The 45,289-nt window shown below is 60.0% G+C and carries 45 protein-coding genes; 23 read left to right on the top strand and 22 right to left on the bottom strand.

Annotation, left to right across the window (positions count from 1 at the left end):
* From K0F88_RS32305 to K0F88_RS09415, 3 genes are all read right to left on the bottom strand, one after another.
* The coding region (locus tag K0F88_RS32305; RefSeq protein WP_257605213.1) for an acyl-CoA dehydrogenase family protein at positions 1-493 on the bottom strand (493 nt) is incomplete at its 3' end.
* Positions 494-503: 10 nt separating this feature from the next.
* Positions 504-1,751 (bottom strand): thiolase family protein, encoded by a 1,248-nt coding sequence (locus tag K0F88_RS09420; RefSeq protein WP_219094899.1) that lies wholly within the window; start codon positions 1,749-1,751, stop codon positions 504-506.
* A gap of 34 nt (positions 1,752-1,785) precedes the next feature.
* The gene (locus tag K0F88_RS09415) at positions 1,786-2,571 is read right to left on the bottom strand and encodes an enoyl-CoA hydratase/isomerase family protein (protein WP_219094898.1); all 786 of its coding nucleotides are present in this window, start codon (positions 2,569-2,571) and stop codon (positions 1,786-1,788) included.
* Between the two features lie 351 nt (positions 2,572-2,922).
* On the opposite strand from K0F88_RS09415, the gene K0F88_RS09410 reads away from it, so the two are divergent.
* The 4 genes from K0F88_RS09410 to K0F88_RS09395 are packed head-to-tail and all read left to right on the top strand — an operon-like array spanning position 2,923 to position 8,824.
* Positions 2,923-4,974 (top strand): alkyl/aryl-sulfatase, encoded by a 2,052-nt coding sequence (locus K0F88_RS09410; protein ID WP_219094897.1) that lies wholly within the window; start codon positions 2,923-2,925, stop codon positions 4,972-4,974.
* 10 nt (positions 4,975-4,984) lie between these two features.
* Positions 4,985-6,454 (top strand): coniferyl aldehyde dehydrogenase, encoded by a 1,470-nt coding sequence (locus K0F88_RS09405; protein WP_219094896.1) that lies wholly within the window; start codon positions 4,985-4,987, stop codon positions 6,452-6,454.
* Positions 6,455-6,496: 42 nt separating this feature from the next.
* On the top strand, positions 6,497-8,269 hold the full coding sequence (locus tag K0F88_RS09400; protein WP_219094895.1) for an arylsulfatase: 1,773 nt from the start codon (positions 6,497-6,499) through the stop codon (positions 8,267-8,269).
* Positions 8,270-8,824 carry a DUF2889 domain-containing protein gene (locus K0F88_RS09395; protein ID WP_219094894.1) on the top strand — a complete coding sequence of 185 codons (555 nt, stop codon included), beginning with the start codon at positions 8,270-8,272 and terminating at the stop codon, positions 8,822-8,824.
* Between the two features lie 152 nt (positions 8,825-8,976).
* Here the strand turns inward: K0F88_RS09395 and K0F88_RS09390 are convergent, their stop codons facing one another.
* From K0F88_RS09390 to K0F88_RS09380, 3 genes are read right to left on the bottom strand one after another with little or no spacing between them, the layout of a single operon-like run.
* Positions 8,977-10,098 (bottom strand): CaiB/BaiF CoA-transferase family protein, encoded by a 1,122-nt coding sequence (locus tag K0F88_RS09390; RefSeq protein ID WP_219094893.1) that lies wholly within the window; start codon positions 10,096-10,098, stop codon positions 8,977-8,979.
* Positions 10,099-10,138: 40 nt separating this feature from the next.
* Positions 10,139-10,498, bottom strand: coding sequence for a hypothetical protein (locus K0F88_RS09385; protein WP_219094892.1), 360 nt, complete (start codon positions 10,496-10,498; stop codon positions 10,139-10,141).
* Entirely contained in the window at positions 10,467-12,128 is a 1,662-nt protein-coding gene (locus K0F88_RS09380) for a GMC family oxidoreductase (protein ID WP_219094891.1), read from the bottom strand. The genes K0F88_RS09385 and K0F88_RS09380 overlap by 32 nt, the downstream gene beginning before the upstream one ends.
* 207 nt (positions 12,129-12,335) lie before the next feature.
* Between K0F88_RS09380 and K0F88_RS09375 the strand changes: the two genes are divergently transcribed.
* From K0F88_RS09375 to K0F88_RS09355, 5 genes are all read left to right on the top strand, one after another.
* Complete coding sequence (locus K0F88_RS09375; protein ID WP_219094890.1) at positions 12,336-13,385, top strand: AraC family transcriptional regulator; 1,050 nt, start codon at positions 12,336-12,338, stop codon at positions 13,383-13,385.
* Positions 13,386-13,712: 327 nt separating this feature from the next.
* The gene (locus tag K0F88_RS09370) at positions 13,713-15,542 is read left to right on the top strand and encodes a DUF1302 domain-containing protein (RefSeq protein WP_219094889.1); all 1,830 of its coding nucleotides are present in this window, start codon (positions 13,713-13,715) and stop codon (positions 15,540-15,542) included.
* A 31-nt stretch (positions 15,543-15,573) separates the two neighbouring features.
* The gene (locus K0F88_RS09365) at positions 15,574-16,938 is read left to right on the top strand and encodes a DUF1329 domain-containing protein (RefSeq protein ID WP_219094888.1); all 1,365 of its coding nucleotides are present in this window, start codon (positions 15,574-15,576) and stop codon (positions 16,936-16,938) included.
* A gap of 140 nt (positions 16,939-17,078) precedes the next feature.
* Entirely contained in the window at positions 17,079-18,155 is a 1,077-nt protein-coding gene (locus tag K0F88_RS09360) for a YCF48-related protein (RefSeq protein WP_219094887.1), read from the top strand.
* A 27-nt stretch (positions 18,156-18,182) separates the two neighbouring features.
* The gene (locus K0F88_RS09355) at positions 18,183-20,612 is read left to right on the top strand and encodes an RND family transporter (RefSeq protein WP_219094925.1); all 2,430 of its coding nucleotides are present in this window, start codon (positions 18,183-18,185) and stop codon (positions 20,610-20,612) included.
* 12 nt (positions 20,613-20,624) lie between these two features.
* Here K0F88_RS09355 and K0F88_RS09350 read toward each other — a convergent pair whose 3' ends face one another.
* Genes K0F88_RS09350 through K0F88_RS09340 form a run of 3 tightly spaced genes read right to left on the bottom strand, consistent with a single transcriptional unit; the run spans position 20,625 to position 22,180 of the window.
* Positions 20,625-21,164 carry an HD domain-containing protein gene (locus K0F88_RS09350; protein WP_094471823.1) on the bottom strand — a complete coding sequence of 180 codons (540 nt, stop codon included), beginning with the start codon at positions 21,162-21,164 and terminating at the stop codon, positions 20,625-20,627.
* 11 nt (positions 21,165-21,175) lie between these two features.
* Complete coding sequence (locus K0F88_RS09345) at positions 21,176-21,577, bottom strand: hypothetical protein (protein WP_094471824.1); 402 nt, start codon at positions 21,575-21,577, stop codon at positions 21,176-21,178.
* Between the two features lie 33 nt (positions 21,578-21,610).
* Positions 21,611-22,180, bottom strand: a complete 570-nt coding sequence (locus K0F88_RS09340; protein ID WP_094471825.1) for an Rrf2 family transcriptional regulator — start codon at positions 22,178-22,180, stop codon at positions 21,611-21,613.
* Between the two features lie 257 nt (positions 22,181-22,437).
* On the opposite strand from K0F88_RS09340, the gene K0F88_RS09335 reads away from it, so the two are divergent.
* Complete coding sequence (locus tag K0F88_RS09335) at positions 22,438-23,643, top strand: NAD(P)/FAD-dependent oxidoreductase (RefSeq protein ID WP_094471826.1); 1,206 nt, start codon at positions 22,438-22,440, stop codon at positions 23,641-23,643.
* Between the two features lie 78 nt (positions 23,644-23,721).
* Here the strand turns inward: K0F88_RS09335 and K0F88_RS09330 are convergent, their stop codons facing one another.
* The 3 genes from K0F88_RS09330 to K0F88_RS09320 all read right to left on the bottom strand — a co-directional run bounded on the left by K0F88_RS09330 (position 23,722) and on the right by K0F88_RS09320 (position 25,104).
* Positions 23,722-24,156, bottom strand: a complete 435-nt coding sequence (locus tag K0F88_RS09330; protein ID WP_094471827.1) for a nuclear transport factor 2 family protein — start codon at positions 24,154-24,156, stop codon at positions 23,722-23,724.
* 147 nt (positions 24,157-24,303) lie between these two features.
* Positions 24,304-24,555 (bottom strand): glutaredoxin 3, encoded by a 252-nt coding sequence (gene grxC, locus K0F88_RS09325; protein ID WP_094471828.1) that lies wholly within the window; start codon positions 24,553-24,555, stop codon positions 24,304-24,306.
* A gap of 30 nt (positions 24,556-24,585) precedes the next feature.
* A complete protein-coding gene (locus tag K0F88_RS09320) occupies positions 24,586-25,104 on the bottom strand; it encodes a carboxymuconolactone decarboxylase family protein (RefSeq protein WP_094471829.1) in 519 nt (172 codons plus the stop codon).
* Between the two features lie 134 nt (positions 25,105-25,238).
* Between K0F88_RS09320 and K0F88_RS09315 the strand changes: the two genes are divergently transcribed.
* The 3 genes from K0F88_RS09315 to K0F88_RS09305 all read left to right on the top strand — a co-directional run bounded on the left by K0F88_RS09315 (position 25,239) and on the right by K0F88_RS09305 (position 28,152).
* Positions 25,239-26,069: an AraC family transcriptional regulator gene (locus K0F88_RS09315; protein WP_094471830.1), complete on the top strand. Its 831-nt coding sequence runs from the start codon at positions 25,239-25,241 to the stop codon at positions 26,067-26,069.
* Between the two features lie 188 nt (positions 26,070-26,257).
* Complete coding sequence (locus K0F88_RS09310) at positions 26,258-27,478, top strand: helix-turn-helix domain-containing protein (RefSeq protein ID WP_094471831.1); 1,221 nt, start codon at positions 26,258-26,260, stop codon at positions 27,476-27,478.
* A 35-nt stretch (positions 27,479-27,513) separates the two neighbouring features.
* A complete protein-coding gene (locus K0F88_RS09305) occupies positions 27,514-28,152 on the top strand; it encodes a glutaminyl-peptide cyclotransferase (protein ID WP_219094886.1) in 639 nt (212 codons plus the stop codon).
* Here the strand turns inward: K0F88_RS09305 and K0F88_RS09300 are convergent.
* On the bottom strand, positions 28,149-28,418 hold the full coding sequence (locus K0F88_RS09300; protein ID WP_094471833.1) for a hypothetical protein: 270 nt from the start codon (positions 28,416-28,418) through the stop codon (positions 28,149-28,151). The two genes, K0F88_RS09305 and K0F88_RS09300, sit on opposite strands and share 4 nt — an antisense overlap.
* Before the next feature lie 77 nt (positions 28,419-28,495).
* On the opposite strand from K0F88_RS09300, the gene K0F88_RS09295 reads away from it, so the two are divergent.
* From K0F88_RS09295 to K0F88_RS09285, 3 genes are all read left to right on the top strand, one after another.
* Positions 28,496-28,708: a hypothetical protein gene (locus K0F88_RS09295; RefSeq protein WP_219094885.1), complete on the top strand. Its 213-nt coding sequence runs from the start codon at positions 28,496-28,498 to the stop codon at positions 28,706-28,708.
* 144 nt (positions 28,709-28,852) lie between these two features.
* On the top strand, positions 28,853-29,920 hold the full coding sequence (locus K0F88_RS09290; protein ID WP_094471835.1) for a hypothetical protein: 1,068 nt from the start codon (positions 28,853-28,855) through the stop codon (positions 29,918-29,920).
* A 16-nt stretch (positions 29,921-29,936) separates the two neighbouring features.
* On the top strand, positions 29,937-30,290 hold the full coding sequence (locus K0F88_RS09285) for a DUF1428 domain-containing protein (RefSeq protein WP_094471836.1): 354 nt from the start codon (positions 29,937-29,939) through the stop codon (positions 30,288-30,290).
* 14 nt (positions 30,291-30,304) lie between these two features.
* Here the strand turns inward: K0F88_RS09285 and K0F88_RS09280 are convergent, their stop codons facing one another.
* On the bottom strand, positions 30,305-30,499 hold the full coding sequence (locus K0F88_RS09280) for a hypothetical protein (protein ID WP_010455448.1): 195 nt from the start codon (positions 30,497-30,499) through the stop codon (positions 30,305-30,307).
* Positions 30,500-30,559: 60 nt separating this feature from the next.
* Here K0F88_RS09280 and thpR point away from each other — a divergent pair, with 60 nt between their 5' ends.
* Positions 30,560-31,099, top strand: a complete 540-nt coding sequence (gene thpR / locus K0F88_RS09275; protein WP_094471837.1) for an RNA 2',3'-cyclic phosphodiesterase — start codon at positions 30,560-30,562, stop codon at positions 31,097-31,099.
* Positions 31,100-31,339: 240 nt separating this feature from the next.
* Here the strand turns inward: thpR and K0F88_RS09270 are convergent, their stop codons facing one another.
* From K0F88_RS09270 to K0F88_RS09250, 5 genes are all read right to left on the bottom strand, one after another.
* Positions 31,340-32,437: a polyamine ABC transporter substrate-binding protein gene (locus K0F88_RS09270; protein WP_094471838.1), complete on the bottom strand. Its 1,098-nt coding sequence runs from the start codon at positions 32,435-32,437 to the stop codon at positions 31,340-31,342.
* A gap of 124 nt (positions 32,438-32,561) precedes the next feature.
* Positions 32,562-33,446, bottom strand: coding sequence for an ABC transporter permease subunit (locus tag K0F88_RS09265; protein WP_010455442.1), 885 nt, complete (start codon positions 33,444-33,446; stop codon positions 32,562-32,564).
* Complete coding sequence (locus K0F88_RS09260) at positions 33,443-34,324, bottom strand: ABC transporter permease subunit (protein ID WP_176457795.1); 882 nt, start codon at positions 34,322-34,324, stop codon at positions 33,443-33,445. The genes K0F88_RS09265 and K0F88_RS09260 overlap by 4 nt, the downstream gene beginning before the upstream one ends.
* 29 nt (positions 34,325-34,353) lie before the next feature.
* Positions 34,354-35,496 (bottom strand): polyamine ABC transporter ATP-binding protein, encoded by a 1,143-nt coding sequence (gene potA, locus K0F88_RS09255; RefSeq protein WP_077749122.1) that lies wholly within the window; start codon positions 35,494-35,496, stop codon positions 34,354-34,356.
* A gap of 202 nt (positions 35,497-35,698) precedes the next feature.
* Positions 35,699-36,460, bottom strand: coding sequence for a gamma-glutamyl-gamma-aminobutyrate hydrolase family protein (locus tag K0F88_RS09250; RefSeq protein ID WP_219094884.1), 762 nt, complete (start codon positions 36,458-36,460; stop codon positions 35,699-35,701).
* A gap of 281 nt (positions 36,461-36,741) precedes the next feature.
* Here K0F88_RS09250 and K0F88_RS09245 point away from each other — a divergent pair, with 281 nt between their 5' ends.
* The 5 genes from K0F88_RS09245 to K0F88_RS09225 all read left to right on the top strand — a co-directional run bounded on the left by K0F88_RS09245 (position 36,742) and on the right by K0F88_RS09225 (position 42,733).
* On the top strand, positions 36,742-38,118 hold the full coding sequence (locus K0F88_RS09245; RefSeq protein WP_094471841.1) for a glutamine synthetase family protein: 1,377 nt from the start codon (positions 36,742-36,744) through the stop codon (positions 38,116-38,118).
* A gap of 233 nt (positions 38,119-38,351) precedes the next feature.
* Positions 38,352-39,842, top strand: a complete 1,491-nt coding sequence (locus K0F88_RS09240; RefSeq protein ID WP_094471842.1) for an aldehyde dehydrogenase — start codon at positions 38,352-38,354, stop codon at positions 39,840-39,842.
* A 70-nt stretch (positions 39,843-39,912) separates the two neighbouring features.
* Positions 39,913-41,196: an FAD-binding oxidoreductase gene (locus K0F88_RS09235; protein WP_094471854.1), complete on the top strand. Its 1,284-nt coding sequence runs from the start codon at positions 39,913-39,915 to the stop codon at positions 41,194-41,196.
* Positions 41,197-41,637: 441 nt separating this feature from the next.
* Complete coding sequence (locus tag K0F88_RS09230) at positions 41,638-42,186, top strand: cupin domain-containing protein (RefSeq protein WP_007946335.1); 549 nt, start codon at positions 41,638-41,640, stop codon at positions 42,184-42,186.
* A 100-nt stretch (positions 42,187-42,286) separates the two neighbouring features.
* A complete protein-coding gene (locus tag K0F88_RS09225) occupies positions 42,287-42,733 on the top strand; it encodes an NUDIX hydrolase (protein ID WP_094471844.1) in 447 nt (148 codons plus the stop codon).
* 179 nt (positions 42,734-42,912) lie between these two features.
* On the opposite strand, the gene K0F88_RS09220 is transcribed toward K0F88_RS09225, so the two are convergent.
* The 3 genes from K0F88_RS09220 to K0F88_RS09210 form a co-directional block, all read right to left on the bottom strand.
* Positions 42,913-43,431, bottom strand: a complete 519-nt coding sequence (locus K0F88_RS09220; RefSeq protein ID WP_219094883.1) for a hypothetical protein — start codon at positions 43,429-43,431, stop codon at positions 42,913-42,915.
* A gap of 106 nt (positions 43,432-43,537) precedes the next feature.
* Positions 43,538-44,050: a DUF6644 family protein gene (locus tag K0F88_RS09215; RefSeq protein ID WP_094471847.1), complete on the bottom strand. Its 513-nt coding sequence runs from the start codon at positions 44,048-44,050 to the stop codon at positions 43,538-43,540.
* Entirely contained in the window at positions 44,050-44,400 is a 351-nt protein-coding gene (locus tag K0F88_RS09210) for a DUF6152 family protein (RefSeq protein ID WP_094471848.1), read from the bottom strand. The genes K0F88_RS09215 and K0F88_RS09210 overlap by 1 nt, the downstream gene beginning before the upstream one ends.
* 282 nt (positions 44,401-44,682) lie before the next feature.
* Between K0F88_RS09210 and K0F88_RS32965 the strand changes: the two genes are divergently transcribed.
* The gene (locus K0F88_RS32965; RefSeq protein WP_219094882.1) at positions 44,683-45,039 is read left to right on the top strand and encodes a hypothetical protein; all 357 of its coding nucleotides are present in this window, start codon (positions 44,683-44,685) and stop codon (positions 45,037-45,039) included.
* The last annotated feature ends 250 nt before the right edge of the window (positions 45,040-45,289 follow it).

Raw genomic sequence — 45,289 nt, 5'->3', positions numbered from 1 at the left:
CGCCGTTGCTGATCCAGGTTTTCTCGCCGGTGATGATGTAGTCGTCACCGTCGCGACGGGCGCGGGTCTTGATTTCCAGCACGTTGGAGCCGACATCCGGTTCCGAAATGCCGACGCTGACGAACGAATCGCCGCTGATCAGGCCCGGCAGGTAACGCTCGCGCAGATGCTCCGGGGCGAGCTTTTCCAGCATCTGTGCGCCGAAGGAGTTGATGACCACCGGCGTCGACAGGTCTACCGAGCAGGCGGCGACTTCTTCGAACAACATGGTCATGGTCGGCCAGTCCAGGCCGAGGCCGCCATTGGCCTCGCTGACGGCGCCAGAGACCATGCCGAACTCGGAGAGCTGGCGCATCATCTCGGCCATTTTCTCCTTGGGCATGAACTTGTCGCGGTATTCCTTGTTGAACACCGGGTCGATCTTGTCCGCCAGGAAACGGCGGAAACTCTCGACAGCTTCGAGTTGTTCCGGGGTGCGCATGACGTGTCCCATGGGGTTCTCCTTAAATGTTTTTGTTGGCGAGAATGTTGACGGCAACCACGGCTTCTTCGATGCCGAACAAGCCACCACCGTTTTCCTGAATGGCAATGCGCGCACCCTCGACCTGACGCTTGCCGGCCTCACCGCGCAGTTGCGTGACCAGTTCGTGGAGTTGGCCCAGACCGGTGGCGCCAATCGGATGGCCCTTGGATTCGAGGCCGCCGGACGGATTGATCGGCATACGGCCGCCGACGGTGAAATCACCGCGCTCGGCGGCCGGGCCACCTTCACCGAAGGGCACCAGCATCAGCGATTCGGCATTGAGGATTTCACCGATGGCCGAGGCGTCATGGACTTCCGCGACGTCGACGTCGGATGGGTTGACGCAGGCCATGGCGTAGGCTTTTTTCGCAGCCAGGTGGGCGACGATTTTTTCCGGTTCGTCCAGGCCCCGGTTGGTGCCGGTCTGTACCACGCTGGCGAGGACGCGAACGGCGCGGTCGCCGGCGTTTTTCAAACGTTTGAGACCGTCGGCGTTGCACAACAGTACGGCAGCGGCGCCGTCGCTGATCGGCGAACACATGAGGGTGGTCAGCGGGTAGCAGATCGGCGGCGAAGCGAGGACTTCGTCGATGCTGAAGGCCTGCTGGAACTGCGCCAGCGGGTTGTGCACCGAGTGTTGATGGTTTTTCGCCGCGACGGCAGCGATCTGCCGCTGAGTGGTGCCATAACGCAACATGTGGTTGCGGCAAATCGCGGCATACACGTCCATGAACACACTGTAAGGACGTTCGGAAACGGTGCCCGGCGGCGGCTCGATGCCTTCGCCCATGGCCAGCAGGATGTATTTGTTCTGCTCGACGGTGGATACATCCCAGCCGCCATCAAACACGGCGAACATCTTGGCCTTGTCGGGGATGTTCATTTTCTCGGCGCCCACTGCGAGTGCGATGTCGCACTGGCCGGCACGCAGCGCCAGCGTGGCGAGGTTGAACGCCGAAGAGCCGGATGCGCAGGCGTTCTCGACCGAAAACACCGGCACGCCTTCGATGCCGATGCGGCGCATGGCGATCGGGCCCGGAATACCGGTCTGACCCTGCAACATGCCATTGGTCATGGTGCTGTAATACACCGCGCCGACGTCAGCGGTGGTGGCGCCGGCATCCTTTAACGCCAGGCCGACCGCTTCGTCGACCATGTCGTAGACGCTGCGCTCCAGCAACCGCCCAAACGGCGTCATGCCAACGCCCACTACGTAGATATCGTTCATTGTCTATTCCTGAAGAGTGCTGGGACGAGGCGGCTTAGCGGCCCTTGAAATCCGGTGCGCGTTTTTCGCTGAAGGCTTGCAAGCCTTCCTGGAAATCGGCGGTGCGCAGGTGTTGGCGCAACATCACTTGCTCGTGCTGCAAGGCGTCGTCGCGGGACTTGTCGGAAGAGGCGCGGGCCACTTCTTTCATGCGGCGCAGGGCGATCGGGCTCTTTTTCGCGATCTGGCGGGCCAAGGCCAGGGTGGCGTCGGCAAGTTCGGTGTCGGCGTGGACTTCACACACCAGGCCGTAGCCTTTCATTTCTGTGGCCGAGAGCGATTTGCCGGTCATGAGCAGGTACATGGCGATGTTCAGCGGGATCAGGCGCGGCAGGACCGCCGCGCCGCCGGCACCGGGGTAGACGCCGAAGTTGGCATGGGCGTCGGCGAGGGTGGCGGTTTGCGCCGCGACCACGATGTCGGCACACATGGCCAGTTCCAGGCCACCGGCCATGGTCACGCCGTTGAGCGCGGCGATCACCGGTTTGGGGAAATTGCGCAATTGTCCGAAGACCTGATTGGCACGGTCGAGAAAGTCGGCTTCGCCCGCCGGCAGCGTGGCGCCGGCCAGGACTTCCTTCAGATCGGCACCGGCGCAGAAGGCCGGGCCATTGCCGGTGAGGATCACCACCCGCAGTTCGTCATTGTTCGCAATGTCGTTGAGGCAGTGTTCAAGCTCGGCGAGTGTTGCCAGGTTCAGCGCATTCATGGCCCGTGGCCGGTTGAGTGTCAGGCGCGCCACCGGGCCGACGATTTCATACAGCAAGACATCTTCACTCATGACAACTCCCCTTATTGTTAGCGCTCTGTTGGCGTCGTTGATGGGGCCGATAGTAGGAACGCACGCGGCGCTGTCGCAGGTCATTGCAACGAAAGCGGTTGTCCGCAGGGGAGGGATGCCGCAGAGGCACAGGAAGGCACCGCAACCCATTGTGGGAACGAGCTTGCTCGCGATTACGGTTTTACATTCAACAGATGTATGACCTGACAGTCCGCTATCGCGAGCAAGCTCGCTCCCACAGGTCGCCGGTCTGTGAAGACCGGCGAATTGATTGAGAAGACCGGCAGCCGGGGCGCACTTGCTTGCACCATCGAAACGATATTCGAACAACAATCAGAGAGAGATCGTGCGATGAAGAAAATCCGTGTAGTGCTGACGGTGTCAGTGTTGACCGCCAGCATTGTCGGGGGGCTGCAATGGTCGCGAGGTCAAAGCGGCATTCATCTGCAAGCGGTCGACAACAGCGCAGGGCAGGGCGGCCAGAAAGCCGCGACGGCGGCCACCATGGCTGTCAACGCAAACACGGCACGCACCATGCCGGCCGTTGACCCGCAGGTGGAAGACGACATCCAGCGCGGTTTTATCGCCAGCCTGCCCGACGCTGAAACCACCGCCGCTGACGGTCACGTGGTGTACAGCCTCAAGGGCTACGAGTTTCTCGGCAGCGCCGATGCGCCAGCCACGGTCAACCCGAGCTTGTGGCAGCAGGCGCGCAAAAGCATGGCCAACGGGTTGTTCAAGGTCACCGATGGTTTTTACCAGGTGCGCGGTCTTGATCTGACTAACATGACCATCATCGAAGGCAAGACCGGCCTGATCATCGTCGACTGCAACCTGGCCACTGAAGTGGCCCGTGCCTCGCTTGAGCTCTATTACCAGCATCGCCCGAGAAAACCGGTGGTGGCGGTGCTCTACAACCACAGTCACGTCGATCACTTCGCCGGGATTCGCGGCATCGTCGATGAAGCGGACGTGAAGTCGGGCAAGGTGCAGATCATCGCTCCGGCGGGGTTCATGGCAACGGCGGTGGCCGAAAACGTGATGGCCGGCAACGCGATGAGCCGCCGCGCCGAATACCAGTTTGGTACGACGTTGCCCCGCAGTGCCCAGGGCCAGATCGACCTGGGCGGAGCCAAGGCCTTGTCCAATGGGACCATCACCCTGATCCCGCCGACCCTCGAGCTCAACCAGCCGATTCAAACCCTGACCATCGATGGCGTGGAGATCGTCAACATGCTGGCTCCCGGCACCGAGGCGCCAGCGGAGTTCATCCATTATTTCCCGCAGTTCAAAGTACTCGATACCGGCGAGTTGGCGCTGCCGACCCAGCATCAGTTACTGACGCTGCGCGGGGCGACGATCCGGGACGGCCTGGCCTGGTCGAAATACCTCAATGAGGCTCTGCATCAGTTCGCCCCGGGCTCCGACATTCTGGTGGGCCAGCATGGCTGGCCGGTGTTTGGGCATGAGCGTGTGGTCAACTATTTGTCCAAGCAACGGGACCTGTACAAGTGGCTGCACGACCAATCGTTGCGCCTGATCAACAAGGGCTACAAGCCCGTCGAAATTGCCGAATACATGCGCAATAACGTGCCGGCGAGCCTGGCCAGCGAAACCTTTACCCATGGTTTTTACGGTTCGGTGCAGCGCAACGCCAAGGCTGTGTACCAGCAATACATGGGCTGGTATGACGCCAATCCGGCCAATCTCGACGCGTTGTCTGACAGTGACTACGGCAAGAAATTCGTCGAGTACGGCGGCGGCGCGCAAGCCGTGCTGGACCGCGCCCGCAGCGACTTTGCCAACGGTCAGTACCGTTGGGTGGCACAAGCCATGAGTCATTTGATCTATGCCGAACCGAACAACACGGCGGCGCGCGAGTTGGCGGCCGATGCCCTGGAGCAGTTGGGTTACCAGGCGGAGTCGGCAGTCGAGCGCAACAGCTACCTGGCCGCCGCCATGGAGCATCGCAGCGGTGGCAAAAAACTCGCCTCACCACTGCGTACCGCCAGCCCCGACATGCTTCGGGCGCTGACCCTCGACAATATTTTCGATTACCTGGGGGTGCGACTGAAGGCCCGTGATGTCGAGGGCAAACACATTGTCCTCAACTGGAACTTCACGGATGTCGGCCCGTCTGGCACGCGTTATACGCTCAATCTGGAGAACTCGGCCTTGACCTATATCGCCGATTACAACGCCGACAAGGCCGACGCCACCCTGACCCTGACACGCGAGACGCTGAACGCCATTCTGGCGGAAAAAGTGTCGCCGATCGAGGCGGTATTCAAAGGGGATCTGAAGATCGACGGCAGCAAAATGGCAGTCTATGACGTGCTCGGCTCGCTCGACAAGTTCTCTCCAGACTTCGAACTGGTCGGTCCCAATGACCCCGCACGATAGGAGTTCGGACATGCACTCTGCGCTGCACGACGGCAACCTGCCTGCCGATGCCCTCAACCATGTCAATTCCGCGTCCGAGCGGGTCCGCGCTGTTCTTGCCCGCCAGCAAGTCGCGTCTTTGGCCGAAGGCCCACCGTCGGCTGAATTGCGCATCGAACGCATCAATCGGGTCATCAATCTGTTGCTGAAAAATCAGCAACGGTTGTGCGAGGCGCTGGCCAATGACTTCACCTGGCGTAGCCATGACCAATCGCTGATGGCCGACGTGTTGTTGCCGGTCCAGGGGCTCAAGTACGCCCGCGACCATGTTCACCGCTGGATGCGGCCGCAGCGCCGCAAAGCTGAACTCGGCAGCGGCTGGCTGGGCGCCAGGGCTGAAATTCATTTCCAGCCGTTGGGAACGATCGGCATTATTTCCCCGTGGAATTTTCCGATTGCCATTGCGCTTGGACCGTTGGCCGAAGCACTGGCAGCCGGTAACCGGGCGATTCTTCTGTTTTCCGACCAGTCACCGGCAACGGCAAGCCTGCTGATCGAATTGCTGGCGGAGCAGTTCGATGACAGCGAAGTCGCCGGCTTTATCGGCGGTGCTGAATTGGGCGCGGCGTTTTCCGCGATGCCGCTCGATCATCTGGTGTTTACCGGCAGCCCGCGGGTCGGGCGTCTGGTGATGCGCGCTGCGGCAGAACACCTGACGCCGTTGACGCTGGAGCTTGGTGGTAAATCGCCAACCATCATCGGTCGCGGCGCTGACCTGGAAAACGCCGCCAGACGCATCTGGGGTGGCAAGGGCATCAGCAGCGGTCAAGCCTGTATCGCGCCGGATTATGTGCTGGTGCACGAGGATGACCTCGAACGCTTGTTGAGCTTCATGCAGATCGAATTGCAGCGCCTGTTCCCGACGCTGCTGAACAATCCGGACTACACGGCAATGGCGACGCCCGGGCAATACCGGCGCATGCAAGCCTGTCTGCAAGATGCCCGTGAACACTGCGTCAGGGTGATCGAGGTCAATCCGGCCGGCGAAGACTTGAGTGCTTCGCGCAAGATCGCACCGACTTTGCTGGTTGATCCGCCGGACACGACGCTAGTGATGCAAGAGGAAGTCTTCGGCCCGTTGCTGCCGATTCGCGGCTACCGTCATATCAACGAGGCACTCGATTACATCAATGCGCACCCGCGCCCCCTGGCGCTGTATTACTTCGGTGACAACCGCGCCGAAGCCAGGCATGTGCTGGAGCGTACCCATTCGGGCGGTGCGTGTATCAACGAAGTCATGCAGCACCTGTTCCAGACGGATTTGCCGTTTGGGGGCTGTGGTCACTCGGGATTTGGTCGTTACCGGGGCGGGTACGGGTTCAAAGCGTTCAGCCTGGAGCGCTCGGTGTTCAAGCCGCCGCTTTGGGACGTGATGGGCGTTTTGCGCCCGCCCTACGGCCGGCTGTTTCGCCGGGTGATCGGCGCTCTTTTGAAACCCTGACTTGAGCCTGACATCGCTCCCACAAAATCAAGGAAACCATGAATGATTCGGTCGAAGCCGCTCGCCCTGGCCCTGTGTTGCCTGGCATTCGCGACCCAGAGTTTCGCATCGCCCAAACGCCCGAACATCGTGGTATTGGTCGCCGATGATTGGGGCTACAGCGACGTGGGTGCATTCGGGGGCGAGATCGCCACGCCCAACATCGACACCCTGGCCCGGGAAGGGGTGCGTTTCGCGGATTTTCACGTCACGGCCTCCTGTTCGCCCACGCGCTCGATGCTGTTGACCGGCATCGACAACCACCGCAACGGCGTCGGCAACATGCCGGAAACCATGCCTGATGAACACTTGGGCAAACCCGGTTACAGCGGCGTGCTCAACGACAATGCGATCACCGTGGCCAGCCTGCTCAGGGACGGCGGCTATCACACCTACATCACCGGCAAATGGCATTTGGGCAAGACCCCTGACACCTTGCCGGGCAACCGGGGTTTCGATCGTTCGTTCATCCAGGCCGACAGCGGTTCCGACAACTGGGAAGAACGCCCCTACGCACCGCTTTACGACAAGGCCGCCTGGTTCGAGAACGGCCAGCCGGCGCACCTGCCCAAGGACTATTACTCCTCGACCTTTATCGTCGACAAGGCCATGGATTACATCGCCGCGGATCGACAGGACGGCAAACCGTTCTTCGCGTATCTGGGCTTTCAGGCCAATCACGTTCCTGTCCAGGCGCCCAAGGACGTCATCGATAACTACCGAGGTCGCTATGACGAAGGCTGGACCGCCTTGCGCAAGGCTCGTCGCGACCGCGCCGCGGAGCTGGGGTTGATGCCCGCAAATGTCGGCATGCAGACGATGGCCAGCACGGCGGACTGGGAGGCCCTGAACGAGGAGGAAAAACGCTACGAAGCACGACGCATGGAAGTCTATGCCGGCATGGGCGAAACCATGGATCGGGAGATCGGCCGCCTGATCGCTTACCTCAAAGCCACCGGTGAGTACGACAACACTGTGTTTGTGTTCCTGTCCGATAACGGCAGTGAACCCACCGACCCCTACACGATTCCGGCGTTGCGCTTGTGGCTGGAAATCAACTACACCCGTCAACTTGATCGCCTGGGTAGCGAGGGCGCCTTCACCAGCATCGGTCCCAGTTGGGCCAGCGCGGCGGCCTCGCCCTTGAGCGGCTACAAGTTCTTTGCGGGTGAGGGCGGGTTGCGCACCCCGTTGATCGTTTCAGGGGTGCCCGGTATCCAGGCCAATCACATTTCCAGAACCTTTACCCACGTCACTGACATTGTCCCGACGCTGCTGGAGGTGGCCGGCATCAAACCCCACGGCGGCCATTACCAGGGCAAAGCCGTCGAACCGTTGATTGGCAGCAGTCTGGTACCGGTGCTGCAAGGCAGTGCCGAGCGCGTGCATCCCGAGGATCAGGCCATCGGTTATGAACTGTCCGGCAGTGCCGCGTTGTTCAAAGGCGATTACAAACTGGTGAAAAGCCTGAAGCCGGTGGGCAACGAGCAATGGCACCTCTACAACATCGCCACCGACCCCGGCGAAGTGATCGACTTGCAGCAGCAAATGCCGGAGCGCTTCCAGGGCATGCAGGCCGACTATGCGGAGTACGCCCGCGCCAACGGTGTGCTGCCGATGCCCGAGGGTTATGACTACATGCACCAGGGGCAGCTGTATGCCTTGAAGCACGTGGTCATGCCCAAGCTCAAGGCTGCCGCGCCGCCGGTCGTTGCGATCATCGTGTTGCTGGTGGGTGCGCTGGTGTGGCATCGCCGTCGCAAGAGGGTGGCTTGAATGATGATTGACGAGGTCGACGAGTGGGGGCGCCGGTTGATTCATCGGCGCAAGGTTGAATGCCTGGGCTATTTGCGTGCGGATGGCCTGTGGGATATCGAAGGGCGATTGAACGACAGCAAGACTCATCCCGTGACCCTGGCGGAAGGCCGGGTCGTGGCGGCGGGGCAGACCTATCATGGGATGCTGATTCGTCTGACTCTGGACGATGACTTTATTGTGCGAGAGGTGCATGTGGCCATGCCCGACGTTCCCACCAGCCAATGTCGCGGGGCAATGCCGGGCTATGAAAAATTGCTCGGTGAGCGGGTCGGACCGGGGTTCTCGCGCCGGATCAAAGAGTTGTTTGGCGGGATCGGTGGCTGCGTGCATTTGACCGAATTGCTGCTGCCGATGGCTACGACAGCGTTTCAAACCCTTCCCATGGCCCGCTCCCTGGTCGCGCCGCGCACGCCCGCCGACGTCGAAGCGTATCGCAACGCCAGGGGCCAGTTGCTCAACACCTGTCATGCCTTGCGCGAAGACAGTCCTGTGGCGGTGTTCCTGAAAGACTGAGGTGAGCGTGTGATGAGATCCCTGTGACAAGCCCGCTCGCCACAACAGCATGTTTGCTTCACATGCGTTGCACGACAAAAATCCCGTGGCGGTGAACGCGACCTGTAGCAGCTGCCGAAGGCTGCGTTCGGCTGCGCCAGCTGCTACAGAGATCAGATCAGTCGATGGATCTGCTCTTCACTCAAGCCTGCTTTGCGCAGAATACCTGTACTGTGTTCCCCTCGGGTCGGCACCTTGCCAACCGCCGAAGGCGTCGTTGAAAACCGTGGCGCCGGTGCGGCCTGCAACACGCCGTTCTGACGCGAATACACACCCCGTTCGGCCATATGCGGATGGTTCAGGGCTTCGGCCGGCGTCAATACCGGGGCGAAGCAGGCATCGGTGCCTTCCAGCAGATCAATCCAGTGCTGGCGTGGCTGGCTGGCAAACACGGCTTCCAGTCGCTTGCGCAATGGCCCCCACAAACGTGGATCGTAAGGACTCTTGAAGTCCGGGTCGTCCCCAAGTCCGAGCTTGCGGAACAGCAGCGCGTTGAACTGCGGTTCGAGGGCTTGCACGCTGACAAACAATCCATCGGCACACGTATAGGTCCGCGCCCAGTGCGCGCCATCGAGCAGCCCGCGACCGCGCTCCAGTGGCTGCTGACCGGCAGCGTGCGCCGACAGCAACAGGTTCATCAGGTTGGCGCTGCCATCGACAATCGCCGCATCCACCACCTGACCGACACCGTTGGTGCTGGCGTTGATGATCCCGGCCAGAATGCCCATCGCCAGGTACAGCGCACCACCACCCAGATCGCCCACCAACGTAGGAGGCGCCATCGGTGGCTGACCAGCCTCGCCACTGAACCACAAGGCGCCGGACAGCGCGATGTAGTTGAGATCGTGGCCGGCGGCCTGCGCCAACGGACCGTGTTGGCCCCAGCCGGTCATGCGCCCATAGACCAGCCGTGGGTTGCGCGCCAGGCACACTTGCGGGCCAAGGCCCAGGCGCTCCATGACGCCAGGTCGCATGCCTTCGATCAACGCGTCGGCGCCCTCGATCAGGCGCAACACCGCGTCAATGGCTTCGGGGTCCTTGAGGTCCAGGGCGATCGACTGTTTGCCACGGTTGACGATGGCGTGCTTGCCCAGATCGAGCATGTCGCCGCCCTTGGTGCTGGCGCGTTCGACCAGAATCACCTCGGCGCCCATGTCCGCCAACAACATGCCGCAAAACGGCCCCGGCCCGATACCGGCTATTTCTACGATACGAACGCCGTCCAATACGCCCATGTGCGTACTCCTTTGGATGAATTTAGAAGTGTGGGGGAGGTTACCGACGGAGAAACAGCGCGGTCATCACGGCATGAAACACCACGGCGGGCCACAGCAATAACCCGCCGCCAACCAGCACGCCGACGTACGCCAGGTACAACGCAATCGCCCCGTTGTAGAACAGCATCGAGCGCAACGCGGCCGGGTTGGCCGCTTTGGGCCAGCACGCGATGCCGAGGGCAATCAGTGCAATGCCGAAACAGCGGGCGACCAAGTCGGTCGCGTCGGTCGCGGTCATCCCCAGCAACAAGTTGCAGACAAGGCCCGGCGTGAGCAGCAGCGCGGCGCCGGTCGCCAGTTCGACAACCGCAGAAACCACAAGAAGCTTATGCGGGGTAAGGGCGGGTACTGGATTCATGATCGTCCTTTGAGGAAAGAGAGGCGCTGGCTGCGCGGTCCTGACGGATGAATTCGGCGGCTTGTTCGCCGATCATTACCGTGGCGGCGGTGGTGCTACAGCCAATGATAGTCGGCATGATCGAGGCATCGACCACACGCAGGCCTTCCAGCCCGTGCACCTTCAAGCGTGCATCCACGACAGCCATGGCATCGCTGCCCATTTTGCAAGTCCCCACCGGGTGATAGAGGGTGTCGGACCGGTTGCGCAGGACGCTTTCGACTTCGGCGTCGGTGAACATCGGCTGATCAATGACATCTCTTGGGTCGAATGCCTTGAAGGCTGGAGTCGCCATCACCTTCTGGATGATGCGATAGCCTTTGATCAACGTCTTGATGTCGTCCGGGTGGGTCAGAAAGGCCGGATCGATCAGTGGCGGCACCATGGGATCCGCGCTGGCCAGGCTGAGTTGTCCGACGCTTTTCGGGTGCAGCAGGCAAGCATGAATGCTCAGGCCATGACCGCGATAAAGCGTGCGACCGTGGTCGGCGAACATGGCGATGGTCAGGGCCAGTTCGATGTCCGCCTGACGCAACTCAGGAGAGGTCTGGACGAAGGCGCAGGCCTCGGCGAAGTTGGTGGTCAGCGGACCGCTGCGTCGCCGCCAGTAACGGATCGCCGCTTTGGCGATGTCCCAGGCTCCCGCCAGTGACAGGCCGATCAGGTGACGGGATTTCACACGGTATGAATGCACGTAATCGATATGATCCACCAGGTTCTGGCCTACACCCGGCAGTTCATGGACCACTGGGATGTCGAACTTCAGCAGCTCGCCAATCGGCCCCACGCCAGACAACAGCAGCAGATGCGGCGAATTGAAAGCCCCGGAACTCAGAATCAACTCGTGACGCGCGTGCAAGGTGCGCTTGACGCCGTTCTGGATAAACTCGACGCCTACTGCGCGCTTGCCGTCGAACAAGAGACGAGTGGCGTGGGCGTGGGTTTTGATGTGCAGATTCGTGCGGTGGCGGTTTGGCGTCAGGTAGGCCTTGGCCGCGCTGCAACGCTGTCCGTCCTTTTGCATGACCTGCACGCGACCGAAACCTTCCATGCTCGCGCCATTCTGGTCGGGGCAGGCCGGGTAACCCGCCTGCAGGCCGGCCTCGACAAAGGTTTCGCCAAAGGGATTGGGCGTAGAGTGGAAGCGCACATTCAGCGGGCCGTTCTGGCCGTGCAGTTCGTCTTTGAAGTGTTCGTTGTGCTCGGCGCGCTTGAAGAACGGCAGCACCTCCTGAAAGCTCCAGCCAGGATTGCCCAGGGCGGCCCAGCGGTCGAAGTCTTGCGGGTGACCACGGTGATAGGCCATGGCGTTGATCGAAGAACTGCCGCCCAGGGTCTTGCCCCGTGGCTGATAACCGATGCGGCCGTTCAAGCCGGTCTGCGGCACGGTCTGGTATTGCCAGTTGTTGATCGAGGTTGGCACCATCGCCGCGACACCGGCCGGCATGTGCACCAGCGGATGAGTGTCGGGGCCGCCGGCTTCCAGCAGGCAGACTGAACTGTCCGGATCTTCCGACAAGCGACTGGCGACGACGCAGCCGGCAGCACCCGCGCCCACCACGATGTAATCGAAATGCGTGTTCTCGTTCATGCGTTATTCTCTTTGTTCGATGCACAACTCAACGCATTGTGTGCAGAACGCCGGGTCGACACTGGTCAATAGAATGAATTCAACGGTCACTGGGACAGGTGACTATCGCGCCAAGCATTGGGACATCACGCAGAAGCGCTATGCAGGTGATTGACCGATACAGATCCGAGGGCGAGTATCGATGCTCGCATCCCAGCAGGCAGGCCCATGTCAGGTTCGAAAATGGATACGCCCGGTACCGAAGTTCCGTTGCATGAAGACGCGCTGCAACCCTCCACCATCGGCAGCTATACCGTGGCCATTGCGCGGGCGCTGGACGCCAGTGGTATCGACAGCAAACGGATTTTCACCGCCACGGGCATCCCGCTGAACCTGTCCACCGATCCGATGACCCGCTTGCCGGCTACCACCATGACGCGCCTGTATCGCGCCTGCGTCGATGTGACCAACAACCCGTATTTTGGCCTGACCGTGGCCAAGCATATCCACCTCACCCACTTGCATGCCCTGGGTTATTCCTTGGCTGCCAGCGGGTCCCTGATGGATTTCTGCCGACGCCTGGAGCGCTATTTCCGGTTGGTGTCCCAGGTTGCAAAGGCCAACGTCAGCCAGACCGACGAACACGTCTTGCTGCGCTTCGACCACTTGGTCGAGCTCTGCGGCGAGACGGAAGATGCGTTCTTCGCCTTTCTGATCCGGGTGATGCGCTTGCTCTACAAGCAAGAGTTCAAGCCCGTGCGCGTGGAAATGCGCCGTCCGATGCCGCATGAGGGCTCAGCTCCATATGAAGCGTTGTTCCGTGCGCCGGTGTTATTCAGGCAGGCCTCCAGCTTGCTGGTGTTCGACAAGACAGACCTGCTGCAAGTGCTGACCGGGTCCTGTCCAGAATTGGCTCAAGTCAATGACAACATCGTGATCGGCTATCTGGCGCGCCTGGACAAGCATGATGTGATCACCGGGGTCACCCAGAAAATCATCGAGTTCCTGCCCAACGGCGACTGCACGCGAGACAAGGTCGCCAGCGCGTTGTGCATGAGCCCGACCAAATTGCAGCTCAAACTTTCCCAGCGTGGCACTCATTTCCAGCAACTGCTCGATGACACCCGCAAGGAACTGGCGTGCAGCTATCTGAGCCAGGCATCGCGCCCGGTGACTGAAATTACCTTCCTGCTTGGCTTCAGTGACACCAGCAACTTCACCCGCGCCTTCAAACGCTGGACCGGGTTGTCGCCGACGGATTATCGCCAGCAACCCTGAAACATCCTTCCTGCACAAAAACCTCAAGCCAATAACAATCCCCTGTGGGAGCGAGCCTGCTCGCGATGGCGGACGGTCAGTCAATGCAAGCGTTGACTGTGCCGCCGCCATCGCGCGCAGGCTCGCTCCCACAGGTTTTGCCCTTTGACTGATCGGAAAGTTGCGCTGACCGATGATTTGGCCCAATTGACCGGCACCCCCCCGACCGCTCGCGATACAACAGTCTCGACCGATCCGGCCTGCGTTCCATAGAGCAGAACGCACCACCGGAACCGGCATTTTCTTGAATGACTTTTCGTGAAACCACAGAGAAGGCGAGCACGCTAGATGAATAACAACAATAAGATCTGCCCAACCAATCTGCGACGCGGGCTTCTGGCCTCGGCGGTTCTCGCCGGGTTGGGAATGACGCCAGTGCAGGCATTCGAATTCGACACGGGGAACGAGGACGTGTCGGTGCGTTTCGACAATACCTTCAAGTTCAACTACGCCCAGCGGGTCGAAGCGCCGAATACCAAGCTTGCCAACTCGTGGAACAACAACGACGGCGATCGCAATTTTTCGTCCGGCAGCCCTGTTGCCCAGCGCCTCGACATCCTCTCGGAACTGGATGTGGTGTACAAAAAACAGATGGGTTTTCGGGTCAGTGCCAACAGCTGGTACGACCATGCGTATGACGATATCGGCAGTTTCAACCCCTCGACCAATCAGCTGAATGACGGCAAACCCGATTCGCGTCACCAGAGCGGTTATGCCGACCGTTACTACAACGGTCCTTCGGCGGAAATCCTCGACGCGTTCGTGTTCGGCAGCACCGAGATCGGTGACGAATCACTGCTGAGCGGCAAGGCCGGCAAGCACACCCTCTATTGGGGCGAAAGCGTGTTGGCTTTTGCCCATGGCAACAGTTATGGCCAGTCGGGTCTGGATTTGTCCAAGGCCCTTGCCGTCCCGGGCACTGAAGCCAAAGAGCTGTTCATTCCGCGAAACCAGTTGTCCACCAGCCTCACTGTCAACCAGGAGTTGACCTTGGCCGCACAGTATTTCCTCGACTGGGACGCGGCGCGGTTGCCAGAGTCAGGCACGTACCTGGGCTTCAACGACGGGATCCAGAGCGGCGGCCACAACCTGTCGCTGATCGGCGGCGCCAACCCGCTCTACGGGACCCCGGGACCGGTCGGCGCAAACCAGTTTCTGCGCCTCACCAACGGTCACACGTTCACCCCGAGCAACAGTGGCGACTTCGGCCTGATGGCCAAGTGGAGCCCGGCGTGGCTGGACGGAACCATGGGTTTGTACTACCGCAAAACCTCGGACATCCTGCCCAACCTGGTGTTGCAACCGACCGCAATCGGCATCCCCCAGTTGATCTCGGGCAATGCCGGCAGCTACAACCAGTTTTACGTAGATGACATCGACATCTATGGCTTCAGCCTGTCGAAAAGCATTGAGGGTGTGAGTGTCGGTTTCGACCTCAACTATCGCCACAACATGCCGCTGTCCAGCGTGCCGGCCACCGTCAACCCGACGCTGGGCGCAGCAGGTCGCCCGGGGTTCATCAGCAGCTTTGATGGTGACAACGGCGTAGCTCGCGGCAATACCGTGCATGCGGTTTTAAACGGCCTGACGACCTTTGGCGATACGCCGTTCTGGGATTCCTCTTCATTGCTGGTTGAGCTCGGCTACAGCCGCTGGCTGGACGTGACCGAGAACAAGCAACTGTTCAAGGGCGAAGACTGGTACCACGGTGTCGACAAGGTGTCCAAGGACAACTACATCCTCGGCATGAACTTCAACCCGACCTGGTATCAGGTGTTCCCCGGCATCGATATGTTCATGCCGGTCAGCTACAACGTCGGCCTCGCGGGCCAGTCCGCCGTGCAACTGGGCGGCAACAAAGGCACCGGCAGTTATTCGGTCGGCGTCGGCATGGACGTGCGCAGCCAATACCGTTTCGACCTCAAGTACGTCGACAACTTTGGCGACTTCGACACCTGCGGTTCTGCCGGCAATGCCGGTACGCACGGCGACGGGGCGGCTCCGGGTGCCAATGGTCAATACAACTGCGTTCCCGGTCAGACCACTGCGTTTGCCGGTACCGTGGCCCAGCTCAAGGATCGCGGCATGGTCACTTTCACTTTCAAAACCACCCTCTGATCTTCGAGATGTGCGCTAACAGGAGACACCCATGAATTTCATCAAATCAGTATTGGCCACCGCACTGGCACTGGCCGTCGCAGGGTCCGCCCATGCGGCCGTCAGCGCCGACCAGGCGGCGAAACTTGGTAACAGCCTGACGCCGGTAGGGGCCGATAAAGCCGCCAACGCCGATGGCAGCATTCCGGCTTATACCGGCGGACTGACGACGATTCCAGCCGATTTCAAAACCGGCGACTCGTTCCGCCCGGATCCGTTCGCGGCTGAAAAGCCACGCCTGGTGATCACCGCTCAGAACCTCGCCGAGCAAAAAGACAAATTGACCGCGACGGCCCAGGCGTTGCTCAGCCGTTATCCGACCTATCGCCTCGACGTGTACCCGACCCATCGCAGCGTTGCACTGCCAAAAGGGGTGTTAGACAACACCGCCAAAAATGCCGTGACCGCCAAGACCACCGACGGTGGCTTGAGCCTGGAAAACGTGTTGCCGGGGGTGCCGTTTCCGATCCCGGCCGATGGTAACGAAGCGATGTGGAACCACTTGTTGCGTTATCAAGGTGTGGCCATGACCAACAAGTACGACTCCTGGAACGTTGACTCCTCCGGCGCGGCGTCCTTGAGTTCCACCGGTAACTTCTTTATTGAATACCCGTTGTACTCGCCGGTACGCCCGGTCGGTCCAGTGTCGGCCGATGAAGTGTTCTACAAGATCAAACTGGCGTACTCCGGCCCGGCTCGCCGTGCTGGTGAAGCGCTGTTGCTCATGGATTCGGTCAACCCGCTGACCCAGCCGCGTCGCGCCTGGCAATACTTGCCGGGGCAACGTCGGGTGAAACTGGCGCCGGACCTGGCCTACGACACACCAAACCCGGGCACCGTCGGCGCCGCGACTTACGACGACGCTTTCCTGTTCAACGGTGCGATGGACCGTTACGACTTCAAACTGGTCGGCAAGAAAGAACTCTACGTCCCATACAACACCTACAAGTTGAGCTACCACAAGGACGCGGCCGATGTGATGAAGGCCAATCACGTCAACCCCGACCTGCTGCGTTGGGAGCTGCACCGCGTGTGGGTGGTCGAAGCCACGCTCAAACCGGGCAAGCGCCACATCTACAGCAAGCGCACGTTCTACCTCGACGAAGACAGCTGGATCGCATTGGCCTCCGATGAGTATGACGCCCGTGGCCAGCTCTACCGTGGCGGTTTCTCGCACCTGACTTACAGCTATGACGTGCAGGCCCCGGACACCATCAACCACATGCTCTATGACCTGATTTCCGGCGCCTACAACGTCAACGGTTTCTACGGCCCTTACGGTGGCCTGAAGTACATCGATCCGCTGTCCAAGGCGCAATGGTCCGCCGAGTCGCTGGCCGGCACCGGCATCCGTTAAACCCTGCAATCCCCCATGGGGGAGCGAGCCTGCTCGCGATAGCGGTCTGACAGTCGACCTCTGCGTTGAATGTACTGGCCTCATCGCGAGCAGGCTCGCTCCCACAAAGGGATCTGTGGTGTGCACCTGAGATAATAATAATGACGATGATCAAGTGGTTTTTGCTTGCTGCGCTGTCCGCTGCCCTGGCCGTGCCATTTACCCGACCGGTGATCGCTGGCGAGTTTGCCGGTGTGCTCGATACGCCTGCACTGCATAGCGATCTGGCCGCGCAGTCGACGTTGACCGGGTTGACCCTGGTCGGCGAGCGACTGGTTGCTGTAGGCCAGCGTGGGCACATTCTCTATTCCGATGACGCCGGCCAACACTGGCAACAGGCGCAGGTGCCGGTCAGTTCAGACCTGGTGGCCGTGCACTTTCCGAGCCCGAGCCAGGGCTGGGCGGTTGGGCACGATGGCGTGGTCCTGCACAGCGTCGACGCCGGTCAGACCTGGAGCCGGCAACTGGACGGGGCTCAGGTCGGGCCGATTCTGCTTGATTACTACCAGCATCAACTGGCCAGCCAACCCGACAACGCAGACCTGCAAGCTCGGGTCAGCGAGGCTCAACGCATGGTCGAGGAGGGCGCCGACAAACCTTTCCTTGATGTCTGGTTCGAAAGCGAACAGGTCGGCTACATCGTTGGCGCCTTCAACCTGATTTTCCGCACCGACGATGGCGGTCGCCGCTGGACACCGTTGCTCGAACACACCGACAACCCCAGTGCCCTGAATCTCTACGCCCTGCGCCCGGTGGGTGCCGATTTGTTCGTGGTTGGCGAACAAGGCCTGGTGATGAAGCTGGACCGCGCGAGTGGCCGCTTCAACGCGACCCCTACGCCGTACAACGGCAGCTTTTTCGGCATCACCGGCAAACCGGGAGCCACGCTGGTCTTCGGTCTGCGTGGCAATGTCTTTCGCAGCACTGACAGTGGGGCGAGCTGGAGCAAAATCGACCTCGGTCTGCCTCTGAGCATTACCGCCAGCAGCGTCAATGCCGATGGCCGGATTGTGCTGGTCAGCCAGGCCGGCCACGTGCTGGTCAGTGTCGATGACGGCGCAAGCTTCCAGAGCAAACCGAACACCTCGCTGGCCCCGGTGGCCGCCGCGCAAGTGGCCACCGGCGGCACGCTGGTGCTCGCAGGCACCCGTGGCCTGCGGCAGTTACCCCTTGAATAAGCTCGGCATTACAAAGAGAACACCATGATGGGTCACTACGAACTTGAAACAATGCCGGTTATCCGCGAGCTCAAGGGCTTCGACGCCCGCTCCGGTAACGCTCTGGAGCGGCTGATTTTCAACAACCGCCTGTGGGTGGTGCTGGCCTGCCTGATGGTGACGGTTGCACTGAGCTTTTTCGCCATGACCCGGCTGACGCTCAATGCCAGCTTCGAAAAAATGATCCCGCAGAGCCAGCCTTTCATCAAAAACTACCTGGAAAACCGCCAAGCCTTGCGCGGTCTGGGTAACGCAGTACGGGTGGTGGTGGAAAGCAGTAACGGCGACATTTTCGACCCGCACTATCTGGACGCCTTGAAGGAGATCAACGACGAATTGTTCGTGACCCCGGGTGTCGATCGTGCGTGGATGAAATCGCTGTGGACGCCGGCGGTGCGCTGGACTGAAGTCACTGAGCAAGGCTTCCAGGGCGGCCCGGTGATGCCCGACTCCTATGATGGTTCGGCCCAGAGCGTTCAGCAGTTGCGGCAGAACATTGCCCGTTCGGGCATCGTCGGCAGTTTGATCGGCAACAACTTCAAATCGAGCATGATCTTCGTGCCGCTGCTGGAGAAAGATCCAGTCACCGGGCAGGGCATCGACTACCACCAATTTTCGAAAACCCTCGAAGAAAAGCTGCGCAACAAATACGAGTTTGAAGGGGGTGCTCGCGTTGTGGGTGAGGAGGGCAAAGGCCCGATCAAAATCCGCGTCATCGGTTTCGCCAAACTGGTCGGCGACCTGATCGATGGCTTGATGCAAGTGATGCTGTATTTCGGCGCCGCCGCGCTGATTGCCACGGCCATCATTTTCTACTTCACCCGTTGTGTGCGCAGTACGGCACTGGTGATCCTCTGTTCCGTGATTGCAGTGGTCTGGCAATTGGGCCTGGTCGCACTGTTTGGTTTTGCGCTGGACCCGTTCTCGATTCTGGTGCCGTTTCTGGTGTTCGCCATCGGTGTGTCCCACGGCGCGCAGAAGATGAACGGGATCATGCAGGACGTTGGTCGCGGCACTCATCAATTGGTCGCTGCACGTTATACCTTCCGCCGTCTGTTCCTGGCGGGGCTGACGGCATTGCTGGCCGATGCCGTGGGCTTTGCCGTGTTGATGCTGATCGATATCCCGGTGATTCAGGACCTGGCGATCACCGCCAGCATCGGAGTCGCGGTGCTGATCTTCACCAACCTGGTGTTGCTGCCGGTGTTGCTGTCGTATTGGGGCGTGAGCCGCAAGGCGGCCGAGCGCAGCCTACGGGCAGAGAACAAGGAACTGCGCGGCAAAGGCATGGGGGCGCTCTGGAGTTTCCTCGATAAGTTCACCGAACGTCGCTGGGCCACCGTTGCCGTCGTTATCTCAGGTTTGTTGGCGGTGGGCGGGATGGTCGTCAGCCATCATCTGAAGATCGGCGACCTCGATCCCGGCGCCCCGGAACTGCGTTCCGATTCGCGCTACAACCGTGACAACGCTTACATCACGGCCAACTATTCGCTGTCCAGCGACCAGTTCGCGATCATGCTCAAGACCCCCAGCGAAGGCTGCTTGAAATACGAAACCCTGGTGGAAGCCGATCGTCTGGCCTGGCTGTTGCAGCAGCAACCAGGGGTGCAAACCACGGTGTCGCTGGTCAATGCAGTGCGCCAGATCACGGCGGGTTCCTATGAAGGCAACCCGAAAATGCTGACCATCGCGCGCAATCAGGACGTGCTCAACTACGGCGCGCAGCAGGCGTCGGTCAGCAGCCCGGATCTGTTCAACAATGATTGCTCGATGATGCCGATCGTGGCGTATCTGTCGGATCACAAGGCCGAAACCCTCGACCGCGTGGTGCAAGTGGCCGAAACGTTTGCTCGTGAACACAGCAACGGCGAGCGTCAGTTCATGCTCGCCGCCGGCAGCGCCGGGATTGAAGCGGCGACCAACATCGTTGTACGCGACGCCAACCGTACGATGCTGTTGTACGTATACGGCGCGGTAATTGTGCTGTGCTTCATCACCTTCCGCAGTTGGCGCGCGGTGGTGGTGGCGGTGGTGCCGTTGATGCTGACGTCCACACTTTGCGAGGCCTTGATGGTCTGGCTCGGCATGGGCGTCAAAGTCGCCACGTTGCCGGTGATCGCCCTCGGCGTGGGGATTGGCGTGGATTACGCGTTGTACCTGTTGAGCGTACAACTGGCGCAGCAACGTGCCGGTTTGTCGCTGACCGAGGCCTACCGCAACGCCGTGGCGTTCACCGGGAAAGTGGTGGCGTTGGTCGGGATTACCCTCGCCGCCGGTGTCATCACCTGGGCCTGGTCGCCGATCAAGTTCCAGGCGGACATGGGCATCCTGCTGACGTTCATGTTCATCTGGAACATGGTCGGGGCGTTGGTGCTGATCCCGGCGTTGTCGCACTTTCTGTTGCGCAAGGTGCGATAGGCAACACCTGCATCACCAGCGAAACATTGGCAGCGGCTTGAGTGGCGAACGCAGAAACTGCCGTGCGGTTTGCCGGAGCAGCATCCCGTGAAAGCCATGATTGGGCAGCGCCGCCTTCACCGTTTTGATGTAGGCCCGTGGCAGGCCGAACGTCATCAGGCCGAGCGAAACATCAATGATATCGGCGCGCCGGAAGGGCTCGACGCTGAGCGCATGATCGGCAGCGTAGGACCGCACTTTGTGGTGTTCCAGGATCAGCGCCGTCACTTCGCCGTTCAAGTGCGAGCGTTGCCGCTTGGCGAGGTAGTCGCTGGCCAGGCGCACCGAGGGTTCCAGGTAATCAATGGTTTGATCGGTCCAGATGCCCAGGTCGTGAAACGCCCCGGCGATCTGCACGGCTTCGGAGGGCAGGCCTTCAATGCCGCTGATCGCGCGATAGAAGTTCAGCACCCGGTAAATGTGATTGCGATAACCCGACAAATCGCTACCGATCGCCAGTGCGTAGGACGTCAGTATTTCGTCGGTAACGGGGAATTCGAGAAGGGGATTCATCGGTTCGGACCTCAGGCGTCGCGCAACAGGTCATTGGCGTTGAGGATCTCGAAGGCGATCTCCGGGCGTTTCTCCAGGCTGCGGCGAATCGCGGCCGGGATCGACTGGCGGGTCTTGCGGCACAAACCCGGCAACTCGCCGAGGGTGATGCCGATGCCGCGCATGGTACGTACTTCGTTGAAGCTGGGGATGATGTCCACGCGGATGCCCAGTTGTGCGTACATGCGGTTTTGCAAGCGTTCGAGGTCAGCCAGGCTTTGCAAATTTTCCAGACGATCGAGCAGACGCTTTTCTTCCTGTCGGGTCAGAAACAGGATGCGCACGTCCGCGCCCGGTGTTTCCAGCAATGAGTCTCGCCCGCAGATGCAGGCGCCGGGCGGGCAGGGTGAGCGAATCGGAGCAGAGGTCGTCATGGGCTTTAATCATAGAGCGCCCCAAGCGAATCGTCAGTCGGAAATATCGGTCACCGGGATGATCTGTTCGCCATCGGGCTGAGTGCCGGTCACGGTTTTCCTTTCCCGACGATCATTGATCCAGTTGTCCACCTGGGTGCCGAACTCGGCCGGGGCTTTTCGCCCGACCCTGCGGGCGAGGTCGAGAATGGTCTGCTGGGCAAGGGCGTCTTCCATGCGTTGCTGCGCGGTCATCATGACGGCGTGAACCGAGCAATGACCTTCCACGGCCCACGTCGGCGGGGAACCCTCAAACAGCGCGCAACGCCCACGGATATCCCGGCAATCGAAGATGAGCTTCTGGCCATCAATGGCGTTGACGATGTCCAGCACGCTGATTTCGTCCGCCGGCCGCGCGAGTTTGAACCCGCCGCGCACGCCCTCGGTCGCGACCACCAGTTTGGCCTTGGCCAGCTTGGTGAAGATTTTCGCCAGGTAGTCCAGTGGCACACCTTGCAGCTCAGCGAGGTCGCGCACGCTTGCCTCCCGGCTGTCGCCGTAATCGCCCACCAGAAAAAGCAGGCAGTGAATGCCGTACTCAACGCCCGCGCTGTAGAGAGACATGGTTATCTCCGACTGAATGAGTCGCCAATATTATCAGCCGATGGTCGGGGGTGCAACGAAGCATCGGCATGGCGTTGATCGACTATCTATGCTGTTCTGCTTATAGATAGAAGCTTGTGCCTGGATTGTCGAGGTATCTGTATTTGTGATGATAACCATCGATAGAAGGTCATTGCGCCTTATAACTCGGATCACTATAGTCGCCGTTGTCAACTCGGCGACGAGTTCAGTCTTTGGTCTTCTTTGGAGTTAAAACAATGAAACAGCACATTCTGGTCATCGGCGCAGGTTTCGGTGGCATGTGGACGGCATTGAGCGCCACGCGCCTGTTGGACATCCATGATCACAACCACGTAGAAGTCACAGTACTGGCGCCTCAGGCCGAGCTGCGGGTGCGTCCGCGCTTCTACGAACCGAATGCTCATCAACTGGCGGCACCCCTCGGCGACCTGTTCGATGCTGTCGGTGTGAAGTTCATCAAGGGCGCCGCTGAAACCATCGACGTGCAGCAAAAAAGCGTCGGCTACACCGATGCGTCGGGTGCCAGACAAGTGTGCAGCTACGACAAACTCGTTCTGGCCACCGGCAGCGGTCTTGCGCTGCCGAACACTCCGGGCGTGGCCCAACACGCCTTTGACGTGGACCAGATCGAACAAGCGGTACGCCTGGAAAACCATCTGAAATCCCTGGTCAACCTGCCGCAAAGCAAAGCGCGCAACACCGTCGTGGTGGCCGGCGGCGGCTTTACCGGGATTGAAACGGCGACTGAAATGCCGGCGCGTCTGCGGGCCATCCTCGGCGAGGACGCTGACATTGAAGTGATCATCGTCGATCGCGGTGAAAAAGTCGGGGCGTCCATGGGCAGCGAAATCAGCCAGTCGATCGCCGAAGCCAGCACTGAGCTGGGCGTGAAATGGCGCTTGAAGTCGTCGGTCGTTGCCGTCGATGAAAACGGTGTGACCCTGGCCGATGGCCAACGCATCGACGCCAAGACCGTGGTCTGGACCACCGGTGTGCGGGCCAGCTCGCTGACCGAGCAGATCCCGGCTGAACGCGATCACCTCGGTCGCCTGCACGTTGATGCGCATCTGAAAGTCATCGGCCAGGACGATATTTTCGCCACCGGCGATGTGGCTTACGCCGCCACGGATGACATCGGCAACTACGCTCTGATGACCTGCCAACACGCGATCTCGCTGGGGCGCCATGCCGGCAACAACGTCGCTGCGCAAATCCTGGGCGTGGACCCGAAGGCGTACAGTCAGCCCAAGTACGTCACCTGTCTGGATCTGGGTGCGTGGGGCGCGGTTTACACCGAGGGCTGGGATCGCCAGGTCAAACTGGTCAAACAGGAAGGCAAGTCGCTCAAGACCCAGATCAACACGGTGTGGATCTACCCGCCGGCCGCTGACCGCGCAACAGCGCTGGCGGCTGCGGATCCGATGATTCCGGTTGTGGCCTAAGAGATTGGCAGTGCTGTTTCGATAAGACTGCCTGCATAAAAAATCCCGCTCAAGTCACCTTGAGCGGGATTTTTTTATTCAGATGCGGAAGGCTTGCCGGCCGACCAACAGCCATTTTCCGGACTTCTTTTGCCAGATCTGGAAGTTTTCGATTTCCGTCGGGACCACCTCGGTGCCCTTGATCGCCTGTGCCGAAAAATGATGGCGAACCAGCGCTACATCACCCGAGACGGTGATGGTCTGGTTCTGCATTTCCAGGGTTTTGAAAGCGCTCTTGCCCGTTTCGATATCAGCGATGAAGTCTTTCTTGTCCTGGACCTTGCCGCTGGAGTGGCCGTAGGTCAGGTTTTCAGCGGTGAGCGCTTTCAGTTCGGGGATGTTCTTGTTCAGCATGGCTTGCGTCAGATGGTCCACCGCCAGCGCCACATCCTTCTCGCCCGGAGCAGGAGCTGCTGCCGCCACGTAGCCACTGAAGAGGCACAGAAAACCAATCAGCACTTTCACTTTTTTCATGGGTAGTTCCTTGTTGTTATGAATGACTCGTCGGTCATCGTACAACCTGGCAGAAATTAAATGAATAGTGGCAAAACGACGAGGCAAGACTTCTGTGGGCTGATAGAAGTCTTGCCGGGTAAAGGGAAGGGGGTTTGGACTACAGCTTCAGGCCAGCATCGACAACAGGGCACCTTGACGGTCCAGTTTGGCCAGGTCGTCGAAGCCTCCGACATGGGTGTCACCGATGAATATCTGCGGCACGCTGCGACGACCGCTGCGGGTGAGCATTTCCTGGAATTTTCCGGGGTCCGATTGAACATTGATTTCCCGGGTGGCGATGCCTTTGCTGGCCAGCAGCGCCTTGGCATTGCGGCAATAAGGGCAGGTGTCGGTGGTGTAAAGCGTCACAGTGTTCATGGGGTGTACTCCTCGGGTCAGACATCCGCCTCAAGCATCGATGGCAGGGAAGTCGATGTCAGTCAGGGCCAGGTTGTTGAGGTAGTTGGTCAGGGTCTGCGAGGCAATGTGGGCGACCACCTCGATGATCTTGGCGTCGGTGATGCCGGCTGAACGCGCCGCTGCAATCTGTTCGTTGCTCAGGTGGCCGCGACTTTCGGTGATTTGCTGGGCCAGCGTGGCAAACGCATTGAGTTGACCGTGTCGAGCACTGACGATGTCTTGTGCGGACAGCCCGGCCTTGCCGGCAAACAGGGTGTGGGCCGCCAGGCAATAGTCGCAACCATTGACCTGCGAGGTGGCGAGGAAGATGGCTTCTTTTTCAGGGGCGCTCAGGGATGTTTTGCCCAAGGCCACCGACTGTTGCAGATAGGCCGACAGCACGGCGGGGGCATGGGCCAGCGTCTTGAAGACGTTGGGCAAGAAGCCGATTTTTTTCTGCACGCCTTCCAGCAGCGGGCGAGTGGTGTCGGTGGCGTGTTCAAGGTTCAGGGGGGCGATGCGGCTCATGGTGAGACTCCGTCGATTCAGGCGCGGTATGCGCTGGGTACGGGGTCCATGCTAGGGATGAATGCTGGCCTTGAGGGTGCAAATCGTCGAGGATATGCGACAGATCGTCCAGATTTGTCCCGGGGAGTCGTTCCATGGATCGCTTGTCCACTTTGCTCACGCATTTCGGTGTCAGTGCCGGAACCTTCCACAGTGGCGAATTTTGCGGCGTCACGGCGTTTGATGGCGAGCAGGCCACCGGGCACCTGCATTTGCTTCAGGCCGGCGAACTGACGCTCAAGTTGGCGGATGAGCGCGTCCTGCAACTCAATGAGCCGACGTTGATTTTTTTTCCGCGTCCTTATCGTCACCGGTTGTTCGCCAGCGAAGCGTCAGGCACTCAGTTGGTGTGCGCGTCTCTGGAATTTGACGGTGGGGCGGGCAATGCCCTGGCGGCCGCGCTGCCTGAGTACCTGGTGCTCAAACTCGACAGCATCCCGACCCTGGCCGGCACGCTGGACTGGCTGTTCAGCGAGGCGTTCGGCGGCATTTGTGGACGCGAAGCGATGATGGATCGGCTGTTCGAACTGCTGGTGATTCAGTTGTTGCGGCACATCCTCACCAGCCGTGACCAGACGCCCGGGATGATGGCCGGTCTCGCCGACCCGCGTCTGGCAAGACCCTTGAGCCTGATGCACGATGCGCCCGGCAAGGCCTGGACCGTAGCCGAACTGTCGGCGGCGGCCAACATGTCTCGGGCCAGTTTCGCCGACTACTTTCGCTCGGTGGTGGGGCAGACGCCGGTCGACTATCTGGTGAGCTGGCGGATCAGCCTGGCGCAGAAACGCTTGCGTGAAGGCAAGTCCATCGCGCTGATCGCCGATGAAGTCGGCTACGAAAGCCCTTCGGCGCTGGCCCGGGCGTTCCGGCGCAAAACCGGCAGCAGCCCGCGCGAGTGGGTGCAAGAGGCAAAACGCCCGCGGTGACCCTCAGGCCGGTTAAACACAATCCCTGTGGGAGCGAGCTTGCTCGCGATGGCGGTGGATCAGTCGCCATCGATGTTGGATGTGCCGGCCAATTCGCGAGCAAGCTCGCTCCCACAGGTTTCGTGGGCGTGAGATAGACTCATCTACGGGCACCGAACCGTGGGAGTGACACCTGTGGCGCAATCCAAATGGACTCACTGATCACCGCCGCAGCGCACGCACTTGCGGCGGGCGATCCCCTCGGTGCGCTGAACCGGGTTGCCTTGCGCGACGATGCCCCTTCGCTGGCGCTTCGCGGCATCGCCATGGCGCAGTTGGGCGATCTGGTCCGGGCCAAGGCATTGGTGCGCAGCGCCGCGCGCGCCTTTGGTCCGAAAGCGCCTGTGGCCCGGGCGCGGTGCGTGGTCGCCGAGGCCGAAATCGCCCTGGCTTCACGGGATCTCGGCTGGCCGGTGAAGGCGCTCGAAGCGGCGCGAGTGACCTTGCAGGCGCATGGCGATGGCGCGAATGCGGCCCATGCGCGGTATTTGCAGGTTCGACGTTTGTTGTTGATCGGGTCCCTCGATGAGGTCGAAGCGCTGCTCGCCGAGCTCGACCCCGCACCGCTGCCGCCGGCATTGCGCGTCGTTCATGAATTAGTGGTGGCCGGGATCGCCGTGCGGCGACTCGAAACAAGAAGGGCACGGTCTGCGCTCGAAAGGGCCGAGCGCGCGGCCTCAGACGCCGGTATTCCCGCGCTCACCGCCGAGGTTGAACACGCCGCTCAAGTCCTCGACACGCCCGCCGCGCGATTGATTGCCCGGGGTGAAGAACGCCCCCTGCGGCTGGATGAGGTGGAGGCATTGCTGAGTTCACCGTCACTGGTAGTCGACGCGTGCCGATACGGCGTGCGCGGCGCAGGGATGTCAGTGTCCCTGGCCAAACGCCCGGTGTTGTTCACCCTTGTGCGGGCGTTGGCCGAAGCCTGGCCCGAGGATGTGGCGCGGGAAACACTGATCACCCAGGCCTTTCGACTGAAGTTCACCGATGAGTCCCATCGCGCCAGACTGCGCGTCGAAATCGGTCGGCTTCGCACAGCGCTGAAGCCTCTGGCCGGTGTCAGTGCGACGAAGCGTGGGTTTGCGCTGAAACCACAGAGTGCTGACGACGTTGTGGTGCTGGCGTGGCCCGTCGAAGAGCCGCAGGCGGCGCTGCTCGCGTTCCTGGCCGACGGCGAGTCGTGGTCGAGTTCGGCGCTCGCCCTGGCGCTGAAGGCCAGTCAGCGCACGGTGCAACGGGCACTCGATTCGCTGGCAACCGCCGGCAAAGTGCAGTCGTTTGGTCGCGGGCGCGCCCGGCGCTGGATGACGCCGCCGCTGCCGGGATTCGCGACGACTTTGTTACTCACAGCTTGGGTGCCGGGTGACTAGGATCCATCCCACCACCCAATGAAGAGGATGCAACCATGAAGCAATCATCTGCCGAGATCATCCGCGAATACGGACCCTTTCCGGGCGTCGACACCGTGCATGGCGTTTCTTATGACGGTGAGCACGTCTGGTTCGCCTCCGGAGAAAAACTCAATGCACTCGACCCGGCAAGCGGTAAGACACCTCGTTCCATCGATGTCGCCGCGCATGCGGGAACAGCCTTTGACGGCCGCCACCTGTTCCAGATCGCCGAGGATCGCATTCAGAAGATCGATCCTTCGAATGGCCGTGTACTTGGCACCATTGCGGCGCCCGGCGGCGGTGGTGACTCAGGGCTGGCCTGGGCTGAAGGCACGCTTTGGGTGGGCCAGTATCGCGAACGCAAGATCCATCAAATCGACCCTGATACCGGCAAGATTCTTCGCACGATCGAGTCTAACCGTTTCGTCACCGGGGTGACTTGGGTTGAAGGGGCGCTGTGGCACGGCACCTGGGAAGAAGAGGAAAGTGAATTGCGGCGAGTAGATCCGAACACCGGGGAGGTGCTGCAAAGTGTCACGCTGCCAGCCGGTGTCGGCGTATCGGGGCTTGAATCCGATGGCGCGGACCGGTTTTTCTGTGGCGGTGGCAATAGCGGGAAGGTGAGGGCCGTTCGTCGGCCCGCCTCATCCTAAAACGTGAACTGACGCGAAGACCGGGGCGCGCTCTGGGCCAATTCGATCTCCAGCAGGTGTTCAACCAACACGTCATTGAGGAACCGGAACTGATCGTTGAGCCCGACCACTTCATTGTTGAAGTGGTTTGCGGCAGCCGGTATCAGCAATGCCTCGAAGTTTTTGTCGAACACCAGTGACAGCTCTTTGCGAGAGACGAATGGCTGCGAATAGAAGTTGTTGCCGAACACCGGGAAGCTTACGGAAAGGCTGATGGCGTGGATCATGATCTGCGCTCCTCGGCGAGGACGATGTAGGAAAAGACAGTCAGCGTAATGGCCGTCAGGGCCAGGCAGGTCAGCAGATGGATCAACATGATTTTCCCCTCCGGTGTGGGCTTTTCCCTTGGGATGGGTCGATCCTGCGCCTGGCGGTTTTTTTGCGGAAGGCAATCGTCGCGATGGTGAGTATCGATGTCGTTGATGGCGGATTTTTTGGTGTTCTGGAGGGCCTCATCGCGGGCAAGCCCGCTCCCACAATGTTCTTTGGTGAAACACAGATGTTGAAACGACGCTAATCCCTGTGGGAGCGGGCTTGTCCGCGATGAGGCCCTTAAAGTCGCTACCAATCCCAAGCGAACAATTACCGCCACCTATACTCAAATAAACAGGCCTTTGAACACCGGACATACCGTTCGGGGAACACTGTAGGAACCGCGATCTTGAACCTGCGTTCGCTGATCGTCGCCGTGATGGTGGTGTTGGCGGGATGCGCCACGCCTGTGCGTGCCCCGGTGGTGGCGCCGATCGTGGTGGTGTCCGAGAGCACTTGGCGCCAGGTGAATCAGGAGATTGTCGCCGCGTCGCAGTCCGCCACCGAACAGACCAAAATCTACGCCCGCGGCGCCATGGATTACTGGCGAACGCGGGTCTACCAACTGACCGAAGAGAACTTCATTCCCTGGTTCAGCAGTTACTGGACCCAGGAATGGCTGTCCATGAAAGTCAGCTGGTACACCCTCAGCGCCAAGGGCGAGCAGGATGCTTCGGCCAAGCGCCTGGCGGCCTACCTGCTGGAGCAATACCAGGAGCGCGTGCTGGCGCCGGTCGCGGTAGAGATCGATCCCGACGCAATCCTCGGCCTGGCAACCGCCTTCTACGTGGACATTCTTCAGGAAGAGCTGCAGCGAATCTCCCAACGCCACGGCGTACCGATGGCCCAGCTCAATGGCCGCATCCAGAAAATCCCCGCGATTGCACTGGGGCCGCCGCCTGCGCGCGATGCGTCGCTGTATCAGGTCGTGCACACCCAGCCGCTGAATACGTTGCCGGCCTACGCGGCGTTGATCGACAAGATCCACAAGGCAGGCGGCGACAAGGGCGTCGGGTCGACCGACACGGCGATGGCGCCGGTGGCCAAGCGCGCCAGCCAACGGATGGAAGCCGAAATGGCCCCTCGGGGCGCTGCCAGTGCCGTAGCGGCGGCGGCCGGCAAACTCGCCGGGGGCTTGATAACGGTGGGGGTGGCGGGGATCCGCGCGATGATTCAGGCCGCCGACCGGCCGGACAGCGAGGCGCTGATTCGTAGCAGCCTGGGCAATACGTTCGACAAGGCCTGGATGAAACTGGTGCAGAACCCGACCACCGGCGTGATGGCGGGTACGTTTTACATGGCGGCGCAGATCGAGGGCAACCTGGCGGGGAGCGCCGACGTACCGTCGGTCAGTTCGGGCGGCGGCGCTGTCGATTGGAGCCCGATGGAAACGACTACCCAGCAAACCGTTCCATAACCGAAGGAGAAACACCATGTCCTACGTTGATGGCTTCCTCGCTGCCGTGCCCACCGCCAACCGCGAAAAATTCAAGAAACACGCCGAGACCGCCGCGGTCATTTTCAAGGAGTGCGGCGCGCTCAGCGTCACTGAATGCTGGGGCGACGACGTGCCGGACGGCAAGGTGACCTCGTTTCCCATGGCGGTGAAGCTCAAGGAAGACGAAACCGTGGTGTTCAGCTGGATCATCTGGCCAGACAAGGCCACCCGTAACGCTGGCATGGACACACTCATGCACGATCCGCGGATGCAGCCGGACGTCAATCCGATGCCCTTCGATGGCCAGCGCCTGGTCTTTGGTGGTTTTGAAGTGATCGTGAAGGCCTGATCCCGACGAAAGGATCACTCCGGCGACGGGGTGATCCTGCAACTTTTGCGGTTGCGGATCTCGCTGTCCGTCGGCCGCTCCCTGACGAATTCGAAGCGCGGCTCACCTTCGCTATAGTGAACCAGCCAGCCCCATTCCAGCTCGGACTCATCCTGCCCCGGTTTCGGCGGCATTGCCCACCATGGCTCTTTGCTGATGATCTGTCGCATGGCCCCCTCCCGTTGATTCGGTTGGTTCAACTATAACGTGCATCTCAGGAGCTGCCAGGCATGACTGACGAATCCCGTGAACCGTTCAAGCGGCTGTTTTTCGCACTCAATTGCCCGCCGGAGCAACGCAAGGCCATTGCCCAATGGCGCAGCGCCCTTGAGCTGCGCAGTGGGCGTCCGGTGCCGGCGGAGAACTTTCACCTGACGTTGTTGTTTTTGGGGGCTGTCGGCGTCGCGCAGATTGGCGAGATCTGCGCGGCGGCCGCGAAGGTTCACGTGCCAGGTGCTCCGCTGAGGCTGGCGCTGGATCGAATGGACGTCTGGCGCAAGTCAGGGGTGTTGGTGCTGGCGCCTGAGCAGGCACCGCCGGAGTTGTTGCGTCTGGTGTATGCGCTGGAACAGGCAATGTTACCGTTCGGGTTTGAGGAGGCGTCGAAGGCGTTTCGGCCGCACCTGACGTTGATGCGTGATTATCGAATGCCGGTGCCTGAGTCCGCGACGTCGCCTGAATTCTTTATGCGGGCTGATCGCTTTGTCCTGTTTGAATCCCGCAAAGGACGGTATCGGGCGCTGGCCGAATGGCCGCTGGTCCCCGCATAAAAAAAGGCGCCCGAGGAGGGCGCCTAAATTCACCTTAACCGAGGAAGCCAGGTGAGGCCGTTCTGCTGCAGGGAGCGTGCAGCGGTGGTAAGGCGCTGCGTGAACGGAAACTTTGACAGTGATCGTTCCCACGTTCCGCGTGGGAATGCCTCCACGGACGCTCCGCGTTCGGCTTTGGAAGGGACGCGGAGCGTCCCGGGCTGCATTCCCACGCAGAGCGTGGGAACGATCATTGAGCGACTATTTCCCGAGTTTCACCCGCGTCCAGCCCCGGGTCATCACGCGCTGAACGCCGATCGGCATATCCGGAATCGCATACAGCGTCGCCATGACCGCTTGTGGCGGATACGACCCCGGATCGTCCCGGATCGCCTCATCCACCAGCGGCGTGGCCGCCGCATTGGCGTTGCTGTAACCGATGTTGTTGGTGATCTCGGCGATGATGTCCGGGCGCATCAGGAAGTTCATGAACAGGTAGGCGTTCTCCACGTTCGCCGCGTCCTTGGGGATCGCGACCATGTCGTAGAAGCTGCCGGCCCCTTCTTTGGGAATGCTGTAATCGATCTTCACTTTGTCGCCCGCTTCCTGAGCGCGCGCCTTGGCTTGCAGCACGTCCCCGGAGTAACCGACCGCGACGCAGATGTTGCCGTTGGCCAGGTCGGAGATGTATTTCGACGAATGGAAATACGCCACCGACGGCCGAATTTTCATGAACAGCGCTTCGGCTTCGGCGATCTGAGCCTTGTCCTGGGAGTTCACCGGATAACCCAGGTAGTGCAGGGCCGCCGGGAGCATCTCGGTAGGCGAGTCGAGGAAGCTGATGCCGCACGCTTTCAGTTTTTCCGCGTTTTCCGGTTTGAACAGCAAGTCCCAGGAGTTGGTCGGTGCATTGGCGCCGAGCACTTCCTTGACCTTGGCCGGGTTGAAGCCGATGCCGATCGAGCCCCACATGTACGGGAAGGCGTGGCCATTATCCGGGTCGCTCGCGGAGGCGTTTTTCAGCAGCACCGGGTTGAGGTTTTTCCAGTTCGACAGCTTCGACTTGTCCAGTTCCTGATAGACACCGGCCTTGATCTGCTTGGCCAGGAAACTGTTGGACGGCACCACGATGTCGTAGCCGGACTTGCCGGCGAGCAGCCGTGCCTCAAGGGTTTCATTGCTGTCGAACACATCGTAAGTCACGCGGATGCCGGTCTCGTCTTCGAACTTCTTGACCGTGTCCGGGGCGATGTAATCCGACCAGTTATAGACGCGCAGAACCTTGTCATTGGCCTGGGCGCCGGCAGCCATTGCGCCCACTAAGGACAGTGTCAGCAGAGTCCTGCCAAACATTTTCATCGGTACAACTCCATTCTTTTTATTCAGTGACACAAAGCAAAAATGCGGTAAATACAAAACCTGTGGGGCAACACACAACCTGTGGCGAGGGAGCAAGCTCCCTCGCCACCGTTAACTCATCAACCTAAACCGTGGCTTCCACCATTCGCTTTTCAGGTTGCTGCCACGATTCGCTCGCGGTCTGGTCCATCGCTTCCTGGATCGCACGTTTGCGGGTGGCTTCGGCACGGCGGCTGAAGTACCAGACCATGAAGGTCACGATCGAAACGGCCAACAGAATCAGACTCGCCACGGCATTGATCTCAGGTTTCACCCCCAGACGCACCGCCGAGAACACTTCCATTGGCAAGGTCGTCGAACCGGGCCCCGAGACAAAACTCGCCAACACCAGGTCATCCAGCGACAGGGCAAACGACATCATGCCGCCGGCCGCCAGTGACGGCGCGATCATCGGAATGGTGATCAGGAAAAACACCTTGAACGGCTTCGCCCCAAGGTCCATCGCCGCTTCTTCGATGGACAAATCCAGCTCACGCAGACGCGCCGAGACCACCACCGCGACATACGCCGCACAGAACGTGGTGTGGGCGATCCAGATGGTGACAATGCCGCGCTCCATCGGCCAGCCGATCAACTGCGCCATCGCCACGAACAGCAGCAACAGCGACAGACCGGTGATGACTTCCGGCATCACCAGCGGCGCAGTCACCAGACCGCCAAACAAGGTGCGACCCTTGAAGCGCGTCACGCGAGTCAGCACGAATGCCGCCAACGTCCCCAACGCCACCGCCGCAATCGCCGTGTAGCAGGCGATTTCCAGCGAGCGCACCACCGAACCCATCAGTTGCGTGTTGTCGAGCAGACCGGCGTACCACTTGAACGACCAGCCACCCCAGACCGTCACCAGTTTGGAAGCGTTGAACGAGTAGATCACCAGAATCAACATCGGCAGGTAGATAAACGACAGGCCGAAAATCAGCATGAACTTTGAAAATCCGAAGCGTTTCATCCCCGTGCCTCCATCTCTTTGGCCTGACTGCGGTTGAACAGCAGAATCGGCACAATCAGGATCAACAGCATCACTACCGCCAGGGCAGATGCCACTGGCCAGTCGCGGTTATTGAAGAACTCTTGCCACAGCACGCGACCGATCATCAGCGTCTCAGGGCCGCCCAGCAGCTCCGGAATCACGAACTCACCGACCACCGGAATGAACACCAGCATGCAGCCTGCGATGATCCCGTTCTTGGCTAGCGGCACGGTGATTTTCCAGAAGTTGTTGAAGTTGCTCGAACCCAGATCCGACGCCGCTTCCAACAGGCTTTGATCGTGCTTGACGAGGTTGGCGTACAGCGGCAGCACCATGAACGGCAAGTAGGCGTAAACCACGCCGATGTACACGGCCGTGTTGGTGTTGAGGATCTCGATCGGGTGATCCGTCAGCCCGGTCCACATCAAAAAACCGTTGAGCAAACCGTTGTTGCTGAGAATGCCCATCCACGCGTAGACGCGGATCAGGATCGCGGTCCAGGTCGGCATCATGATCAGCAGCAGCAAAACGTTTTGCGTTTCCTTGCTGGCCTTGGTGATGGCGTAGGCCATCGGAAAACCGATCACCAGGCACATCAACGTGCTTAAAAACGCGACCTTCAACGAGCCGAAGTAGGCCGAGATGTACAGCTCATCCTGAGTCAGCAACGAGTAGTTGCCGAGGTTCAGCAGCAGCTGGAATTTCTGCTCGGCGAAGGTGTAGATCTCGGAGTAAGGAGGAATGGACAGTGCCGCTTCCGAGAAGCTGATCTTCATCACCAGGAAGAACGGCAGCATGAAGAACAGGAACAGCCACAGGAAAGGAATCCCGATGACGAGCTTTCGACCACTCGGCATCAGCCGCATGAACTGCTGATTGAGTGTTTTCATGAGCGCAGTACCACGCCGCTGTCGTCTTCCCACCACACGTAGACCTTGTCGTCCCAGGTCGGCCGCGCGCCACGGCGTTCGGCGTTGGCCATGAACGACTGCACAACTTTGCCGCCAGGCAATTCCACGTAAAACACCGAGTGACCGCCGAGGTAGGCGATGTCATGCACCTTGCCTTCGGACCAGTTGTAGCGGGTGTCCGGCTTGAGGGTGCTGACCAGCATTTTTTCCGGGCGGATCGCGTAGGTGATCGACTTGTCCTGCACCGAGGTGCTGACGCCGTGACCGACGTAAATCTTCTGTTCCAGGTCCGGGCTGTGAATGATCGCGTGACCCTCAAGGTCTTCCACCACCGTGCCTTCGAAGGCGTTCACGTTGCCGATGAACTCGCAGACCATGCGGCTGACCGGTGCTTCATAAATGTCGACCGGGCTGCCGATCTGCGCGATCCAGCCCAAGTGCATGATCGCGATGCGCTCGGCCATGGTCATGGCCTCTTCCTGGTCGTGGGTCACCATCACGCAGGTCACGCCGACCCGCTCGATGATTTCAACCAGCTCCAGTTGCATCTGCGAACGCAGCTTTTTATCCAGTGCGCCCATCGGTTCGTCGAGCAGCAACAGCTTCGGACGTTTGGCCAGGGAGCGGGCGAGGGCCACGCGCTGACGCTGACCGCCGGACAATTGGTGGGGTTTGCGTTTGGCGTACTGGGTCATGTGCACCAGGCGCAGCATCTCTTCAACGCGGGCGTCGATTTCGCTGGCGGGCAAACGGTCCTGCTTGAGGCCGAAGGCAATGTTCTGCGCCACAGTCATGTGCGGGAACAAGGCGTATGACTGGAACATCATGTTGATCGGCCGTTCATACGGCGGCATGTCGGTGATGTCGACACCGTCGAGCAGAATCCGTCCCTCGGTCGGGCGCTCGAAGCCTGCGAGCATGCGCAGCAGGGTCGATTTGCCGGAGCCGGAACCACCGAGCAGGGCGAAGATTTCGCCTTGATGGATCTCAAGCGAGACATCATCCACCGCGGTGGTTTCGTCGAATTTCTTGGTGACGCGGTCGACTTTCACCAGCACCTTTTTCGGTGCCTGGTGACCTTCAAGAGCCTTCCTGTAGATGCTGGAGGCGTTTGCCATGTGAAACTCCCAACAGGTTTCAGTCGTCGGGCCAACGCGGCCTGACTTAATAGTTGATTGCAAGCCCGGAGCGGGCTTATTCGGCGCCGCCGTCCTGGCTGCCTGGTAGTACTTGTTGTTATCGCAGTGTGTTGTTGTCGCAAGTCACGGACGCGCAAAGACACGCCCGCCTGACTCGCGGGGGCAGTAAACGGGTTTTGACTCAGCGGGTTTTACGCAACGCGGCCCGTCGCCGGCACGCATCACCGAACGCCTGGAAAATGCTCAAGTAGGGCGGGTTCGACAGGACCTGCCATTCCGGGTGCCATTGCACACCGACGGCAAACGCCTGGCTGTGCTCCACCGAAATCGCCTCGATCAAACCGTCCGGCGCAACCGCTTCCGAGCGCAAGCCCGGAGCCAGTCGATCAATGCCCTGACTGTGAATCGAATTGACCCTGAACTCGGTCGGCAACTCCAGCGCTTCGAACACGCCACCCGGTTGCACCGTCACCGCATGCGCCGGGGCGTATTGCACCGCCAGCTCTGGGCTGTCCGCTTCGCGGTGATCGAGCATGCCGGGCAGTTCATGCACCTTCTGGTGCAGGCTGCCGCCGAACGCCACGTTCATTTCCTGAAAGCCGCGGCAGATGCCGAGCACCGGCACGCCCGCCGCAATGGCTGCACGCAATAAAGGAAGGGTGGTGGCGTCCCGCGCCGGATCGTGATCCGTGCCGGGGGCACTGGCCGGGCCTTGATAGTGGAAGGGTTCCACATTCGAGGGCGAGCCGGTCAGCAGCAGACCGTCGAGATGCGCGAGCACATCCTCGATTTCAGTCAGTTCGCCTAGGGATGGAATGACCACCGGCAGCCCCAAAGCCGCGACGCTGACAGCACGCAAGTACTTGTCGCCGCTGATGTGGTAGGGGTGCAGGCCAATCTGTTTGACGCACGCTGTAACGCCGATCAATGGCTTGAATGCCATTTTTATCACCTCGAAGTTTCACACTTGAACGAGCTTTTCCGGAGCTTAGCCTTGTTGATTTTAATTAACAACTCTCATGTAAAAAATTCTAAACGCCGATCGTCCGATCCTCATGATTTACGCGGTGCCAAAGACTGATCTGGCACTCTCGTCCCCCAAAAAGGCCCGAAAATAAAGGTTGAAAGGCCAAGTGTTCGCTATTGACTTCACTTTGCCTTTCGGATTGACTGGGCTCGCAACAAGGTAGTGAACATAATAATTAACAGCTAAATAGGTGCAAAATGTCGGTCCCTCTGCGTACCGTTCAACTCAACGAAGCAAACGCATTCCTTAAGAAATATCCTGAGGTTTTGTACGTCGACCTTCTGATTGCGGATATGAACGGTGTGGTGCGCGGCAAGCGCATCGAACGCACCAGTCTTCATAAGGTTTACGAAAAAGGCATCAACCTCCCCGCGTCTCTGTTTGCTCTGGACATCAATGGTTCTACGGTGGAAAGCACCGGCCTGGGTCTGGACATCGGCGACTCGGATCGAATCTGCTATCCCATCCCTGACACCCTGAGCATTGAGCCGTGGCAGAAGCGCCCAACCGCGCAATTGCTGATGACCATGCACGAACTCGAAGGTCAGCCGTTCTTCGCTGACCCGCGTGAAGTGCTGGCCAATGTGGTGCGCAAGTTCGACGACATGGGCCTGACCATCTGCGCGGCGTTCGAACTGGAGTTCTACCTGATCGACCAGGACAACGTGAACGGTCGTCCGCAGTCGCCGCGTTCGCCGGTCTCGGGCAAGCGTCCGGTGTCGACCCAGGTGTACCTGATCGACGACCTCGACGAATACGTCGACTGCCTGCAAGACATCCTCGAAGGCGCGAAAGAGCAGGGCATTCCTGCCGACGCCATCGTCAAGGAAAGCGCCCCGGCGCAGTTCGAAGTGAACCTGCATCACGTCAATGACCCTATAAAGGCCTGCGACTACGCGGTGTTGCTCAAGCGTCTGGTGAAGAACATCGCCTACGACCACGAGATGGACACCACGTTTATGGCCAAGCCGTATCCGGGCCAGGCCGGCAACGGTTTGCACGTGCACATTTCGATTCTCGACAAAGAAGGCAACAACATCTTTGCCAGCGAGGATCCCGAGCAGAACGCCGCGCTGCGACACGCGATCGGCGGTGTGCTCGAGACCCTGCCGGCGCAGATGGCCTTCCTGTGCCCGAACGTCAACTCGTACCGCCGTTTCGGCGCGCAGTTCTACGTGCCGAACTCGCCTAGCTGGGGCATCGACAACCGTACCGTTGCCGTGCGAGTGCCGACCGGTTCCGCCGATTCGGTGCGCATTGAACACCGCGTGGCGGGCGCCGATGCCAACCCGTATCTGTTGATGGCGTCGGTGCTGGCCGGTATTCACCACGGCCTGACCAACCAGATCGAACCGGGCGCCCCGGTGGAAGGCAACAGCTACGAGCAGAACGAGCAGAGCCTGCCGAACAACCTGCGCGATGCATTGCGCGAATTGGACGACAGCGAAGTCATGGCCCGTTACATCGACCCGCTGTACATCGACGTGTTCGTGGCGTGCAAGGAAAGCGAGCTGGCCGAGTTCGAGAATTCCATCTCGGACCTTGAGTACAACTGGTATCTGCACACCGTTTGATGGGCGAAAACCCGTCAGTAAAGGGGAGGAGGTGAACACAAAGCCTGTGTGCACCGCCAAACCCTGTGGGAGCGGGCTTGCCCGCGATGGCGTCATCACCATCACCATTGATGGCGCCTGACGCACCGCTATCGCGGGCAAGCCCGCTCCCACAGCGGGCTGCGGTGTTCTGATCCTTTGCTGACTGGCAATCAATTCAACGACTACTTATTCCTCTGCGTCGAGTCACAACCATGACAAACACTCGCAGCGACTGGGAACAACGCTTCCAGTCCCTCACTATCGAAGGCCGCGCCTTCATCGACGGCCAATACCGCCCGGCACTCAGCGGCGACAGCTTTGAATGCATCAGCCCGGTCGACGGCCGCTTCCTGGCCAATGTCGCCAGCACCGACGAAGCCGACGCCAACGCGGCAGTCGCCGTCGCGCGCCAAACTTTTGAGTCCGGCATCTGGGCGAAAAAAGCCCCGGCCGAGCGCAAGCGCATCCTGATCCGCTTCGCCGATCTGATCCTGGCCAACCAGGAAGAGCTCGCCCTGCTCGAAACCCTCGACATGGGCAAGCCGATCAACGATTCGATGAACATCGACATCCCGGCGACCGCCAACGCGATCCGCTGGAGCGCCGAAGCCATCGACAAGATCTACGATGAAGTCGCCGCCACGCCGCACGATCAACTCGGCCTCATCACCCGCGAACCTGCGGGCGTGGTCGCCGCCATCGTGCCGTGGAACTTCCCGCTGATCATGGCCAGCTGGAAGTTCGCCCCGGCACTCGCGGCCGGCAACTCGTTCATCCTCAAGCCTTCGGAAAAGTCGCCACTGACCGCCATCCGCATCGCCCAGTTGGCACTGGACGCCGGCATCCCGAAAGGCGTGTTCAACGTCCTGCCGGGTTACGGTCACACCGTCGGCAAGGCGCTGGCATTGCACATGGACGTCGACGTGCTGGCCTTTACCGGCTCGACCGCGATTGCCAAGCAACTGATGATCTATTCCGGGCAAAGCAACATGAAACGCGTCTGGCTCGAAGCAGGGGGAAAGAGCCCGAACGTGGTGTTCGCCGACGCGCCGGATTTGCGCGCGGCAGCACAAGCAGCGGCCGGTGCGATTGCCTTTAACCAGGGCGAAGTCTGCACCGCCGGTTCGCGTCTGCTGGTGGAGCGTTCGATCCGCGAGCAGTTCATTCCGCTGTTGGTGGAAGCGCTGCAAGCCTGGAAACCGGGCCACGCACTGGACCCGGAAACCACCGTCGGCGCGGTTGTCGATCAGCGCCAACTGGACAACGTGTTGCGCTACATCCAGGTCGGCAAGGACCAGGGCGCGCAACTGATCGCGGGCGGTAGCCGCACCCTTGAAAGCACCGGCGGCCTGTACGTGGAACCGGCGATTTTCGACGGCGTGACCAACGCTATGACCATCGCCCGCGAAGAAATTTTCGGCCCTGTGCTGTCGCTGATCACCTTCGACACCGCTGAAGAAGCCTTGGCCATCGCCAACGACAGCATCTTCGGACTGGCCGCAGGCGTCTGGACCAGCAACCTGAGCAAGGCCCACACCTTCGCTCGCGGCTTGCGCGCCGGCAGCGTCTGGGTCAACCAGTACGACGGCGGCGACATGACCGCGCCGTTCGGCGGGTACAAGCAATCGGGTAACGGTCGGGACAAATCGCTGCACGCGTTCGACAAATACACCGAACTCAAAGCGACCTGGATCAAGCTCTAACACCTATAAAAAAAGCGACGGTCGCCGGCACTGCCGGTGGCCATCGGAGAAAGCTATGAAACAAGATTCTGTGAAACAAACCCACGTAAACAGCTATTACGCCGCCACCCGCAACTTCACCGGCGATTTCCCGGTCCTGGAACAAGCCGTGGACTGCGACGTCTGCATCATTGGCGCCGGCTACACCGGTCTGTCTTCGGCCCTGTTCCTGTGCGAAGCGGGCTACAGCGTGACCGTGCTCGAAGCCGCCAAAGTCGGTTTTGGCGCCAGCGGTCGCAATGGCGGCCAACTGGTCAACTCCTACAGCCGCGACGTCGATGTCATCGAAGAACGCTACGGCGACAAGACCGCTGAAGTCCTCGGCAGCATGATCTTCGAAGGCGCCGACATCATCCGCCAGCGCATACAGCACTACGACATCCAGTGCGACTACAAGCCGGGCGGCATCTTCGCTGCGCTGAACAAGAAGCAGCTCAAAGGCCTGGCCGAGCAAAAAAGCAGCTGGGAACGTTACGGCAACAAAAACCTTAAAATGCTCGACGCGGCGGACATCAAGCGCGAAGTCGGTTGCGACAACTACGTCGGCGGCCTGCTCGACATGCAGGGCGGTCACATCCACCCGCTGAACCTGGCCCTCGGCGAAGCCTCGGCCATCATCGGCTTGGGCGGGAAAATCTACGAGCAATCGGCAGCGGTGGAAATCACCTACGGCGAACCGATCACCGTGCGCACCGCCAAAGGCGTCGTGCGCGCCAAATACCTGTTGATCGCCGGCAACGCCTACCTGCCGCAAGACCTCGACAACCGGGTCACACGCAAAAGCATGCCGTGCGGCTCGCAAATCGTCGTCACTGAACCGTTGTCGGAAAAGGTTGCGCGCAGCCTGATCAAAAACAACTACTGCGTCGAAGACTGCAATTACTTGCTCGACTACTACCGCCTCACCGCCGACAACCGCCTGCTGTACGGCGGCGGCGTGGTCTACGGTGCCCGCGAACCGGACGACATCGAGCAACTGATCAAGCCGAAAATCCTCAAGACCTTCCCGCAACTCAAGGACGTGAAAATCGACTACCGCTGGACCGGCAACTTCCTGCTGACCATGTCGCGCATGCCGCAATTCGGACGCATCGAGAAAAACGCCTACTACATGCAAGGTTACAGCGGCCACGGCGTCACTTGCTCGCACCTGGCCGGCAAACTGATCTCGGAAATGATCCGCGGCGACGCCGAACGCTTCGACGCGTTCGCCTCGCTCCCGCACATGCCGATGCTCGGCGGCCGCACCTTCCAGGCACCCCTCACCGCCATGGGCGCCGCGTACTATGCGCTGCGTGATCGGTTCGGTATCTAAGCCCCGCGCAGAAACCTGTGGGAGCGAGCCTGCTCGCGATGAGGCCACATCAGCTGCCATTGATGTAGCTGACACACCGCCATCGCGAGCAGGCTCGCTCCCACAGGCACTAGCGGTGCACACAAACTCAGCCAACACCGCAGTTCAAACTGTGGGAGCGGGCTTGCCCGCGATGAGGCCAAATCAGCCACCATCGATGTTGACTGCCGGACCCCCATCGCAAGACCACTCATACCCACAGTTTCCATCTGTGAACAGGCTGCCATCAGCCCCCAACAACCTTTTCACCCACCCATTCATCGAACCTGCTGAGCAACACCACCAAACGTGATTTAATACCCGCCTTTCACATTTCCGGGACAGGGAAGCGGTACTTTCGCGGCCAAAAGTCGCCCGCCATCCACCCCCATAACCCTTAAGTATTTCTCGCATAAGGCTGTCATGGACACGGGCTCACGACTCAAACTAGTACGCGAAAGCTACAAACTGTCCCAGCGCGAGCTGGCCCGGCGTAGCGGCGTCACCAATGCCACCATCTCCCTGATCGAACAGAATCGGGTCAGTCCCTCCGTCAGCTCCCTCAAAAAACTGCTCGAAGGCATTCCCATGTCTTTGGCGGACTTCTTCACCTTCGACCAGCCGCCGCGTGAGCATCAGTATGTGTTCCGCGCCAATGAACAGCCGGATCTTGGGCGTCATGGGCTGCGATTGCTGCTGATTGGCGCGTCGGTGCCGAGCCGGCAGATGCGCTTGTTGCGCGAGCAATACGCGCCGGGCGCGAGTTCGGGGGAAGAGCCGATTGTGCACTCGGAAGGGGAGGAGTGTGGGTTGGTGACGCGGGGCACGGTTGAGTTGACGGTTGATGGGCAGATCAGTGTGCTCAATGCTGGCGACGGGTATTACTTTCCGACGACGCTGCCTCACAAGTTCCGCAATATTGGCCAGGATGAAGCGGAAATCATCAGCGCCAACACCCCGGCTAACTTCTGATATCAAAACGGACACCCTGTAGCAGCAGCCAGCAGCCAGCAGCCACGCCGAACGGACGCACCTGCCACAGGGTTTAAACAAAGCAAATGGACTTCACCTCATGACCACACTCCGCATCCGAGCCCTCGCACTCTGCCTCTTCCATCACGATGGCAAGATACTGGTCAACGAAGCACTCGACCCCGTTGCTGGAAAGCCCTTCTTGCGCCCGATCGGTGGCGGCATCGAGTTTGGCGAAACCAGCGCCCAAGCCGTACTACGTGAGGTCGACGAAGAGCTGGGTTTATCCATCACCGATGTTCGCCTTCTCGGCACACTCGAAAACATCTTCACTTATGCCGGCACGCCCGGGCACGAAATCGTGCAGGTCTACGATGCGAAATTCGTGGATGCCAGCGTTTATGAGCTGCCCCACCTGGATGCTCAAGAAAGCGATGGTGCTGCCTTTGTTGCGAAGTGGCTGTCGCTCGACAGTATTACTGGCGAAACGCCGCTGGTGCCTGCTGGGCTATACGAGTTGCTGAAGAAAGTCGTAAAAAAAAGGTGACAGATCTATTTCAATAAATAGGTCAGTCACCTTGTCTTAAACGCCTTGATTAGTTCGCGTAGCAGTTAGCTCTGTCCTTGACCTGGCGGTTGCTATCCGTTTTAACGCTGATGCCAGCGCGGTCGAGGGCCCGACGATCAGTAAAGGAATAGATGACAGCGCTCAATCGGTCGGCGCGCTCAAGGCGTCGGCAGTGATAACCGATCCAGGGCACAGCCGTTGGCCGCTGATTGCTTAGCCTGTAAAAGTCGCGCTCCGGAATCCAGATCAACGATGTTGATCTGGCAGCCGCTCATGACATTGGGGCCATCGGTGATGCCGCCCTTGATCACATAGCGGCCCCCCGGCATGAACTCAGTTACAAAATCGACCGTGCATCTGCGGTTGCCGCTGGCCCCGCCCTCCAGCACCAGGTGGATCGGTTTGCCCGCTTCAATGGCTCGAAAACCTTCGGGTTCCGAGGGGTACCCGCCACTGACCGAGAATAGTTCCCGAGCGGGTGTCACGGGTACCGACCTGCCGTACTTGCAGGCAATGGTCGGCGCTGCGCTAAGGGTCAAGTAGTTACGGCGGTTGATGAGTGCGTCCATTTCACTGCGAATCTGCGCTTGGGGAGCATTGGCAGGGGTTTCGTATTGCGGGATCGGCGAGCAACCCGTAATCAGAAGCAGGAGCGAGCCTGAATACAACGGTTTCATGGGCGTTTCTGTCCTTAGCGCTTTGAGGTGGGCACTCTAATACTACTTGTTGGAAGTGGAATAAATAGATCAGGCCCCTTTTTTCCCTTTTTTCCATGTTGCCCAGTCAGGTGTAGGCTAGCAGTCGGCCACAGAGCACCACGCTGATCCATAACATAATCGAAAATATCGCCTGGATTTTTGCTATTCCAGGCGCCGCGGTGTCGGTGTTCCACCGGTCTACTGAACGGAACACACCAACATGAAAAAGAGCCGCATTGAGGCCCGCAATACCGATCAAGCAAAGCTTCAGGATAAAAACGCCGTTGGATGCGAAGTCGTGTGGATGGGCTGAAAACATCATCAGCCCAGCCGGGACGATCAATAGCAGGGCCGCGACTCCCCATCTCAGGAGGTGGCGAGCCAGTGCCGTCACCGGAAGACCTTTCGACAGCCCGAGAACCCGCAGATCGAACATGACGACCGAGCCGACAAGCACCACGAAGCCAATGATGTGAACCACCTCGACGATCGGATACAGCCATAACTCGCTTCGCATGGCCGACCCGAGTGGCGAGTCACTCGCGTAGTCCAGCCAGCCGTCCAGACTCGATCCACCGCTGGTGCCGGTTGTCTGCATCAGCGTAACTCGGTGGTTTTGTTGTCGACCGTGATGCGTTCTGCGCGCAGTTCATCGGGGTTGTTGCGATTTTGATAGCCCACCACCGTAGCCCGCTTGCCGACACTCAGCATTTCCCTGGAAAGCCCCCGGTTTTCCATGCGCGATGGCGGTGCCAGCACGACGCTCCAGGTCTTGTCGTCGGTCTTCAGGCGAATGAACCCGTGCGGGTGGGAATAACCGGACTCTTCGATCGTTCCGTCCAGCTGCAAGGGTTTGCTCGCGTCGTACTCGCTCCAGCCGTGATGAGCGAACACTGTCGATGCCACCAGTAACGTTGAGAATCCAAGGGACCCAAGCAAGCGCTTCATGATGCGATCTCCTGTTACGGATCATTGATGACCGTCGACCTGTTCTGATCGGGAGCAGGTCAATCCAGAGAGTCTTAAAAATAGTATAGATTCGTGAGGTGGGGAGGCCGGGACGGCGAAGCCGTCCAGCAGTAGCAGGTGGAAAGAGGTGACAGATCTATTTAAATAAAGGACCTGTCACCTTTATCACGCGGCTGTCTCTGTGTCGTTCAGCTAAGGTGCCAAGGATTTGCACTGGTTGCGCAGACCGTCGTCCTTGATGTTCTGGCAACCTCCAGAGCCTTGCTGGGCCTTGCAGTAATTGCGCTGGTCATCATCTCGAATGTTTCCACAGTCACTCGTACCTTCTGTTTGCGCTTTGCAGGCATTGCGCATGTCGTCATTCTTGATGTTTTGGCAACCGCCGGAGCCTTGCTTGGCTTTGCAATAGTTGCGCTGGTCATCATCGCGAATGTTTCCACAATCACCCGTACCTTCCGTTTCCGCTTTGCAAGCGTTGCGCTGGTCGTCGTTCTTAATATTCTGACAACCGCCCCGGCCCTCACGCGCCTTGCAATAGTTACGCTGGTCATCGTTGCTGATGTTTTCGCAACTGGCGTAAACGTAGCTGCTGAACATCAGCATCACTGCGAGTATTAGTCTCATTACACACTTCCTTGATTGCCAGGGAGCCGCATGGCGCGGAGTGGCCCAGGATGAATGGGGACTCGGATGAGCCGTGCACTCAGTGATTCAAGGCATTACATTGGCTGCGCAGGTCGCTGTTTATGATACCCGCACAGCTTCCGTTACCTGCTTTGGCATTACAGTAGTAGCGCTGGTCACTGTCATTGATGCCCGCACAACTGCCGTTGCCGGTCTCCGCATTACAAGCATTGCGCAAATCTGA

The organism is Pseudomonas sp. UMAB-40 (genome assembly GCF_900095275.1).
Taxonomy (GTDB): Bacteria; Pseudomonadota; Gammaproteobacteria; order Pseudomonadales; family Pseudomonadaceae; genus Aquipseudomonas; species Aquipseudomonas mandelii_B.
This window is presented reverse-complemented; position numbering and strand designations above follow the sequence as displayed.

Coding starts and splice junctions, on each gene's coding strand:
- K0F88_RS09225 (WP_094471844.1), top strand. CDS start 42,287: ATGACCACACTCCGCATCCGAGCCCTCGCACTCTGCCTCTTCCATCAC.
- K0F88_RS09420 (WP_219094899.1), bottom strand. CDS start 1,751: ATGAACGATATCTACGTAGTGGGCGTTGGCATGACGCCGTTTGGGCGG.
- K0F88_RS09265 (WP_010455442.1), bottom strand. CDS start 33,446: ATGAAACGCTTCGGATTTTCAAAGTTCATGCTGATTTTCGGCCTGTCG.
- K0F88_RS09220 (WP_219094883.1), bottom strand. CDS start 43,431: ATGAAACCGTTGTATTCAGGCTCGCTCCTGCTTCTGATTACGGGTTGC.
- K0F88_RS09270 (WP_094471838.1), bottom strand. CDS start 32,437: ATGAAAATGTTTGGCAGGACTCTGCTGACACTGTCCTTAGTGGGCGCA.
- K0F88_RS09245 (WP_094471841.1), top strand. CDS start 36,742: ATGTCGGTCCCTCTGCGTACCGTTCAACTCAACGAAGCAAACGCATTC.
- K0F88_RS09300 (WP_094471833.1), bottom strand. CDS start 28,418: ATGATCCACGCCATCAGCCTTTCCGTAAGCTTCCCGGTGTTCGGCAAC.
- K0F88_RS09370 (WP_219094889.1), top strand. CDS start 13,713: ATGAATAACAACAATAAGATCTGCCCAACCAATCTGCGACGCGGGCTT.
- K0F88_RS09395 (WP_219094894.1), top strand. CDS start 8,270: ATGATGATTGACGAGGTCGACGAGTGGGGGCGCCGGTTGATTCATCGG.
- K0F88_RS09240 (WP_094471842.1), top strand. CDS start 38,352: ATGACAAACACTCGCAGCGACTGGGAACAACGCTTCCAGTCCCTCACT.
- K0F88_RS09380 (WP_219094891.1), bottom strand. CDS start 12,128: ATGAACGAGAACACGCATTTCGATTACATCGTGGTGGGCGCGGGTGCT.
- K0F88_RS09400 (WP_219094895.1), top strand. CDS start 6,497: ATGATTCGGTCGAAGCCGCTCGCCCTGGCCCTGTGTTGCCTGGCATTC.
- K0F88_RS09260 (WP_176457795.1), bottom strand. CDS start 34,324: ATGCCGAGTGGTCGAAAGCTCGTCATCGGGATTCCTTTCCTGTGGCTG.
- grxC (WP_094471828.1), bottom strand. CDS start 24,555: ATGAACACTGTGACGCTTTACACCACCGACACCTGCCCTTATTGCCGC.
- K0F88_RS09390 (WP_219094893.1), bottom strand. CDS start 10,098: ATGGGCGTATTGGACGGCGTTCGTATCGTAGAAATAGCCGGTATCGGG.
- K0F88_RS09305 (WP_219094886.1), top strand. CDS start 27,514: ATGAAGCAATCATCTGCCGAGATCATCCGCGAATACGGACCCTTTCCG.
- K0F88_RS09320 (WP_094471829.1), bottom strand. CDS start 25,104: ATGAGCCGCATCGCCCCCCTGAACCTTGAACACGCCACCGACACCACT.
- K0F88_RS09340 (WP_094471825.1), bottom strand. CDS start 22,180: ATGTCTCTCTACAGCGCGGGCGTTGAGTACGGCATTCACTGCCTGCTT.
- K0F88_RS09230 (WP_007946335.1), top strand. CDS start 41,638: ATGGACACGGGCTCACGACTCAAACTAGTACGCGAAAGCTACAAACTG.
- K0F88_RS09210 (WP_094471848.1), bottom strand. CDS start 44,400: ATGAAGCGCTTGCTTGGGTCCCTTGGATTCTCAACGTTACTGGTGGCA.
- K0F88_RS09405 (WP_219094896.1), top strand. CDS start 4,985: ATGCACTCTGCGCTGCACGACGGCAACCTGCCTGCCGATGCCCTCAAC.
- K0F88_RS09310 (WP_094471831.1), top strand. CDS start 26,258: ATGGACTCACTGATCACCGCCGCAGCGCACGCACTTGCGGCGGGCGAT.
- K0F88_RS09295 (WP_219094885.1), top strand. CDS start 28,496: ATGGATCAACATGATTTTCCCCTCCGGTGTGGGCTTTTCCCTTGGGAT.
- thpR (WP_094471837.1), top strand. CDS start 30,560: ATGACTGACGAATCCCGTGAACCGTTCAAGCGGCTGTTTTTCGCACTC.
- K0F88_RS09415 (WP_219094898.1), bottom strand. CDS start 2,571: ATGAGTGAAGATGTCTTGCTGTATGAAATCGTCGGCCCGGTGGCGCGC.
- K0F88_RS09410 (WP_219094897.1), top strand. CDS start 2,923: ATGAAGAAAATCCGTGTAGTGCTGACGGTGTCAGTGTTGACCGCCAGC.
- K0F88_RS09385 (WP_219094892.1), bottom strand. CDS start 10,498: ATGAATCCAGTACCCGCCCTTACCCCGCATAAGCTTCTTGTGGTTTCT.
- K0F88_RS09355 (WP_219094925.1), top strand. CDS start 18,183: ATGGGTCACTACGAACTTGAAACAATGCCGGTTATCCGCGAGCTCAAG.
- K0F88_RS09215 (WP_094471847.1), bottom strand. CDS start 44,050: ATGCAGACAACCGGCACCAGCGGTGGATCGAGTCTGGACGGCTGGCTG.
- potA (WP_077749122.1), bottom strand. CDS start 35,496: ATGGCAAACGCCTCCAGCATCTACAGGAAGGCTCTTGAAGGTCACCAG.
- K0F88_RS09315 (WP_094471830.1), top strand. CDS start 25,239: ATGGATCGCTTGTCCACTTTGCTCACGCATTTCGGTGTCAGTGCCGGA.
- K0F88_RS09350 (WP_094471823.1), bottom strand. CDS start 21,164: ATGAATCCCCTTCTCGAATTCCCCGTTACCGACGAAATACTGACGTCC.
- K0F88_RS09330 (WP_094471827.1), bottom strand. CDS start 24,156: ATGAAAAAAGTGAAAGTGCTGATTGGTTTTCTGTGCCTCTTCAGTGGC.
- K0F88_RS09285 (WP_094471836.1), top strand. CDS start 29,937: ATGTCCTACGTTGATGGCTTCCTCGCTGCCGTGCCCACCGCCAACCGC.
- K0F88_RS09345 (WP_094471824.1), bottom strand. CDS start 21,577: ATGACGACCTCTGCTCCGATTCGCTCACCCTGCCCGCCCGGCGCCTGC.
- K0F88_RS09360 (WP_219094887.1), top strand. CDS start 17,079: ATGACGATGATCAAGTGGTTTTTGCTTGCTGCGCTGTCCGCTGCCCTG.
- K0F88_RS09375 (WP_219094890.1), top strand. CDS start 12,336: ATGTCAGGTTCGAAAATGGATACGCCCGGTACCGAAGTTCCGTTGCAT.
- K0F88_RS09280 (WP_010455448.1), bottom strand. CDS start 30,499: ATGCGACAGATCATCAGCAAAGAGCCATGGTGGGCAATGCCGCCGAAA.
- K0F88_RS09250 (WP_219094884.1), bottom strand. CDS start 36,460: ATGGCATTCAAGCCATTGATCGGCGTTACAGCGTGCGTCAAACAGATT.
- K0F88_RS09335 (WP_094471826.1), top strand. CDS start 22,438: ATGAAACAGCACATTCTGGTCATCGGCGCAGGTTTCGGTGGCATGTGG.
- K0F88_RS09365 (WP_219094888.1), top strand. CDS start 15,574: ATGAATTTCATCAAATCAGTATTGGCCACCGCACTGGCACTGGCCGTC.